This is a genomic window from Marinibacterium sp. SX1 (assembly GCF_050389775.1).
Lineage (GTDB): Bacteria > Pseudomonadota > Alphaproteobacteria > Rhodobacterales > Rhodobacteraceae > Marinibacterium.
Window position 1 is genome coordinate 57672 of record NZ_CP177147.1, and the last position, 57205, is coordinate 114876.

A 57205-nucleotide genomic window follows, 5' to 3' on the forward strand; every position below is an offset into this window, starting at 1 on the left:
CGTGACCGAGGCCAGCACCGTCGCGGCATCGACAACCTCGCCCGAGGCCAATTCGACGCCCGTCGTCCGGCCGTTGTCCACCCGGATCGCGGCCACCTCGGCGCCGGTGCGCAATTGGCCGCCGTTTTCCTCGATGATGGCCACCAGCCCACGCACCATGTTGGCCGCGCCCCCCTTGACCACCGGCGCGCTCGCGGCCTCCAGTGCAAAGCCGATGACCTGGCCCATCTGGCCGGAAAAGGCCGCTTCGGGGCCCAGGCCGGCATGCAGGCACCACGGCGCCCAGAGCGCCCGGGATATTTCGCTTTCAAAGGAGGTTTCCAGCCAGCCCCGCATGGATTGCAGCGCTCCGCCCAGCGTCGTGGCCAACCCGTGCGGCCCCCGCGCCCAGGCCTCCTTGCCCAGCAGCCGCGCCGTGCCTTTCGACCAGGGATCGCCGCCCATCAGGCCAAAGAGCAGCCCGGCATTGCCGGCAAAGGCATCCAGATCCGCTGCCAGCTGCGCCCCGTCACCGGGATGGGCCGCGTCAAAGGCCGCCACGTTCCGCGCCCGGTCGGTGCTGTAGGTCAGCGCCCGCCCATCGGGCAGCAGAACACCGGTCGGCGTGTCGGTGGCAAGGAATTCAACACCATGGCGGGCCAGGTCTTCCCCCAGGGCGCCATGCGCGGCGCCGGTCACCCAGAGGACAAAGGTCGTGGCCAGCGGGTCGTGAACCGCCCCCGGCGCCAGCTCTTCGGTGCGCATGCAGCCGCCGGCCACCTCTTCGCGCTCAAAGAGCACCACCCGCTTGCCGGACCGGGCCAGCATCGCCCCGGCCGTCAGCGCGTTGATGCCGGTGCCGATGATGGCGACGTCGATGGTTGTCTGCGAAGGCATGGTGAAGCTCCCGTCGTGCATGTCATGGGGTTGCGGCCATGACAGCGCCCGCGCGGAAATACTTCAAGTTCAAAATGGATCAGCGCGCATCTGGCGGGCCAAGGTGATCAAGGCTTGGGCCGGCGACGCGGCTCAGGTCCGGTTGCGGATGTCCAGCATGATGGAAATGCCCCGCGCGGCGTCGGTTTCGGCCACCTCTTCGAACATCTCGTCGATCCAGCCCAGGTGTTCGGCCGCCATGTCATCCATCAGCGCCCGGCCCTTGTCGGTGATCCGCACCAGGAAGGCCCGGCGGTCGTTTTCCATCGGGCAGCGCTCGGTCAGCCCTTCGGAGACCAGCCGGTCGACCACCCCCGTCACGTTGCCGTTCGACACGACAAGATGCTGCGACAGCTCGGTCATCTTCATGCCTTCGGGCCGGGCATGCAGCGCGGCCAGAACGTCGAACCGGGGCAGCGTCGTGTCATAGCCTTCGCGCAGGCGCTCACGCAGGCGGTTTTCCACGAACCGCGTTGCCTTGAGCATCTGCAGCCACAGACGCAGGCGCTGGCGGGCCAGGTTTTCGTCCGTGATCTCGTGCTTGGGCTCTGCGGTCATGCACCGGCCTCTCATCATGTTTCGGGTTCAATTATTTCATATATCAACGGCTTGCCGCTGGCGTAAGACAAAACTTGGCCACCCTGCCGACGGGGCCACCGGGACGGGCCGGTTGATCCGGCCCGCCCTTCGCCTCACCGCTTGATGTTGCGGATGCCGCGTTTTTCCAGGATCGGCAGCACGGTTTCGGCAAAATAGGGGAATTCCTCGGCATAATTGACGAAGGACAGCCCGGTGCCGCCGAACCCCGCATCGACAAGCTGTTCGATGCCATCGGCCACCTGTTCGGGCGTGCCGATCAGCGGATAGCCCCCGTGGCCCGCGGCCATGCGCTCCTTGATCATCATCAGCAGGTCATGGGGGAAGGATTGCGCCGTGGCAAATTGCACGTCGACCACGTAATCGGTCGCCTTCCAATCGGTCTGTCCCACGTAATAATCATAGAAATCACGGGCTTCCTGTTCGGTCGGCCGGCAGACCACATGCGAGAAGGTGATCACGTCGATGGGCCGGCCATTGTCGACCGCCCGCGCCTTGATCTCGGCCACCTCTTCCTTGGACCGCTCGATGTCGATCGCCGGGGTGAACAGGAAATCAGCGTTGTCGAGGGCGAACTTGCGGCCCTCGGCCGAGCCGGCGGCATTCAGGATGGGCACAGATCCGCGCTTGGGCTTGGGATCGGTATAGACCTGTTCGAGGTTGAAATACTTGCCGGCCCAGTCAAAGCGGTCGTCATCGGTCCAGAGCTTGCGGATGATGTCGTACCATTCCTGGGCATAGCCGTAACGGGTGTCATGATCCTTGGGCAGATCGAGGCCAAGCGCCTTGTATTCCGGTTCGAACCAGCCCGCGACAATGTTCAGCCCGGCCCGGCCGTTGCCGATGGCGTCCAGCGTGGCGATCTGCTTGGCCACGACAACCGGATTGTTGACCGCGGTATGCACCGTCGAGATCACGGCAATATCCCGCGTCGCGGCCAGCAGGCCGGCCGCCCAGGTCGTGGTTTCCAGGACCGACCGCATGAACTCGATCTCGTCGCCCGGAAAGCCCACCCAGCGGGCCACGGGCAGCATGAAATCCAGCCCGGCCGCATCGCACATCTGGGCCAGCCGGAGGTTGTCGTCCCAGCTGGCCGACCAGCGTTCGGGTGCCTTGGTGATCGACATGCCGCCGGAACAATTGGAAGAAAAGGTGCCAAGCTTGAACCGGTCGGGGACCAGCATCGGGTTGATCTGCGCCATGGCGAAATGCTCCTGCAGGTTTGGAATTCAGGGGAAAACGGCCGGAACATGGGCAAAGATGTCGTCCATCGGCCGTTCCGGCGTGTGATACTGGGCGCGCGACTGGGCCAGGCCCATCTGCACCAGGGCCTCGGCCGCCTTGTAGGACACCACCCCGGGGTTGATGACCGGCACGGGCAGCACGCGGGCGAGATGGGCATGCGACTGGTGCATCGTGGTCGAGCCCAGAACGATGACCTCGGCCCCGTCCTCGTCGATTGCGCGGCGGCATTCGGCTTCGAGCGCGTCAAAGATGAAATCTTCCTTGCCGGCCAGCAGCTCGGCCGTGTCGGGCCGGACACCGACATCCCGCAAGGACGCACAGCGCGGAGCAAGGCCCTGCTCGGCAAGGATCTTCTTGTAGAAGTGGTTCCAGCGGTCCCACATCGAGACGATGGAAAAGCGCCCGCCCAGCTGGCAGGCCATCAAAAGCGCCGTGGCGCCCGAGCCGACAACCGGGATGTTCAGACGCGCCCTCAGGGCGGCCACGCCGCTGTCACTCATCGAATTCACGCAGACCGCCGCGCAGCCGTCGCGTTCGGCGCTGACCCCGGCATCATAGACAAAGGCATCGAACAGCAATGCCTCCATCTGGTCGCCACCAAGCTGGCCGCCATTGCGGGTACCGACGAAATCCACCGCGAAACCCGGGGCAATCAGATCGGGCGGCAACTGGGCGGCAAAGGCGTCCAGCGCCTCTTGCGGCAGGGGGATGGGCACGATGACGCGAACGAGATGGGGCATGGGGAGACTCCGCATGGTCTGAAGGCAGGGTTTTCGGCCAGCTTGAATATTTCGAACCCGAAGGGGGTGCGGGCCAAGGGCAGGCGGCTGCATGAGGTTTAAATGCGTTCGGCCTTTGGCGTTTCCGCACGGCGCGACAGCGGCAAGGGCCGGGCCCGCTCGGAACGAACTCCTTCACCTCGAAAGCTCTTCGGGATGCCGCAGATGGTAATCGGTCACGGCCTGAAAGCCCCTGGCCCCGCGCAGCAGGGTCGCCTCGCCAAAGGCCCGGCCGATCAGTTGCAGGTTGATGGGCAGCCCCGCCGAACAGACCCCGGCCGGGAAACAGACTGCAGGATGGCCCGAGATGGTGAACGGGCAGGTGAACCGATGCAGCCCGCCAATCAGCTCGTCGCTCCAGGTCGCCATCTGCCGCGAGGTCGGCACCGGGAAGGACAGGACCGGGGACAACACGCCATCCACCTGGTCCAGCACCGCATCCAGCGCCCCGCGAAAGGCGCGCCGGCGGCGCTGCAAGTCTTCGTAGGCGACGGCATCCAAGGCCCGGCCACGCCGGATCACATCGGCCAGGACCGGGCCGTAACTGTCTGCATGGGCATCGAAATGATCCCTGTGGGCGATGGCCGCCTCGACCGCGCAGATATCGAAGAAATCCCAGATCAGGCGGGACGTGTCGGGCATGGCAACCGGCACGATCCGGCCCCCCTGCGCCACCAGCACCGCAATCGCCGCCTCCTGCGCCGCGCTGACCTGGGCATCGACATCCACCCCGGCAAACCGCGGATCGACCCCGATGCGAAAGCCGCGCAGATCGCCTGTGTCGCTCTCCACCCCGCGGGTCGTCGATGTCGCATCCAGCGGGTCATGCCCGGCAATGACCTGATAGATCCGCGCCACGTCCTCGGCCGATCGGGCCAGCGGGCCGACCGTATCCAGGCTGGCGGCCAGTTCGTGCACGCCATGGCGGCTGACCCGCCCCCATGTGGGCTTCAGCCCCGTTGTCCCATTCATCGCCGAGGGCAGACGGATCGACCCGCCGGTTTCCGTTCCGATTGCAGCGGTCGCCAGCCCCGCGGCCACCGCCACGCCACTGCCCGAGGAGGACGCACCGCACCAGTGATCCGCGCTCCAGGGATTGACCGGCGCGCCGAAGGGCGGGCGATGTTCGGCATAGGCGCCTTCGGTCATGTTGGCCTTGCCCAGGATCACCGCCCCGGCCGCCCGCAGCCGGGCCACCACCGTCGCATCCGCACTGGCCCGATGATCCTGGCGCGACGGCATGGCCACGGTTGTCGCAACGCCCTTCACATCGACAATGTCCTTGATGACCATCGGCACGCCGGCCAGCGGGCCGGTCAGCTGGCCCCGGTCGACCTGCCGCGCGGCATCCAGGGCCAGATCGGGGGTCAGCGTGACGATGGCATTGTCCCGCCGCGCCGCAATCCGGGTCAGCTGGTGTTCGGCCAGCGCCTCGGCGCCAAGCGTACCGCCCTCAAGACCGGCCCGGATCCCGGCGATGTCCAGCCAATGGGCCTGCACCATGTTCAATTCCCGTCATTCCACCGGGGCGGGGCCACGCGTGGCGGCCCCGCCCGACGTCGATCAGCTACGCGTGATCTTGTTGGCCAGGATCCAGCCGTTCTTGTATTCCGGCACCTCCAGGCTGTCGCGATAGGCCACCGTCAGCACCGATTGCAGCAAGGGCATGGTCACGCCCTGGTCGGTCGCATCCATCACGAGCTGCTTGTAGGCCTCGATCCGCGCATCGTAATCCGTCATGCCGAACAGCTCGGTCACGCGCTGCGGGATCTCGCCGGTCTTCCAGGGCGAAAACGGCATGTTGGGGTTCAGCAGATAGCCGGCATAGATCTCGGGATCGCCGGTTGCGTTGTCCCAGGAATAGAGCGTCAGGTCGGGCAGCTGACCGGCCCGGGTCAGCTCGAAATACTTGGCATATTCAATGACTTCCAGTTCGGCCTCGATCCCCACCTGGCCCCACATCTGCACCAAGGCCCGGGCGATGTCGTAATCCGATGGGAACTGGCCGTTGGTCGTGGCAAAGCTGATCTTGGCCGGGTTGTCGGGGCCATAGCCCGACTTGGCCAGCAGTTCCTTGGCCAGCTCGGGGTCGAAGGCAAAGTCGTAATCCTCGACATAGCCCGGCGTACCCGGCGAGGCCGCCACGTCGATCGGCACCGCCGCCCCACCGTAAAAGGCGCGCGACAGGGCGTCCTTGTTGACCGCATGCGACAGGGCCAGCCGCAGGTTGTCATCGGTCAGCGCCTTGTCGGAGTTGACCATCAGCAGGATGATCCGGGTGATCGGCAACAGCTTGGCCGTCACGCCCGGCGTCTTTTCCAGCCGCTGCGTGTCGCGCACCGGCAGGGCGATGGTCAGGTCGACCTGGCCCGACTGGATCGCGGCCAGCCGCGCCGAGGGATCCTTGACGATCTGGATGGTCACCGTCTTGATCGGCGCCACGCCACCCCAATAGCCGTCATAGGCTTCCAGCACGATCCGGCTGTCGCGGTCGTATTGCACCAGCTTGTAAGGCCCCGTGCCCATGGGTTTTTCGCGCAGGCCGTCTTCGCCGACTTCTTCGACATAGGCCTTGGAGACCACGTAAGAGCCCAGGAAAGCCAACCATTGCGGCGCCGTGGTCATCGGGCGCGAGAAGTTCATCGTCAGTTCGGTCGGCGAGGCAATGTCGACGGTTTCCACCGAGCCCCAGGTCGAATTGACGTCGATATTGTGGCCGGCCAGGCGACGCCCCATGAAGGTATAGGCCACGTCCTTGGCCGTCATCGGGGTGCCGTCGTGAAAGGTCACGTCGTCGCGCAGGACCAGCTTCAGCGACAGCCCGTCGTCGGCCATCTCCCATTCCGAGATCACGCCGGGCACCAGGTTCAGGTCGACATCCTGGTCGAGCGGCTGATCGTAGACCAGCTTGTAGATCGGCTGGGCATCGGGCGCGAAACGCAGGTTCGGGTCCCAGTTCGGCACGTCGCTGGGCCAGGCGATGGTCAGGCTGTCGGCGCCCTGGGCCAGCACGGTGGCCCCCTTGGCCATCAGCAGGCCGGCCAGGCCAAGGGCCCCAAATTGTCTGCGATTCAGTTCCATGTCGGTTGTCCTTTGTTGGAAGGTTCGGCCGCCACTCGGACGACCCCCGCCGGCCGTGCCGGATGGCAACGGCGGCCGCGCGGCGCCGGTCTTTCTGCCGGATCTCCGGCCGCAACGATGGGTCGGGCGCACAGGCCCGCTGACTGGGCGCCCGCCAGGTGGCCGCGCCGGGAAACGTGGAGAAGTTCTGCCCTGAACCTAACGGCCGCAGCCGTAAAGCTGTCAATAATTTATTTTAGGTCTGGCATATTTTCGATGGGGCGCTGCCTTGAATCCGGGCATTTCGGGAAATCATCTCGATCAGGCGGCGCAATGGGGCGGAGGTTTCCCCCTCTTGCACGGCAAATTGCAGACGCATTTGCAAGGCCGGCCCGGCAATCCCGCGCAATACGATACCGTTTGGGCATCGCTGGTCATTCCAGGCGCTGACGAGGCCCATTCCGCGCCCCATTCGAACCATTGCCAAAATTTCCGCCTCATTCTGCGCGGGATGCACGCGCTTTGGGCGCAGACGGGATTCCGAGATGCCGGCCGTCAGGGCACCATGCAGGGCCGGGGCCGCTGCCTGATGCAGGGCAATCAGCGTCTCGCCCGCCAGATCCGCCAACCCGATGCCCTCACGGTCGGCCAGCGGCGATCCCTCGGGAAGCGCCAGGCACAGGCCACATTCCGCAACGGGAAATGACGCTAAATCATAGGCTTGCCCCACGTCGGACCACAAGAACGCACCATCCAGCGCCCCGCTGGCAACGGACTGCGCCAGCTCGACCACCGCCCCTTCGCGCAGGTCCACATCCAGGTCAGGCATCTCGCGCGCCAGGGCGCCAAGCAGCCCGGGCACCACGTCGCCCCAGGTTGCATCCGGCGTGACCCCGATACGCAAAACCCCCGAATCGCCGCGATCCAGCGCTCGCGCCTCGCGACAGATCGCATCATATTCCCCGACCAGGTGACGCGCCCGATCCAGGAACCGCCGCCCGGCATCGGTCAGGCGCACACCGCTTGATCCGCGATCAAACAGCCGGGCGCCGATTTCCTCTTCCAACCCCCTGATCTGGCGACTTAAAGCCGGCTGGGCCAATCCCAATTCAGCCGCAGCCCGCCGAAAACCCCCGGCATCACCCACGGCAATACAAGCCCGAATCCGTTTCAATTCCATATGCGATACCCCTTTGGCATCACAGTTTTGGAAAAAGTGTATTGCCTGTCAATGTACGGCTGTGAAACATTCAAGCTTAAACAATATGCCCGGACCGTCTCTCTCCCTGACCCGGCCGGCGCAGATTGGCCTCGGGCGGCCCTGCCCTCACGGAACCCCGGCCCGAGCGAAGCGGAAGGAGACCCCAGGTGACCCAGGATTTTGAGACGGATTACATCGTCGTCGGCGCCGGCTCGGCCGGATGTGTCATGGCCGCGCGGCTGACCGAAGATCCCGCGACCCAGGTGACCGTGCTGGAGGCCGGCGGCGCGGATCGCAGCCCCTGGATCCACATCCCGATCGGCTACGGCAAGACCATCGTCGACCCGCGCCTGAACTGGCGGTTCGAAACCGAACCCGACGCCGAGATCGGCGGCCGGCGGATGTACTGGGCGCGCGGCAAGGTGCTGGGCGGGTCGTCGTCGATCAACGGCCTGCTCTACATTCGCGGCCAGGCCGAGGATTACGACCTGTGGCGCCAGATGGGCAACACCGGCTGGGGCTATGAAAGCGTGCTGCCCTATTTCCGCAAGGCCGAGGACCAGGAGAACGGGTCCGACACCTACCATGGCGCGGACGGCCCGCTGCGGGTGTCGAACCTGGTGGAACGCAATCCGCTGTGCGACGCCTTCATCAAGGCGGGCGTGCGCACGGGCATTCCCGAGACCCAGGATTTCAACGGGGCCAGCCAGGAAGGCATCGGCTATTACCAGCTGACCACCCGCCACGCGCGGCGCTGCTCGGCCGCCGTGGCCTACCTGCACCCTGCGCGCAAGCGGCCCAACCTGCGGGTCGAGACCGGGGCCTTGACGCGCCGGGTGATCTTTGAGGGCCGCCGCGCCATCGGGGTCGAGGCCGAGATCAACGGCCATACCGTGACCATCCGGGCCCGCCGCGAAGTGATCCTGGCCGCCGGCTCGATCAACTCGCCCAAGCTGCTGCTGCTGTCCGGGGTCGGCCCGGCCGGCCACCTGGCGGACATGGGCCTGCCGGTGGTGCATGACCTGCCCGGCGTGGGCGAGAACCTGCAGGACCATTACGGGGCGATCATGTCCTACAAGGCCCGGCGCCCGCTGACGGTCAACGACATCATGGCCAGCCCGCTGCGCCAGTTGCAGGTCGGGCTGCAATACATCCTGACGCGCAAGGGCCCGCTGACGATCTCGGCGGCGCAGGTCGGGGCTTTCATCAAGTCGTCGCCCGACGTGGCCACGCCCGACCTGCAATTCCTGTTCCAGACCTTCAGCCACGATGAATACGACGAAGGGCTGCACAAGTTCTCGGGCTTTGCCAACGTGGCCTGCCCGACCCGGCCCGAAAGCCGGGGCACGCTGCGCCTGAAATCCGCCGATCCGGCCGAGGCGCCGGTGATGCAGGCCAATTACCTGTCGGCGGCCAACGACCGGCGCATCCTGGTCGAGGGCATGAAGATCTCGCGCGCGGTGATGGAGCAGCCCGAGATGCAGGCCGAGATCCTGGCCGAACATTCCCCGGGGCCCGATTGCCGCAGCGATGACGAATTGCTGGCCTTCGCCCGCGAGACCGGCCTGTCGATCGCCCACCAGGTCGGCACCTGCAAGATGGGCAACGATCCGATGGCCGTGGTCGACCCGACCCTGAAGGTCCGGGGCATCGAAGGCCTGCGGGTGGTCGATGCGTCGGTCATGCCGACCCTGGTGTCGGGCAACACCAATGCGCCGACCATCATGATCGCCGAGAAGGCCGCCGACATCCTGCGCGGCCGCAGCCTGGCGCCGGCCGAGCTGCGCCACGAGCGGCCCCAGGCCGAGCCCGCCTGATCCGCCCCGCCCTGCCGCCAGCCGAGGACCTGCCATGACCCTGCCCGCCCGACCCCGCGTCCCATCCTGCGCCCGCCCCTGCGGCGCCGGTGCCCAGCCGGAGACCCCGCGATGCTTCTGACCATGGCCAGGGTGATCAGCCGGCGGATGCTGGTGGTCATCCCGATCCTGCTGGCGGTGTCGATGCTGCTGTTCCTCGTGCTGCGCCTGCTGCCCGTCGATCCGGCGGCCATGTCGCTGCCACCCACGGCGACCAACGACGAAATCGAAGCCATGCGCGAGGCCATGGGGCTGAACCTGCCGATCCCCCATCAATATGCCATCTGGCTGCGCGATACGCTGTCCGGCGAATTCGGCACGTCGATCCAGTATCGCCAGCCGGTGGGCGAGCTGATCGCCAAGACCCTGCCGGCGACGATCGAACTGGCCGTTGTCGCGGCGATCATTGCCACGGTGGTGGGCATCGGCGGCGGGCTGGTGATCTTTCGCATGCGCGGAACGGTGGGCGAGGCCGCCGGCGATGTCGGATCGCTGCTGATGCTGTCGCTGCCGGATTTCCTGTGGGGCCTGATCCTGATCTTCGTCTTCGGCGTGTTCTGGCCCGTCCTGCCCTTCATCGGCCGGCTCGATCCGGGCATGGTCCAGCCCGGGGGCACCGGCTTTCTGCTGATCGATGCCCTGGCCGCCGGACAAGTCCGGGTCTTCTGGTCCGCGCTGGTGCACATGCTGATCCCGGCCACGGCCCTGGGCATCAGCTTTGCGCCGATCGTCATGCGCGTGCTGCGCTCGTCGCTGCTGGATGTCTACCAGGAAGGCTATATCGCCCAGGCCCGCATGCGCGGGGTCAGCGAGGAACGCATCCTGGTGTCACATGCCCTCAAGAACGCCATCCTGCCGACCCTGACCCTGATGGGCGTGCAATTCGGCTTTCTCTTCGGAGGCACCCTGCTGATCGAGGTCATCTGTTCCTATCCCGGGGTCGGCAACCTGATGGTCGGCTCGGTGCGCAATGCCGACCTGCCGGTCATCCAGATGGTCGGGCTGACCTATTGCGCCGTCACCCTGCTGATCAACACGCTGGTCGATGCCCTGTGTGTCGCGCTCAACCCCAAGGCCACGGCGTAACATGACATTGCCCCCCTATCTTCGCGATCCCCGCACCATCGTCGGCCTGGTCATCGTCCTGGCCGTCTTTCTCACCGCGGTCTTCGCCCCGCTGCTGGCCCCGCATGATCCCGACACCCAGGACCTGCTCTGGGTGCTGCTGCCGCCCAGCTGGCAGCCCGGGGGCGATCCCAATTTCCCCCTGGGCACGGATTCGCTGGGCCGCGACGTGCTGTCCCGCCTGATCTACAGCGCCCGGGTGGCCATGACCGTGGCCATCGTTTCGGCCGTCGGAGCCATGATCCTGGGCACCATTGCCGCCCTGCTGGCCGGCTATTTCGGCGGCTGGGTCGACACGCTGATCAGCCGCACCGTCGATGTCTGGATCTCGTTCCCCCCGGTCGTGCTGTCGCTGATCCTGATCGTCGGGCTGGGCGTCGGGCTGGACAAGGTCATCCTGGCCATCATCCTGGTCGACTGGACCCGTTTCTGCCGGGTGCTGCGGGCCGAGGTCATCCTGGTCCGCCAGCAGGCCTATGTTTCGGCCGCGCGCATGCTGGGCCAGAGCCATTTCATCACCCTCAGCCGCGAAGTGCTGCCCGCCGTGGTGCCCCTGATCATCACCCTGTTCAGCCTGGAAATGGGCATTGCCGTGACGGTCGAGGCCATCCTCAGCTTTGTCGGCATGGGTGTCAGCGCGAATATCCCGGCCTGGGGCCAGATGATCGCCGACGCGCGGATGAACATCTACGACTCCCCCTGGGGTCTCTTCCTGCCGATCGCGGCCGTCTTCGTCACGGTCGCCGGCTTCAACCTGCTGGGAGAAGGGCTCCGCAAGGGGCTGGACGCGCGGCAGAACACCTCGCGGGGCGTGTGACATGGCGGCACTTCTGAAGGCAAACGGGCTGACGGTCGGCGTGGTCAAGGCCGGGCTGCCGATCAACCACAAGGTCAGCTTCACGCTGGAACCCGGCCGCGTCCTGGGGCTGATCGGGGAATCCGGGGCGGGCAAGTCGATGATCGCCAAGACCATCGCCCGCCTGCTGCCCGATGGCGTGGGCATCATGGACGGCACGCTGGAATACGACGGCCGCGACCTGGCCACCCTGTCGGGCGCCGAACACCGCCGCCTGCTGGGCCGCGAGATCGCCTTTATCCCGCAGGAACCGCTGACCGCGCTGAACCCGGTCCAGACCGTCGGCCGCCAGTTCGACGAACACCTGCGCCTGATCGGCCATGGCACCGCCGCGCAGCGCCGCGAGCGGGCGCTGGAAATGTTCGATGCCGTCGGGCTGGACGCCAGCGCCGAAGTGCTGGCGAAATACCCCCACCAGTTCTCGGGCGGGCAATTGCAGCGCATCCTGATCGCCATGGCCTTTGCTTCCCGGCCCCGGCTGGTCATTGCCGACGAACCGACAACCGCGCTCGACGTGTCGATCCAGGGCCGGGTCGTCGAGCTGATCGGCGAGATGCAGAGCCGCTACGACACGGCGGTGATCTTCATCACCCATGACCTGCGGTTGGCCGCGCATATCTGCGACGACATGATGGTGCTTTACGGCGGGCGGATCGTCGAGCGCGGGCTGGCCGACGATGTCTTCCGCACGCCGCGCCATGCCTATACCCGCTGCCTGCAACTGGCCAATCCCGAGTTGTTCGGCCCGCGCCGGGCGCTGTTCTCGATGCCCGGGCGGATGCCCGGCCTGATCGAGATGAAGGGCCTGCCCGGGTGCCGGTTCGCCCCGCGCTGCCCGCTGCGCTCGGCGGCCTGCGACGAGCTGGAACCGGCGCTGGTGCCGGCCGGCCCGGCGGACCCCGGCGGGCATGCCAGCCGCTGCATCCATGCCGACAAGGTCGACACGATCTCGACCGAGGGCCTGCCCCTGCCCGCCCTGCGCCGGATCGAGACGGGCGACCCCCTGCTGGTGGCCCAGGACGTGGGCAAGCGATACGTGTCCAAGCCCGGCCTGCTGGCCAGGCGCAAGACCTTTGACGCGGCCCGCAGCATCGACCTGACGATCCGCCAGGGCGAATTCGTGGGCATCGTCGGCGAATCCGGGTCCGGCAAATCGACCCTCGCGCGGATGGCCGTGGGGATGGACCTGCCGACCTCGGGCCGGATGATCCTGTGCGGCGACAGTGTCAGCGACCAGGAACCGGCGGTCCGGGCGCGCCGGGTGGAAAACGGCCAGATGGTCTTTCAGGACCCCCATTCCGCCCTGAACCCGCGCCGGCGGGTGGGCAGCATCGTGGCCCAGGCGATGGAAGCCCGGGGCGCGGGCCATGACGAACGGGTCGTGCGGGCCACCGAGTTGCTGCGCGAGGTCGGGCTGTCGTCGGAAATGGCCCTGCGCTATCCGTCACAGCTGTCGGGCGGCCAGAAACAGCGGGTCAACATCGCCCGGGCGCTCTGTGTCATGCCCCGGCTGCTGGTGGCCGATGAGATCGTGTCGGGGCTGGACGTGTCTGTGCAGGCCCAGCTGCTCAACCTGCTGTCGCGGCTGCGCGACGAGATGGGGTTCGGCCTGTTGCTGATCTCGCATGACCTGGCCGTGGTGCGTTACATCTGCGAGCGGGTCGTGGTGATGTATCGCGGCGAGATCGTCGAATCCGGCTGGACCGAAGAGGTCTTTGCCGAGCCCCGCCACGAATACACCCGACGCCTGCTTTCCTCGGTCCCGGGCGAGGCGCCGCCCTCGTTCGGCCAGCGCGCGGCGCAATAGGCTCCGGTCCCGCCGCCGCTCAAATCCGGCGGCGGCGGATCTCGGACGGCAGGGTGCCGAAGGCATCGCGGAAATCCTTGCTGAACCGGCCCAGGTGGTAGAACCCGTAGTCCATCGCCACTTCGGTCACCGTCAGCCCCGGCGCCACGTCGGTTTCCAGCGCGGCCTTGACGGCCTTCAGGCGCATGGCCTTGAGCCGGGCCATGGGCGTCGTGCCCCGGTGCTTGCGGAACCCGGCAAAGAGCGTGCGGCGCGGCACCCCGCTCTGGCGCACGATGTCATCCATGCCGATCTGCTCCTGCAGGCTGTCCTGCATGAACCGCTCGGCGCTGAGGACATAGGCCGGTACGGCGTCGGGCTGGCTCTGGGCCCGGCCGACCTGGCGGTATTCCGGCGACAGGCCCAGCACGGCCGAGGTGATCAGCTGCTTGAGATGGGTTTCCAGGCCGAATGTGTTCAGGCTCTGGTTGCCTTCGCACAGACCGCGCACCAGCATCAGCAACACGTTGGACAGCACGTATCCCTCGGCGTCGACCCGGTAGGCCACGGGCGCAAAGCTGAGGTTCTGGCTGCGCAGGGGCAGGTCCTGCGAGGTCAGGTAGGTGGTCAGCCAGGCATTGTCGATCGCTACCGCGAGGTGCTGACTGTTGCCGGCCATCGAGGTGCCATACCGCGCACCCGGGCCGATGATCGTGAACTCGTTGGGCCGCACAAGGTAGTCGGCCCCGTCGACAAAGACCCGGGTCTGCCGCGACACCGGGAACTTGAGCATGATGCCATCCTGGGGCGCATCCACCCGCACGTTCACCGCCTCGGCATCACATTGGTAATCGACGTAATGCACGGCCACCCCGCCCAGGTCGATCGACCCGTGCCAGAAATCGACCCGCTCGCCCCCGCCGGTCCGCGCGGGCATGCCGGTCATGGCAATGCTGTGCGGGGCCATGGCCGTGCACATGTGGTCACGGATGCGCTCGGTGCCCGACAGGCGCAGCCCGGCATCGCGCAGCCGCGCCCGCAGACCGCTGTCCGGGGGGCTGACGATATCGTCGAATTGCTGCAACATGATCGGGGTCATCCTTCACACCCGCCCCGTCGCGATGGACGGGCCCGGGGCCGTTCCGATGATCCTAGCGAGGCAGGGCAAGATCGTTCAACCCCTCCTTGAGTGGCATTGCACCGGCCGGCCCGGGCCGCTTGCCCGGCCGGCGGGCCCTGCCCGGATTTCGGGCAGGACCGATGGCAGCCGTCAGGCGTGATACTGCACCGAGGCCTTGAGCCGGGTGTGGCCCAGGACGGCCGCTTCGCCCAGGTCGTTGCCCACGCCCGAGTCCTTCCAGCCGCCGAAGGGCAGGGCCACGTCCAGGGCGTTGTGCACGTTGATCCAGACCGACCCGGCTTCCAGCCCGTCGGTCATCCGCCGGATGCGGTCGGTGTCGCGGGTGAAGACACTGGCGCCCAGGCCAAAGCGCGACTGGTTGGCCAGGGCCAGCACCTCTTGTTCGGTGTCGAAGGCCGCGGCCATCAGCACCGGGCCGAAGATCTCGTCGCGCACCGCGGCCATGCCCGGCCGCGCCCCGTCCAGCACCGTGGGCTGCACATAGGCCCCCGGGTGATCGGGCGCCGCCCCGCCGGTCACCAGCCGCGCGCCATCGGCCAGACCGCCTTCGACATAGGACAGGATGCGCCGCTGCTGGGCATGGCTGACCACCGGGCCCATCACCGCGCCGTCCTGCAACGGCGCCGACAGCTCGATGCTCCGGGCCACGGCCGCGACGCCTTCGATCACCGCGTCATGGATCGAACGATGCACGTAAAGCCGCGATCCGGCGCAGCAATTCTGGCCGTGGTTGCCAAAGATCGCCCAGGCCGCGGCCTGGGCCACCTGGTCGACATCGGCGTCTTCCATGACGATGACCGGCGACTTGCCCCCCAGCTCAAGGCTGTACTTCTTGAACTGCGCCGCGGCCTGCCCGGCGATCTTGCGCCCCACCTCGGTCGAGCCGGTAAAGCTGACCATGGCCACCCCGGGATGGGCCACCAGCAATTCGCCGACCTCGGCGCCGCTGCCCGTCACGATGTTGATCACCCCTTCGGGAATGCCCGCCTCCAGCGCCAGCTCCGCAAACCGCAGGGCCGACAGCGGCGTCTGCGGGGCCGGCTTGAGCACGATGGTACAGCCCGCGGCCAGGGCCGGGGCGATCTTCCAGACCGCGATCCCCAGGGCCACGTTCCAGGGCACGATGGCCCCGACCACGCCCACCGGCTCGCGGAAGGTGTAGCCGCGCAGGTCACCGTCGGGGATATAGGGCACCGACAGGCGCATGGTCTGGCCTTCCAGCTTGGTCGCCCAGCCGGCCATGTAGCGCAGGACATGGGCCGAATATTGCACGTCGACCCCGGCGGTATTGCCCAGCAACCGGCCCGAACACAGCGTCTCGATCTCGGACATCTCGCGTTCATGGGCTTCGAGCAGATCGGCCAGCCGCAGCATCCGCCGCTCCCGCTCATGCGGGCGCAGCCGCCCCCAGGCCCCGGCAAGCGCCCGCCGCGCGGCATCGACTGCCGCGTCGACCTCGGCCGGGCCGGCTTCGGCCGCGCGGGCAAACTCGGCCCCGCTGGTCGGATCGGTCAGGGCATAGCTGCGCCCCGTCTCGACCGCGCGGCCGTCCACATGCAACCCGTGGCTCCGGCCCATGGCCGCCCGGGCCGCATCGCCCAGCAATCCGAAATCATTGTCCAGTCGCGACATGTCGCCTGTCCTTCTTGCAGTAATGTCCCAGGGAAAGGTGCCGGGCGGGCGTCAGCCCACCCTGGCCTGGCGCCGGGCGCGCAGCATGCCGCGCACCCCGCCCAGCCAGACCGAGAAGATCAGGATGCCGCCGCTCAGCGCGCCTTGCCAGAAGGACGACACCCCGGTCAGGGTCAGCCCGTTCTGCACAACGCCCAGGAACAGCACGCCGATCAGCGTGCCCAGCACCCCGCCTTCGCCGCCGGTCATTGCCGTGCCACCGATCAGCACGGCGGCCAGCACGGTCAGCAGCAGGTTCATGTCGACCTCGGGCGAGGCCACGGTCAGCCGGCCGACCTGCACGACACTGGCCAGCCCGGCCGTCAGGCCCGAGATCACGAAGACCATGAACAGCACGCGGCGCACGTTGATGCCGTTCAGCCGGGCGGCCTCAGGGTTGGAACCGATCGAATAGAGCGCCCGGCCGAAGGCGGTGAAGCGCAGCACGAAGCCCAGGGCCAGGAACAGCACGAGGTCGAAGATCAGGATGATCGGCACCGGACCGACATTGCCGTTGACGAAACCGTTCAGGGCCTTGAACCCGGGATGCGAGAAGACCGAGATCGAACCGCCGTCATTGACGATCAGGGCAAAGCTCTGGAACACCGACAGGGTGCCCAGGGTGACGACGAAGAACGAGATCCCGGCATAGCTGACGAGGTAGCCGTTGATCGCGCCCAGCAGGCCGCCGGCAAGCAGCGCGCCGATCATGGCCAGCGGCAGGGGCACGCCGGCCATCAGCAGCAGGCCAAAGACCATGGCCGCGGCGGTGGTGGCCGAACCGAAGGACAGGTCCATCGAGCCCGAGATCACGACCAGCGTGGCGCCCATGGCCAGGATGAAGGCCACCGAGTTGGATTTGACGATGTTCATCAGGTTGGGCCAGGTCAGAAAGACCGGCTGGTAGAGATAGAGAAAGACCGAGATCAGCAGCAGGCTGATCAGCGCCCCGGCGTAGCGGCCTTGCAGCAGCCGGGCGGCCAGGCTGGCCGTGGCGCCGTTGGAAACGGGGGCGGAAGGGGCGGTGCTGCTGCTCATGTCGGGGCGGCCTCTGACTTGGGTGTGGGGGTGCCGTTGCCGGCGGAGCCATCGGGGTGCGACACGGCGGGCGCGGCATTCGGGCCTGTGGCATCCCGGATGGCGGTATTTGGGTCATCTTCGGCGGCGCCGCTTGCGCCGTCCCGACCGGCACTGCCCGCGCCATCATGTGCGCCGGTGCCTGCGCCTTCATTGGTGCCGTCCGGGGCGCCATCACTCGCGCCGCCTCCGGCCTCAATATCTGCGCCGTCTCCGGCCTCAATATCTGCGCCGTCTCCGGACCCAGCATCTGCGCCGTCCCCGGCTCGATCATATGCGCCATCCCCGGCGACGGCCGCATGGGCGATGCGCTCTTCATCCGCCTCGGACCGGTCGAACCGGGCCACCACCCGGCCTTCGAAGAAGACGGCGATGGTATCGGCCAGTCCCAGGATCTCGGGCAGCTCGGACGACACGACAACCACGGCCGCACCGGCCTCGGCCGCATCCTGCAACAACCGGTAGATCTCGCTCTTCGCGCCCACATCGACGCCCCGGGTCGGCTCGTTCAGCACCAGCACGTCCGGTTGGCGCCGGAACGTCCGGCCCAGAACGACCTTTTGCTGATTGCCGCCCGACAGGGTCGAAATCAGCACACCGGGATTGGCCGCCACGACGTGGTAATCGGCCATCGCGCCGCCCACCTCGCCGGCCAGCCGCCGCTGGGACACCATGCCGAACCGGGTCAGCCGATCCATCCAGGCCAGGGCGAAATTCTCGGTGATGTCGCGCACCGGAAGGATGGCCGCGCCCTTGCGGTCATCGGGCACGTATCCCACCCCCGCCGCGATGGCCGCCCCCGGATCGCCCGGGCGCATCGGCCGCCCGGCCACGGCGATCCGCCCGCTGGCCGCGATGGCGCCGCCAAGCGCCTGGGCAAACTCCGACTTGCCCGATCCGGCCAGCCCGGCAATGCCCAGGATCTCGCCGCGCCGGACCTGCAACGTGGTCGGTGCCACGCTGCCATCCGCCGTGGCCAGCCCGTCGACGTCAAGCGCAACCTCGCCCCGGGGGATCGCCCGCTTGGCATAATAATCGCCGATCTCGCGGCCGACCATCAACTGCACCAGCCCCTTTTCGGTGGTCTCGGGGATCGGCACCGTGTCGATCATGCGCCCGTCGCGCAGCACGGTTGCCACCGAGGACACCGCATAGATCTCGGGCATGCGGTGGGTGATCATCAGGATGGCCATGCCCCGGTCACGCTCCTGCGCGACGAGGTCCAGCAACCGCCGGGTGGCCGCTTCCGACAGCGAACTGGTCGCCTCGTCGAGGATCAGCAGCCGGGCATCCGACGACAGGGCCCGGGCGATCTCGATCTCCTGGCGCAGCTCGACGCCCAGGTCCGACACCCGCGCCCGGGGCGAGACATGCACCCCCAGCCGGTCCAGCGCCGCCGTGGTATCGCGTTCCAGCCGGCCCCAGGCAATCGTGCCGAGCGGCGTGCGCGGCAAGCGGCCCATGAAGATGTTCTCGGCCACGGTCAGGGTCGGGGCCAGGGTGAGCTCCTGGCTGATCATCACGATGCCCCGGGCGATGGCATCGGCCGGGCTGGTGAAGGCCACCGGCCGGCCGTCGATGAACAGCCCGCCCCCGTCGGGCGGTTGCATCCCGGCGATGACCTTCGACAGGGTCGACTTGCCCGAACCGTTCTCGCCGGTCAGGGCATGGACCTCGCCCGCGCGGATCCGGAGATCTACCCCGTCCAGCGCCCGCACGCCGGGAAAGGACTTGGTGATGCCCCGCGCCTCGACGATCACGTCGCCCCGTGCCACCATGGCCGGTGCCACGTCTGCCGCGCCGGTCATGCCGCGTCGCTCCGGACCATGTCGGCGCCCTTTTCGCCGATCATGATCGTGGCCGCGTTGGTATTGCCCGAAATCAGCCGGGGCATGATCGAGGCATCGATCACCCGCAGGCCCGTCACCCCGCGCACGCGCAACCGGTCGTCGACGACGGCATTGGCATCCTGGCCCATCTTGCAGGTGCCGACCTGGTGGGACACGCAGCCACCGGTCTCGCAGAGATATTGCTCGATCTCGGCATCGCTGGCTGTGTCCGACCCGGGCAGGTGTTCGTCGATGACAAAATCCGCCAGCGGCCCCGTCCCGGCCATGCGCCGGGCCAGCTTGAGCCCTTCGACGGCGATCCGCCGGTCGGTCGGATCGGAGAAGTAGTTCGGGAACAGCCGGGGCATGTCATGTGGATCGGCCGAGCGCAGGGTCATGTGGCCCCGGCTGCGCGGGCGGACCGGGCAGATGAAATTGGCAAAGCCCGAGAACTTGAACAGACCGTCCTCGTAATAGCCGCCCGAGAAGGTCTGGAACAGGAATTGCAGGTCGGGCGTCGCGCTTTCGGGCAGCACCCGGGTGAACAGCCCGGCCTGGCCGGCCGGCACCGACAGCGGCCCGCCCCGTGTCAGCAGCCAGCGCAGGCCCGCGGCCAGCTGGCGCCGGCGGGACAGCATGATGTCGTTCATCGTGATCGGCCGGGTGCAGCGCCAGGTGATCTGGCCGCCGTAATGGTCCTGCAGGTTCCGGCCGACCCCGGGCAGGTCGTGGACGACGTCGATGCCATGGCCCTGCAGATCCTCGGCCGGCCCGATGCCTGACAGCATCAGCAATTGCGGCGACTTGACCGATCCGGCCGACACGATCACCTCGCGGGCGGCGCGGATCTCGACCGGACGGCCGTCACGGGTGGCGCGCAGGCCGGTCGCCCGGCGGCCGTCAAAGAGGATGCGTTCGGCCGTCACCCCGGTCAGGACCGTCAGGTTGGGACGTTTCATCGCCGGGCGCAGGTAGCACACCGCCGTCGAGGCCCGCCGACCGCGCCGGACGGTGGCCTGGAAATAGCCCGCGCCTTCCTGGTCGCGGCCGTTGAAATCGGGATTGGCCGGGATGCCCACCGCCCCGGCCGAGCCGACAAAGGCATCGCACAGCGGGTTGCGCTCGGTCAGGTTGGTCACCGACAGGGGCCCGCCGGCCCCATGCCAGTCGTCGGCCCCGTTCTCCTGGTCCTCGGACTTGCGGAAATAGGGCAGCACGTCGTCATAGCCCCAGCCGGTGTTGCCCTCCTGGCGCCACAGGTCGTAATCCTCGGCCTGGCCACGGATGTAGATCAGCCCGTTGATCGAGGACGACCCGCCCAGCACCTTGCCCCGGGGCCAAAAGATCCGCCGACCGCCTAGCGCCGGGTTGGGCTCGGTTTCGAACATCCAGTTGACGTCCGGCCGGGCGATGGTGCGGCCATAGCCCACGGGGATGTGGATCCAGAAATCGTTGTCCTTGCGCCCGGCCTCGACCAGGCAGACCCTGACACCCGGATCCTCGGACAGGCGGGCGGCCAGCACGCAGCCGGCAGAGCCTGCGCCGATGACAAGGTAATCGGCGTCCACGATCTCGGGGGGCGTTGGGGAATTGGACATGGAACGGGTGCTCGCGTTGAGAGGGGCCTTGGGGCCCTGCGCGACCCGGGTTGACCGGTCCGGCCGCGCAGGGCGATCACCTGGGTCGTGTCACTTCAGCAGCGGCACGGTGTCGATCGTGTAGCCGCGATCCATCGTCGGCACGTAATCGGCGATGTTGTCGGCGGTCAGCAGCCTGGCCTTGACGATCAGGTCGTCCTGGGCGTCGCCCGGCGCGTCGAGCAGGGATTTCATGCCCAGCACGATGGCCGCGGCCATGCCATAGACATCCGGGTCCCAGCTGCCGGTGATCCGGCCTTCGCGGATCGCCGCGATGGCCTCTTCGTCACCGTTCATGCCGAAGATCATCACGCCATCGGTGCTGTCGCCGCCATAGACCCCCTTGCCCGAGGCCATGACCGCCGCCGAGATGCCAAGCGCGCTGGAATCGTTGTAGGCCCAGAACACGTCGGCATCGGGGTGACGCACCAGCAGGTCGGCCGCGATGGTCGCCGCATTGGCCGTGCTGTCCTTGGTGTTGTCGACCTGGGCCAGCACCTCGAACCCGGCGGCCTTGGCCGCGGCTTCGAAACAGCGGGTGTTCTGCTGGATCGAGGGCACCGGCGGGCCGCCCATCACGATGACCTTGGCCTCGGGCCGGCGCTCCTTGATCCAGGCCGCCTGCACGTCATAGGCCCCGCCATCGACACAGAGGTTGGTTTCCCACCAGACCGTCATCGTCACGCCCGGCCCCTCGGAATTGACCCCGATCACCGGCACGCCGGCCTCGTTGGCCCGGGTATAGGCCGCGGCAACGGCATTGGGATCAAGCGACCAGGACGAGATCACGTCGCCGCCCAGGGTGACCAGCGTGTCCACATGCGACACCTGCCGGTCGGGCGACAGGTTGGCATCCAGCATGCGATAATCCCAGCCCAGCTCGCCGGCCATGGTTTCCATGATCTCGTTGGCCATGGCCTGGCCCGGCTGGCTGGCGATGGGCGAGACATAGCCCACCATCGTGTCCTGGGCGGTGGCCGCGCCGGCCAGCCCGGCCAGGGCCAGCGGCGCCAGCGCCCGGCACAGGGCGCGTTTTCCGAAAGTCTTCATGTCAGCTTACCTCTGCGGCTACATTCGCTTCTGCATGGGCCGGGGCCTGCCCCGGGCCGGGCCGCCCTATTCCAGGCCGGTCGGATCGAGCCGCATGCAGACGGCCCTCGTTTCGGTGAAGGCATTGATCGCCTCGGTGCCGAATTCACGGCCCAGCCCCGACATCTTGACCCCGCCGAAGGGCATGGCCGTGTCGAGCACGTTGTGGGTGTTGATCCAGACGGTGCCGGCGTCGATCTGGCCGGCCAGCACATGGGCCTTGTTCAGATCGCGGGTCCAGATGCTGGCGCCCAGGCCGTATTCGGTGTCATTGGCCGCGGCCTTCAGCGCGGAAATGTCGTCCAGCCGGTTGGCAATGACCACCGGGCCAAAGATCTCCTCGCGGCTCAGCCGGGCGCCGGGCGCCACGTTGCGCAGCACGGTCGGGCGGTAATAGAACCCCTGCGCCCCGGCCCTTTCGCCGCCGGTCACCACCTCGGCCCCGTCGCCCCGCCCGCCGTCGACCAGCGTGCTGACCCGCTCCAGCTGGCGGGCCGAGACCAGCGGGCCCAGCACCGTCGCCGGGTCGAAGGCATGGCCGATGGACAGCCCGGCGGCAAATTCGGCGATGCCGGCCACGACCTCGTCATAGACCTCGGCCTGCACGAAGAGCCGCGAACCGGCGGTGCAGACCTGTCCCGAATTGCCGAATATCGCCATGGCCGCCCCGGGGATCGCCTGGTCCATGTCGGCATCGGCCAGAACGATCGTCGGCGATTTGCCCCCCAGTTCCAGGGTCACCCGTTTCATCTGGCGGGCCGAGGCTTCCAGGATGTGCTGGCCCGTCCGGGTCGACCCGGTAAAGGCGATCTTGCGGACCTTGGGATGGGCGACGAGGCTGGTGCCCACCGGATCGCCATGGCCCGTCACGATGTTCACCGCACCGTCGGGAAAGCCCGCCTGGCAGATCAGCTCTCCCAGGCGCAGGGTGGTCAGCGACGTCTCTTCAGAGGGTTTCAGGACAATGGTGCAGCCAAAGGCAATGGCCGGGGCGATCTTCTGGATGGCCTGGCCCAGCGGGAAGTTCCAGGGCGTGATGCCCCCGACCACGCCGACCGGCCGACGTTCGGTATAGGCCCGGTAGAGCCCGCCATCATCGACGAAGGGCGACAGGGTGATGTATTCACCGGCCATCTTCGACGCCCACCCGGCATAGTACCGCAGGGCATCCATGGTAAAGGCCAGGTCCACGTGGCGCGACACGGCCAGCGGCTTGCCATTGTCCCAGCTTTCCAGCCGGGCCAGGTCATCGGCCTCGGCCTCGATCAGCAGGGCCAGCCGTTCCAGAAGCCGCCCGCGATCCAGCGGCCGCATCTTCTGCCAGGCGGCGCTTTCGAAACAGGCATGGGCCGCCTCGACCGCCCGCGCCACGTCTTCGGCACCGCCGGCGGCGATCCGGGCAAAGACCTGTTCAGTCGAGGGATTGACCACGGGAATGGTCTCGCCCGAGGCGGCTTCGACCCAGGCCCCGCCGATCAGCAACCGCGCCGGCGGGATCGCAACTTGGGGAAAGTCTGTCGTGGCTACATTCATCTCTTTCGAACCCGCCCTGTCTGTTCTATTGCGGCGGTGCAGCCCCCCGATCCGGTCGAATCGACGCCACCCGCCCTGCATTGAGCAAGGTTAGGGACGCGCGAGTGCAGCAACTATCCGCTGGCGGCAATGCACCCCCTGCTTTTCACATTTTCTTCATGCTTCATGCTTTTTCCCGCCCTGCGCCCGGATGCACCGCCCAAGGCACGGGCACGCACTGGTCAGCAGGACAAGCGCCCAAGGCTTGCACATGGTCGGCCCCGGCGGCGCAGGGAATATGCGTTCTCATAGATAAAGCTTGACACTTAAAACATCTCCACCCCATGCTTGGCGAGGTCGCGCGGCCCGCCCAGGCGGGGCGCCACGACCCAGCCGCCCGCCACCCGGAAAGGATCCACCATTGCCGATGCCGCAGCGCGCAGACGGGGTCACCCCGGCCCGCCGGCGCCGGGTGGTCCGCCCGGATCAAGCGGCCCGCCCTTCGTTCCGACCGAGAGTTCCATGACACGATCCACCGTCTTCAGCGCCTTTTCCGACGCCGCCGCCCGCTGGCCCGACCGGCCGGTCCTGGATGTCCTGCCCGAGACCGCCGGGATCTATGACATCCCCGCCGGGCCGATCCCCTATGCCACGGCCCTGGCCACGGTGCGCGAACGGGCCGATGCGCTGCAGGCCGCCGGCTACCGGGCCGGCCAGAGGATCATGCTGCTGCTGGAGAACCGGCCGGATTTCTTCCTGTACTGGCTGGCCGCCAATGCCGCCGGCCTGTCGGTCGTTCCGGTCAATCCCGACCTGCGCGTGGCCGAGCTGGAATACATGATCGCCCATGCCGAACCGGCGCTGGCCATCGCCATCCCCGCCCGCTGCGCCGAGCTGGACGCCGCCGCCCGGGCCACCGGGATCGCCATGCCCGTGGTGCCCGTGGGCGCGCCCTTCCCCGCGGCGCCGGCCACGCTGGCCTTTGACCCGGCCACCGAAGGCACCGCCCGCGAGGCCGCGATGCTCTACACCTCGGGCACGACGGGCCAGCCCAAGGGCTGCGTGCTGGCCAATGAATATTTCCTCGAAGCCGGGCGCTGGTATGCCAATGCCGGCGGCATCTGCGCCCTCGGCCAGGACGGCGAGCGCATGCTGACCCCGCTGCCGATCTTTCACATGAACGCCATGGCCTATTCCTTCATGGCCATGGTCACGGTCGGCGGCTGCCTGATCGCGCTGGACCGGTTCCACCCGCGGTCCTGGTGGGCCTCGGTGCGGGACAGCGGAGCCACCTGCCTGCATTACCTGGGCGTCATGCCCTCGATGCTGATGGGCGCGCCCGCCAGCCCGGCGGATCGCGATCACAAGGTGCGTTTCGGCTTTGGCGCCGGGGTCGACCCGGCCCTGCACGCGGCCTTTGAAACCCGCTTCGGCTTTCCCATCATGGAGGCCTGGGCCATGACCGAGACCGGCGCCGGGGCGGTGATCGCGGCCAACCTGCCGCCGCGCTCGGTGGGCGAGGCCTGTTTCGGCCGCCCGACCGACGAGATCGAGATCCGCATCACCGACGACACCGGCGCCGACGTGGCCCCGGGCCAGCCCGGAGAGTTGCTGGTGCGCCATGCCGGGCCGGACCCAAGGCGCGGGTTCTTCGTCGAATACTGGAAGAACCCGGAAGAAACGGCCAAGGTCTGGGCGGACGGCTGGTTCCATACCGGCGATGTCGTCCTGCAGAAGGAAAACGGCGACATGGTCTTTGTCGACCGCAAGAAGAACGTCATCCGCCGCTCGGGCGAGAATATCGCCGCCGTCGAGGTGGAATCCGTGCTGATGCGCCATCCGGCCATCGACGCCGCCGGCGTGGCCGCCGTGCCCGACGCCATCCGTGGCGACGAGGTCTTTGCCTGCCTGCGCGTCTCGGCCCCGGCCGGGCCCGACCTGGCCCGCGAGATCGCCGAATGGGCGCTTGGCCAAATGGCCTATTACAAGGTGCCGGGCTTCATCGCCTTCGTCGACGCCCTGCCCCTGACACCGACCAACAAGATCCAGCGCGCCGCGCTCAAGACCCTGGCGGCCGGGCTGGTCGACGCCCCGGGCACGGCCGACACCCGTTCCCTGAAGAAGAGGCAGATGGCATGAGCCCGCGCAGCCCCTACGACGGCGTGGTCCTGGCCGCGCCCCATTCGACCGCCTACCAGCGGTATTCAACCGATACCGCCCATGTCTGGCTGGCCCGCGCCCTGAAAGGCACGCTGGATGCCGCCGGGCTGCGCAAGGACCAGATCGACGGGCTGTCGGTGGCCTCGTTCACGCTGTTCCCGGATTCGGCCGTGGGCCTGACCCAGCACCTGGGCCTGGGCCTGCGCTACCTTGATTCGATCCCCATGGGCGGGGCCAGCGGCATCGTCGGGCTGCGCCGGGCCGCCCGGGCCGTGCAGGCCGGGGACGCCAGCATCGTGGCCTGCATCGCCGGCGACACCAACCAGATCGACAGTTTCCGCAAGCTGCTGTCGAGCTTCTCGCGCTTTGCCATGGATGCGTCCTATCCCTATGGCTACGGCGGGCCGAACTCGATGTTTGCCCTGCTGACCGATGCCTACATGGACACTTACGGCGCCACCCGCGAGGATTTCGGGCGGCTCTGCGTCGCCCAGCGGGACAATGCCCTGCGCAACCCCAACGCGCTGATGAAAAAGCCCCTGACCATGGACGATTACCTGGCCGCCCGGCCGATCTCGGACCCGATCGCCCTGTTCGATTGTGTCATGCCCTGCGCCGGGGCCGAGGCCTTTCTGGTGATGACCGAGGACACCGCCGTGCAGCAGGGCCTGCCCTTCGTGCGCATCGCCGGCACGATCGAACGCCACAATGCCTTCCCCGACGATCCGATCCAGCTGCGCGGCGGCTGGGCCCGCGATGTCGACGACCTGTGGTCGATGGCCGGGCTGGCGCCCATCGACATGGACCTGGTCCAGACCTATGACGATTATCCCGTGATCTCGATGCTGCAATTCGAAGACCTCGGCTTCTGCGGCAAGGGCGAAGGCCCCGATTTCCTGCGCGACAAGGACCTGACCGTGACCGGCGACCTGCCCCACAACACGTCCGGCGGCCAGCTGTCGGCCGGACAGGCCGGCGCCGGGGGCGGATACCTGGGCCTGGTCGAGGCCCTGCGCCAGGTCACCGGACAGGCCGGGCCGACCCAGGTGGCCGGGGCGAAACATGCCCTGGTCTCGGGCTTCGGCATGATCAACTACGACCGCGGCCTGTGCTCCGGCGCGGCCGTCCTGACAGGAGAGGCCGCATGACCAAGCCGATTGCCCCGCCGCCCCGCAAGAACCCCCAGAAGGTCCAGCCCGTCCCGGTCCTGCCCCCTGCGACCCGCAGCCGGGCGGCGATGGGCCTGACCGCCGCCGCGGCCGAAGGCCGGTTCATGCTGCAACATTGCGCGGCCTGCGGCGCGGTCCAGTACCCGCCCCGCGATGCCTGCAACGATTGCCTGTGCACCGAGCTGACCTGGCAGGACACCGACCCGCGCGGCGACCTGATCGCCGAAACCACGGTGCGCACCTCGCCCAATCTCTATTTCCGCCGCCAGGCGCCCTGGCGCACCGGCACGATCCGCCTGAAGGCCGGGCCATCGGTCTTTGCCCATGTCCACGGCGATTGCGTCAAGGGCCAGCCCGTCCGGCTGATCGCCCGGCTGGACCGCGCCGGCCAGGGCGTGCTGATGGCCGTTCCCGAGAAAGCGACCCCCGACATGGCCGACGACCCCGAGCTGCGCGAACTGGGCGCCGATCCGAAACACCGGCGCTGCCTGATCACCGACGGCCGGCAGGACAATGCCCCGGCCCTGGCCCGGGCCCTGATCGACGCCGGCGCCACCATGGTCATGGTCGGCGAGGCCGAGACCTGGCGACCCTATCCGCAGCGCGCCGCGCTGGAGGCCATCCCCGGCGTGCAGATCGTGCCGCTCGACGTGACCGACACCTCGTCTGTGGCCGAGCTGGCCGGCGAGATCGGTGGCAAGGTCGACATCCTGGTCAACAACGCCCGGTTCATCCGGCCCGGCGGCATCCTGGCCCGGGGCGACACCGCCTTTGCCCGCGACGAGATGGAGGTCAATTGCCTGGGCCTGATGCGCCTGGCCCAGGCCTTTGGTCCGGGCATGCGCGCCCGGGGCGCCGATGGCACCAACAACGCCGTGGCCTGGGTCAACATCCTGGCCGCCCATGCGCTGGTCAACGATCCCGCCTATGGCTCGTTCAACGCCTCGCAGGCCGCCGCCCTGTCGGTGTGCCAGTCGCTGCGCGCCGAGCTGCGCCCCGGCGGGGTGCGGGTGATGACCCTGTTCTGCGGCCCGACCGAAGACGACTGGCACCAGGACGTGCCCCCGCCCAAGGTCACGCCCTCGGCGCTGGCCCGGTCGCTGGTCGCCGGGCTGCGCGACGGGCTCGAAGACGTCTGGTGCGGCGATGTCGCACGCGAACTGGCGGAACGCTGGCGGCAGAATCCGCGCGTTCTGGAACGTGAACTGGCAGGAGATGGACAGTGACCGCAATCCTTCAGGACATGGCCCTGGCCCTGGCATCGGGGGCCGTCGAGGTCGTCGATCTGACCCACACGCTCGATCCCGATTTCCCGGTGATCATCCTGCCCCCCGAATTCGGCCAATGCGCGCGCTTCCGCATGGAGGAAGTCTCGGCCTATGACCATCGCGGCCCGGGCTGGAAATGGCACAACATCTCGATGTCGGAACATACCGGCACCCATTTCGACGCGCCGGTCCACTGGATTTCCGGGCGTGACGTGGCCAATGGCGCGGTCGACGAGATCCCGGTCGACCGCTTCGTCGGCCCGGTCTGCGTGATCGACTGCTCGGCCGGGGCGGCCGAAGACGAGGATTACGAGCTGACCGTGCCGGTGATCGAGGCCTGGGAGGCCGAACACGGGCGCATCCCGGCCGACGCCTGGGTCTTCATGCGCACCGACTGGTCCCGGCGCAGCGGCGCGGCCTATCTCAACATGCGCGAGGACGGCGCCCATTCGCCCGGCCCCACGCCCGAAGCCGTGCGCTTTCTGGTCGAGCAGCGCGACATCCGGGGGTTCGGCACCGAGACGGTGGGCACCGATGCCGGCCAGGGCATGCATTACAATCCGCCCTACCCGGCCCATTACATCCTGCATGGCAACGGCCGCTATGGCCTGCAATGCCTGGCCCATCTCGACCGGCTGCCGGCCACCGGCGCGCTGCTGATGGCTGCCCCGCTCAAGATCCGCAACGGCACCGGCAGCCCCCTGCGGGTGCTGGCGCTGGTGCCCGGCGAGGCCGGATAGGGCGGCACATCTCTTCACACCTGAAACAAAAACGCCCGGCCGTGAAGGACCGGGCGTTTTGGGTTAAGGCGGTTGACCCCGCTACCTGGCCTTGCGCAGGGCGTTCTTGCGCTCGCGCAGATCGACGCAACCGGGCGCATCGAGCGGCGCATTGGCAATGTCGCGCAGCCCGGCTTTCTGGACCTTTTGCGTCGAGGTCGTCGGCAGGCTGGCCACCGGCACCACAAGGCCCGGCACCTTGAAATAGGTCAGCTTTTCCTCGCAGCGGGCAAAGATCGCATCGGCCAGCGCCGCGCCGTCGCCACCGGGATCGGCGGGCACGATCACGGCCAGCACCTCTTCCTCGCGCAGCGGATCGGGCGAGGCCACGACGGCCACGGCCGACACGCCGGGCACCTGGGAAATCACCGCCTCGACCTCGGCCGCAGCGATGTTCTCGCCCGAGCGGCGGATGATGTTCTTCTTGCGCTCGACGAAGAACAGCGCGCCGTCCTCGTCCATCCGCATCACGTCGCCGGTATGCAGCCAGCCATCGACCCAGGCCTCGGCCGTGGCCTCCGGGTTCTTGAGATACTCGGTAAAGAACCCCTTGCGCGGATCGTCGCCCCGCGCCCGCACGATCAGCTCGCCCGGGGTGCCGCGCGGCAGCTCGTTGCCGGCATCATCGACAACCTTCATCTCGATCTCCGGGCCGGGCCGGTCGGGCCGCCCGATGCAGCGCTGCCCGACATGGCGCGGCTCGCTCGCGGCGCACATCGTGCCCGCGCCGCCGGTTTCGGTCATCGCCCAGCCTTCCAGCAGGCAGACGCCATAGCGCTCTTCGAACCGGGCATGATGATCGGGATGCACCCCGCCGCCCAGCCCGAAGCGCATGCCATGGCTGCGTTCCTCGGGTGTCTCGGGCAATTCCAAAAGGATCGCCGGCATCACGCCAAGGTAATGGAAACACGTCGCTTTTGTCTCGATCGCCTCGGCCCACCACTGGCGCGGGTGGAACCGGTCGACGATGATCTGCGCCCCGCCGCAGGACAGCATGCCCATGAAGGAATGGCCCATGGCGTTGACATGGAAGGTCGGCAGCGGGGTCATCAGCCGCTCGACCCCGTCGCGCAGCGCGATATGGCCGCCTTGGGACCGGTACCAATGGGACCAGTTCAGGAAATAGCGGTTGGACAGCACGCAGCCCTTGGGCCGGCCCGTCGTGCCGGAAGTATAGATCAGCGCGCAGGGGCGTTCGGGATCGGCCGGCGCCAGCGGCTGTTCGGCACCGATGGCCTGCGGCGCGTCGTCGGGCCCGGCAACAGCCACGTTCAGCGCCGCGGCCACCGGATCGGCCAGCGCCGCATGGCCGGGCAGGCGGACCAGCAGAACGGATTCACTGTGCGACAACAGGTAGGTCAGCTCGTCCGCGCTGGCCTGCGGATTGACCGGCACCACCGTGACACCAATCGTGTTCAGCGCCAGCCAATGTTCGAAATGCGCCGGCCGGTTTTCCAGCAGCAGGGCCACGCGATGATCCGGCCCGTATCCGGCGCCGCGATAGGCCGCGGCCAGGGCGGACACCCGGGCGTGCACCTCACCGTAGCTCCAGGCCGATTGCGGCGCGTCCCACATGGCCCGCACCGAGGCCGGCAGGACAAAGAGATCCTGGTCGGCAAACGTTTCAGCCTGCTGCGCCAGCAAGCCGGCCACGCTGCCGCATGCGATGAATTCGTGATCTGCCGTCATGTGATGTCCCGTTGCTTCGTCGGGCGCCCCGCCCGGCCGGGGACCGACCCGGGGACGCCTACCGATTTACTTTAAGTATAAAGCTTATCGCCGCACCAGCCGATTCGACATCCCGGCCGGCCAACCGGTGCCCGGAACCGCCCTGCCGCCTGCCGATTGCCCATCGGCGCGGCAGATGGCCCCTCAGGCCTCGGCGGGTTCGAGGTATTTCTCCAGCCCGGCCCGGCAATCATCCGGCCAAGGATGCGACTTGTGCGTTTCGGTCGAGGTCATCACGATCTTCTGCTCGATGGTCCAGATCACGTCATCGCCCACCTTGACCACGGTATAGAGATCCAGCGACGACCGGCCGATGCGCCGCACGTGCACGTTGAAATCGAGAATGTCGCCATAGACCGCCGGCTTGCTGAACTCGATGTTCATCCGCACGCTGGGCAGACCCAGGTGACGCTCGAACATCAGCTCTTTCCATTCGACCCCGAAGGACGAGAACATCGCCTCGTTCACGTCGACCAGCATGGACAGGTAGGCCGGATGATAGGCGATGCCGGTCAGGTCGCAGTCTCCAAATCGCATCCGCTTCGAGATCGTGAAAGGCATCCGGGGTCCATCCTGTTGCTTATGCTTCATGTGTAAAGTAAGTGATTTTCATCGACCTGTCGAGCATCATTCCCTAAACTGAACAGTGATTAGCCTATTTTCAAGACATTTGCGCCAGGCTCGGCCCAAGCAAAAGCTTTATACTTGAAGTAAAATGGGAATCGACTATCCTTCCTGCAGATTGATGAGGATATGAGCCATGAAGATTGCCGTTCTGGGCGGCGGGCCCGCCGGACTCTACTTTGCGATTTCCATGAAATTGCGCGATGCCACGCATGAGATCACGGTCTACGAACGCAACCGCCCCGACGACACCTTCGGCTGGGGCGTGGTGCTGTCGGACGAGACCATGAACAATTTCGAGGGCAACGACCCGGTCAGCGAAAAGATGATCCGCGACCACTTTGCCTATTGGGATGACGTCAAGGTCGTGCGCGGCGGCGAAAGCATGACATCGGGCGGCCATGGGTTCTGCGGCATCGGCCGGCGGGAATTGCTGCTGCTGTTGCAGGAACGGGCCCGCCAACTGGGCATCGACCTGGCCTTCGAAACCGAGATCTCGGCCGAACGGCTGGCCGAACTGAAAGCCGGGCATGACCTGGTGGTGGCCTCGGACGGGCTGAACTCGCGCACGCGCAGCCTCTACGAAGACCGGTTCCAGCCCGAGATCGACATGCGCCGCAACCATTTCATCTGGCTGGGCACGCATCAGAAATTCGACGACGCCTTCACCTTCATCTTTGAAAAGACCGAACACGGCTGGATCTGGGCCCATGCCTACCAGTTCGACGACGACACCGCGACCTTCATCGTCGAATGCGGGCCCGAGGTCTACGAGGCCTACGGCTTTGCCGATCTCAGCCAGCAGGACTCGATCGCCCTGTGCGAAAAGATCTTTGCCGCGCACCTGGGCGGCCATGCCCTGATGACCAATGCCAACCACATCCGCGGTTCGGCCTGGATCCGCTTTCCCCGGGTGACCTGCGAGAACTGGTATTTCGAGAATGTCGTGTTGCTGGGCGATGCCTCGGCCACGGCGCATTTCTCGATCGGCTCGGGGTCGAAACTGGGCATGGAAAGCGCCATCGCCCTGGCCGACGAGCTGAATTCGGGCAAGCCGCTGAATGCCGCGCTGCAGGATTACCAGGACGAGCGCAAGCTGCAGGTGCTGCGGGTGACCTCGGCGGCGCGCAATTCCACCGAATGGTTCGAAGAGGTCGAGCGCTATCTCGAACTGGACATGATGCAGTTCAACTATGCGCTGCTGACCCGGTCGCAGCGGATCAGCCACGAGAACCTGCGCCTGCGCGACCCGGAATGGCTGGGCTCGGCCGAGGCCTGGTTCCAGGCCCAGGCCGGATCGAACAGCACCCGCCGGCCGATGTTCGCGCCCTTCCGGCTGCGCGACATGGAGCTGAGCAACCGGGTCGTCGTGTCGCCCATGGCCCAGTACAAGGCCCGCGACGGCATGCCCAACGACTGGCATTTCGTGCATTACGCCGAACGCGCCAAGGGCGGGGCCGGGCTGGTCTTTACCGAGATGCTCTGCGTCAGCATGGATGGCCGGATCACCCCGGGCTGCCCCTGTATCGGGCCCGAGCAGGTGCCGGCCTGGACGCGGCTGACCGATTTCATCCATGCCGAGACCGACGCCAAGGTCTGCGCCCAGATCGGCCATGCCGGGCGCAAGGGCTCGACGCGGCTGGCCTGGGACGGCATCGACCGGGCGCTGCCCGAGGGTGAGAACTGGCCCCTGCTGTCGGCCTCGGCCCTGCCGCTGATGGACGGCAACGTGGTGCCCAAGGCGATGGACCGGGCCGACATGGACATGGTGCGCGACCAGTTCGTCGCCGCCGTGCAGGCGGCCGATGCGGCCGGGTTCGACATGATCGAGATGCACGCGGCCCACGGCTATCTGCTGGCCTCGTTCATCTCGCCGGTGACCAACCGGCGCGAGGACGAATACGGCGGCAGCCTGGAAAACCGGATGAGCTTCCCGCTTGAGGTCTTTCACGCCATGCGCGCGGCCTGGCCCGACGCCAAGCCGATGACGGTGCGGATCTCGGCCCATGACTGGATGGGCGACGAGGGCGTGACCCCGCAGGAGGCCGTCGAGATCTCGCGCATGCTGCGCGATGCCGGGGCCGATGCGATCAACGTGTCCTCGGGCCAGACCGACAAGGCCGAACAGCCGGTCTATGGCCGGATGTTCCAGGTGCCCTTTGCCGACCGCGTGCGCAACGACCTGGGCATTCCGACGCTGGTGGCCGGCAACATCTACGAGGCCGACCACGTCAATTCGACGCTGATGGCCGGCCGCGCCGACCTGGTCCTGCTGGCCCGGCCGCACCTGGCCGATCCCTACTGGACGCTGCATGCGGCCGTCGACCTGGGCGATACCGAACAGGCCTGGCCCGCGCCCTACGAAGGCGGGCGGCGGCAGGCCAACACCCTGGCGGAACGCGCAAAGGCCATGTCATGATCCCCGGCGGCGCCACGGCGCTGGTGACCGGCGGCGGAACCGGGGTCGGGGCGGAAATTGCCCTGGCCCTGGCGGATGCCGGCGTGGCCGTGACGATCTGCGGCCGGCGGCCGGACCCGCTGCAGGCCGTGGCCGCCCGCCATGCGGCGATCACGGCCGTGCCCTGCGACATCACCGACGAGGCCGCGCTGGCCGCGCTGATGCAGGACCTGCGACCCGACATCGTCATCGCCAACGCCGGAGCGTCGGAAAGCGCGCCTTTTGCCCGGACCACGCGCGAGGCCTTTGAACGGATAATGACCGTCAACCTGACCGGCACCTTCCTGACCCTGCGCGAGGGCCTGCGGGCGATGGACGGCAAGCCATGGGGCCGGCTCATCGCCATCGCCTCGACCGCCGGGCTCAAGGGCTATCCCTATGTCGCGCCCTATGCCGCGGCCAAGCACGGGGTCATCGGCATGATCCGGTCCGTCGCGCTGGAAGTCGCGCGCAAGGGGATCACGGTCAATGCCATCTGCCCGGGCTTCCTGGACACCGAGATGACCGAGCGCTCGATCGCCAATATCGTCGAGACGACCGGGCGCAGCGCCGAAGAGGCCCGCGCCTCGCTCGAAGCGACCAACCCGATGCGCCGGCTGGTGCCCCCGGCCGACGTGGCCCGGGCGGTGCTCTATCTCTGCGCCGAAGGCTCGGACATGGTGACCGGCCAGGCGCTGTCGATCTCGGGGGGCGAGACATGACCGCCCGGTTCCACATCACGCGCCTGGTGGAATTCAACCATTGCGATCCGGCCGGGATCGTCTTCTACCCCCGGTATTTCGAAATGATCTCGGCGCTGGTGGAACGGTTCATGGCCGATGGGCTGGGCCACCCCTGGGCCGGGATGCTGGCACAGGGCAACGGCACGCCGATGGGTGATATCCAGATCCGTTTCGATGCGCCCTCCCGGCTGGGGGATGTGCTCGATATCGACCTGGGCGTCACGCGGATCGGCCGGGCCTCGGCCACGCTCGACCTGCGCTGCCTGTCTTCCGGCATGCGCCGCTTTGGTGGCACCGCCACCCTGGTGCATGCCAACCTCGAAACCGGCCGGTCCCTGCCCTGGCCCGACGACCTGCGCGACCGGATGGGCGCGTATCTCCACACGCCCAAGAAGGTGAAAGAACCCACATGAGCCTGCTCTCTCCCCACATGTTCATCCAGCCCGACGGCTGGGCTCCCGCCAAAGGTTATGCCAATGGTGTCATCGCCGACGGACGGATGATCTTCACCGGCGGCCTGGTGGGCTGGAACGCCGACCAGGTCTTTGAACACGAGGACATGGTCGGCCAGTTCCGCCAGACCCTGATCAACATCGTCGAGGTGCTGCAAGCCGGCGGGGCCGCGCCCGAACACCTGGTGCGCCTGACCTGGTACATCACCGACAAGGCCGAATATCTCGACAACCTGCGCGGTTTCGGCGCGGCCTACCGCGAGATCATCGGCCGCCATTTCCCGGCCATGGCCGTGGTGCAGGTCACCGGCCTGATGGAAGACGCCGCCCGGATCGAGATCGAGGCCACGGCCGTCGTCCCGCGCGACTGATCGCAACTGATCGCCCATCGGGGCAGGACAACGGCAAAGGGCCGGGCCACATGACATGGCCCGGCCCTTTTCGTTTGCAGCAGCGCCGCCGCTCAGAGCAGCCCGGTTTCCTGGGCCACCCGGCGATATGCCGCGCCGCCGGTAAAGCCGCCATCGATGACAAAATCCTCGCCGGTGATGAACCCCGACCCGTCGGAAGCCAGGAACAGTACCAGCTGGGCGACCTCGTCGGCCTCGCCGCTGCGGTTCATCGGCGTCATGCCGATCATCGGCGCCAGGTGCGGCGAATTGCGGTTCAGGTCGGTCACGATCAGCCCGGGGCAGACAGCATTGACCCGCACACCCTGGCGCGCGAATTCCATCGCGGCCGAGCGGGTCAGACCGCGCAGCGCCCATTTGCTGGACGTATAGGCCGGGTCGTAATGGCCGGAAAATCCGCTGTTGGACGAGATGTTGACGATCGACCCGCCGCCCGTCGCGGCCATGACCGGCGCGCAGAGCTTGATGCCGATGAAGGCGCCCGTCGCGTTGACATTCATCACCGCCGACCATTCCGCCACGCTCATGTCGGCGATCAGCTTGCGATTGATGATGCCCGCGTTATTGACCAGAACGTCCAGCCGCCCGGTCCAGTCGGCGATCTCATCCAGCGCCGCGGCCCAGGAGGCTTCGGCGGTCACGTCCAGCTTGCGGAACCGCACGTCCAGCCCCTTGCCCCGCAGGGTCTCGGCCAGCGCTGCGCCATCGTCTTCGAGCACGTCGCACATCAGCACCTGCGCGCCGCAGGCGGCCAGCAGCTCGGCCTCGACGGCGCCCTGCCCCCGGGCCGCGCCGGTCACGATGGCTGTCTTGCCCGTCAGGTCGTTCATCGCCGCCCGGGCCCGTTCGATCACGTCGCTCATGCCTGCACCATCGTCTGACGCTGTTCGCCCAGCCCGGTGATGCCCAGCGTCACGACCTGGCCGGCCGACAGGAAGGTCGGCGGGGTCATGCCCAGCCCGACACCCGGCGGCGTGCCCGTGGCAATGATGTCGCCCGGCTCAAGCGTCATGAACTGCGAGATATAGCTGACCAGGTGAGCCACGCCGAAGATCATCGTCGCGGTGTTGCCCGTCTGGCGGCGCTGGCCATCGACGTCCAGCCACAGGTCCAGCGCCTGGACATCGGCGATCTCGTCGCGGGTCACCAGCCAGGGGCCGACCGGGCCGAAGGTGTCATGGCTCTTGCCCTTGACCCATTGCCCGCCGCGCTCGGACTGGAACCGGCGCTCCGACACGTCGTTGACCAGCGCATAGCCCGCGACATGGTCCAGCGCCTGCGCTTCGTCGATGTATTTCGCCCGGGTGCCGATGATCACACCCAGCTCGACTTCCCAGTCGGTGCGATCCGACCCGCGCGGGATCTCGACATCGTCATTGGGCCCGCACAGCGCGGTGACCGCCTTTGAGAACAGCACAGGCTCGGCCGGGGGCTCCTTGCCGGTTTCGCGGGCGTGATCGGCGTAGTTGAGGCCGACACAGAGGAACTTGCCCGGGCGGGCCACGGCCGGCCCGATCCGGGGATTGCCCTCGACAACCGGCAGACCGGCGGGATCCAGCGCGGCCAGCCGCGCCAGGCCCGCGGGCGACAGGGCGTCGCCGGCAATGTCATCCACCTGGCCCGACAGGTCGCGCAGCACGCCACCTTCGTCCAGAAGCCCCGGCCGCTCCTCGCCCGGGGCACCATAACGCAACAGTTTCATGGGTGATCCTTCCGCCCGGCCATCAGGCCCGGCGATAGCCTTCCAGCGCCTCGTCGGGCACGTCGGGCAGGTTTTCGACAAGGTTGTCCGGGGTGCGGCAGGTCAGCCAGACGAGCTCTTCAGTGGTGCTCATGTTGACCTCGACATGCGGCATGAAGGGCGGAACAAAGACGAAATCGCCTTCGTACATGTCGATGAATTCCTTGTAATCGTCGCCGAAATAGATCCGGCCATGGCCCGACAGCACGTAACCGCCCGTCTCGGCCTCGCAATGGTGATGCGGCGGCGAGCGGTGGCCCGGCTCGTTCGAGACGCGGCCGAACCAGATCCTGGTGGCCGGGGTGTGCTGCGGGCTGACGCCCGACATGCGGACGCAATCGCCGGATTGCCCCGTGCCGCCGTCCAGGCCGGTTGCGCGGGTGACGACGGGAACGACCTTGTCTGTCATGAGATTTCCTCCCGAGGTGGAACAGGCGCCGGACCGGCGCCGCAGGATGGCGCCATGCTGGCACAATATATTTTATACCTCAAGTAATTCTTTCCACCCTTCGCACGTGCAGCATTGCGATCCCGCCCGAAAACACGGGCGGGTCATTTCACAACCAAAGCGAATCGGGGGTCAGAAGGACAGGATGGCGCTGACCAGCATCTTGCCGGCGGTCAGCACGAGGAACCCGCCGAAGATGCGCTTGAGAAGCGCCGCGTTGATCAGGTGGGCCAGCCGCGCACCCAACGGCGCGGTCAGCATGGTGGCACAGACGACAATGACCGCCGCCACGATGCTGACCTGGCCCACGGTGAAGGGCGGGGCATCATTGGGCGTCGGCACGACGAGAAAGCCCAGCACCGCCGGCGCGGCGATCAGCACGCCGATCCCGGCCGAGGTGGCCACGGCCTGGTGCGAACTGCGGCCATTCCAGGTGAGAAAGGGCACAAAGAACGACCCGCCGCCGATGCCGATCAGCGCCGACAACCCGCCGAATAGCGCGGCATAGGCGCTCAGCACCGGCGGGCGGGGCAGGCGGGCATCCTGGCGGGCCACGCCGGGACCCAGCAGCATCCAGGCGCCGACCGCGCTGCCCAGCACCCCGAAGACGGCCATCAGGTGGGACGACCGGGCGACCTGGGCAAGCACCATGCCCCCGACGGCAGCCAGGCAGACCGGCAGGGCCAGCCGCTTGAGCAGGTCCATGTCCACCGCCCCGCGCTTCCAATGGGCATGCAGCGACCGCAACGAGGTAACGATGATCGTGGCCAGCGACGTGGCAATGGCCATCTGCATCGCATCCGCGCCCTGGTAGCCCGTTGCATCCAGGATCAGCAGGAAGGCCGGCACCAGAACGATGCCCCCACCCACGCCCAGCATCCCCGCCAGCAACCCGGCCACCAACCCGGCCGTCAGCAGGATTCCCAGGATTTCCATCATGTCGGCAAGTGTCATCGGTGCTCCGGCAATAGCGCAGCCAGTCCCGGCACGCGGCCGGGATGGCAAAAGGTCAGAAGGGGGTCGGTTCAGGCGCTGTCTTCGTTCAGGAAATCCATCAGAAGATCGCGGGTGGCGACGATGTCGGCGGTCATGGCAGCGCGAAAGCCCGCCCGGTCCCCGGCATCGAAAGCGGCCAGCATGTCATCGTGGTAACGGGTGAACCCGGCCTTGTACGAGGTCTTGAGCAGGTCGCCCATCCGGTCGGACAGGAACCGCACATAGGCCCCGCTGCGCAGCCAGAGGTTCTCGATCTGGCTGATCAGCACCAGGTTGCCCGCGGCGTGGTAGATGCAGAAATGGAAATGCCGGTTGGCCTCCAGCATCGCCGTGATGTCCCCCGTCTCGCCGGTGTGGCGGTGGGTGTCCAGGATCTCGGCCAGGGCGCGACGCTCGTCGGCGCCGATCCGGTCAAACGCGATCTCGGCCGTGGCCGGCTCGATGATCAGCCGGGCCTGGCAGATCTGGCCCAGCTCTTCGGCCGACAGGTCAGGCACGACGGCCGTGCCCGTCGACGAGATCCGCAGGGCGTTTTCGGCGGCCAGGCGGCGCAGCGCCTCGCGCACCGGCATGTGCGAGGTTTCGAACTGGGTCGACAGCGCCGAGATGGTAAAGCTCTGCCCCGCCTCGAAGGCCCCCGACACCAGCGCCTCGCGCAGCTGGTCATAGACCTGGTCCTGCACGGTGCGCCGCGACCGGACGGGATTGAAGGACGCCGGGCTTTTCATCATCTGTCTCCGCTGGCCGGGGCAATTCGGCCCTGGCGGCCACCCCGAAGGGAAAAATTCAATCTGCGCCGTCGATTACCATGACAGGCTGCGAAGGGAACAGTCTTCGCACATGCAAAAGCGCGCCAAGGCCCCGATCCCGCCGCTTTGCCGAAATCACAGCCAGAACGGGGGCGTCACCGGCTCGCTGCCGCACATACGATCATTTGATCAAAGCTATTTACATCCACGGCCGGCAAGGGCAAGGTGCAATCAACCGAAGGCGGCCGGCGAACCCCGCGCGCCCTTCTTGCGACAACGGAATAGCCATGAAACACCTCGCCCGCCGCATCACCCAGACCTCTCCGAAATCCTTCGGCATGTATGCCCGCGCCGCCCAGAGCGGCCGCGACGACCTGATCCACATGGAGCTGGGCCGCCCCTCGGCCGACACGCCCGCGCATATCAAGGAGGCGACGATTCGCGCCCTGCGCGACGGGGAGGTGCATTATTCCGACCTGGCCGGACAGCCGCACCTGCGCGCGGCGCTGGCCGACAAGCTGAAGACGCGCAACAACATGGACGTCGGCCCCGAGCGGATCATCGTGACCAACGGGCTGACCCATGGCTCTTACGCCGCGATCATGGCCTTTCTCGACGAGGGCGACGAGGCGATCCTGCTCGAACCCTTTTACCCCCAGCATATCGGCAAGATCGAACTGGCCGGCGCGCGGCCGGTGCTGGCCCGGCTGGACGCGGCCAACGACTACCGGATCGACCCCGCCGCGATCGAGGCCGCGATCACCGAGCGCACCAAGATGATCGTGCTGATCAACCCCTGCAACCCGACCGGCCGTGTCTATGACCGCGACGAGCTGGAGGCCCTGGCCGAGATCGCCATCCGCCACGACCTGATCGTGATGTCGGACGAGGTCTACGAAGACATCCTCTATGACGGGGCGCAGCACCTGTCGATCGGCGCCCTGCCCGGGATGGGCGAGCGCACGATCAGCCTGTTTGCCTTTACCAAGAGTTACGCGATGGACGGCTGGCGGCTGGGCTACATGGTAGCCCCGGCGGCCGCTATGGATGCGCTGCTGAAGATCACGGCCAATGACGTGACCCATGTGAACACCTTCATCCAGGAAGGCGCACTGGCCGCGGTGACGGGCGACCCCGCCGTGCTGGCCGGGCTGATCGCCGAGGATGCCGAGAAGCGCCAGCGGCTGGTCGGCGCGCTGAACCAGATCCCGGGCATCACCTGCCCCTGGCCGCAGGGCACGATCTATGCCTTCCCCGACATCTCGGGCACCGGGCTGACCGCCCAGGCCTTTGCCGACCGGCTGATGGATGAAACCGGCGTGGTCGTCGAGGCCGGCAGCTTCTATGGCGCGGCCGGCGAAGGCCATGTGCGGATCTGCTTCGGCTCGGTCACGCTGGACGAGATCGACACCGCCTGCGCGCGCATCCGCGCCATGGTCGGCGCGCTACAGCCAACCCCGGCCTGACCGCCCGCCTGACCCCAGGTCAGCGCAAAAACCCAAGCCCGCCCGCGCCTTAGATGCCGGGCGGGCTTATTTTATACTTAAAGCACATTTCCGGGCGCCGTCCCGATTCAGGGCCCCAAAGACCCACGCCCCGTCGGCCACAGACCCAACCGCCAACGCCCGATTCCCGGACGATTGGCGCAATGAACCAACAAACAAGGGCAACAGCATTGCCCAATAAACCGGCGCAGCCCCCGACAGGGCGCGCATTCGGGCGGCGGATGAAAAAATCATGACAGTCGGATAGCTTTGAACTTGAAATGTTAGATTGCATGCATTTGCATATAACTCAGGAACTGCCGAACGACTCGCAACAAGGGAAAGGCACCTCATGACCCCTCAGGACACGCTCGCCACGCTTGCCACCAGCCTGCTGGACGGCTCGGTCAAGGTGATCGACTGCGCCGCACCTCTCGGCCCCGACACCCCGCTGCTGAAACTGCCGCCGGAACTGGCTGACGACACGCCCAAGATCGAGATCCACCAGATTTCGCGCTATGGTGACCGGGGGCCCTGGTGGGCGTGGAACTGGCTGAAACTGGGCGAGCATTCGGGCACCCATTACGACGCGCCGCACCACTGGATCACCGGCAAGGATTACGCCGACGGTTCGGTCGACACGATCGACCCCCAGCTCTTTGTGGCTCCGGCCAATGTCATCGACTGCTCGGCCGAAGCCGCCGAGAACGCCGATTTCCTGCTGACGGCCGAAGGCGTGAAGGCCTGGGAAGCCGAACACGGCGAGATCAAGGAAGGCGAATGGGTGCTGATGCGCACCGATTGGGACAAGTTCAACGGCAGCGAGGACAGCTTCCTCAACGCCGACGAAACCGGCCCCCACACGCCCGGACCCAGCCCCGATTGCATCGAGTACCTGATGGAAAAGAAGGCGCTCGGCTGGGGCACGCAATGCATCGGCACCGATGCGGGCATGGCGGCCGGGTTCGAACCGCCCTTCCCGGCGCACAACCTGCTGCACAAGCACAACCGCTACGGGCTGGCCTCGCTGACCAACCTCGACAAGCTGCCGGCCAAGGGCGCGATCTTTGTCGCCGCCCCGCTGAAGATCGTCGCCGGCACCGGCTCGCCCATCCGCGCGCTGGCGCTGGTGCCGGCGGGCTGAGCCCACAACAGGCCGCCGGCCGGGGATCACCCCGGCCCGGCCGCATGAAAGGCGCCGCATGATCGACCGTACCGACGCGCTCGAGGATTTCACGCCCTACCTGATGAACCGCATCATCGCCCGCTACAACAAGGGGGTCGAAGACGCCCTGGCCGAGGCAGGGGTGAGCGTGGCGCAGATGCGCGCGCTGGCGGTTCTGGCCCAGGGCGGGCCCTGCACGGTGAACGAGCTGTCGGTGCTGACGGTGATCAAGCAATCGACCCTGTCGCGGACATTGGACAGCATGGAAGCGGCGGGCCTGATCCGCCGGGTGGCCGAGACCGGTGACAGCCGGTTCCGGCGCATCCACCTGACCGATGCGGGCCGGGCCGCCCATGACCGGGCCTGGCCGGCGATGACAACCATGCGCGACACGATGCTGTCGGCGCTGGACCCGCAGGACCGCGAGACGCTGAACACGATGCTGATGCGCATCTTCTACGACATACGCCACCACGATTTCTGACCGCCGGGCCCGCGCCCCGCGCGTCACCGCCAACCCCGCCCACCAAGGAGACCACCCATGGCCGAGCGTTCATTCGCCAAGGAAGTCCAGAAGCTCCGGCAAGGTGCCGGAGAAACCTTTACCGGGGAAGGCATCCTCGGCATCACCAAGGCCCTGCTGGAAAACGGCGTGGGCTATGTCGGCGGCTACCAGGGCTCGCCGATTTCCCACCTGATGGACGTGCTGGCCGATGCCCAGGACATCCTGGGCGAGCTGGGCGTGCATTTCGAAGCCTCGGCCAGCGAAGCCACGGCCACGGCGATGCTGGCGGCCTCGGTGCATTACCCGATCCGCGGGGCCGTGACCTACAAGTCGGTCGTGGGCACCAATGTCGCGTCGGACGCGCTGTCCAACCTGGCCTCGGGCGGGGTGACCGGCGGCGCGCTGATCATCGTCGGCGAGGATTACGGCGAAGGCTCGTCGATCATGCAGGAACGCACCTATGCCTTCGCGATGAAGAGCCAGGTCTGGATGATGGACCCGCGGCCCAACCTGCCCTCGATCACCAAGGCCGTGGGCGACGGGTTCGACCTGTCCGAGGCAACCAACACGCCGGTCATGCTGCAGGTCGGCATCCGGTCCTGCCATGTCCACGGCCATTTCACGGCCCGCGACAACAAGCGCCCCGAGATGACCGTGTCGGATGCGCTGGAGAACCCGCGGCGAGACCTCAACCGCATCGTGCTGCCGCCGGCGACCTACCTCCACGAGGCCGAGAAGCTGACCAAGCGCAAGCCGGCCGCCGAGGCTTTCATCGTCGAGCGCGAGATCAACGAGCGCTTCGGCACGCCGGGGTCGAAGGTCGGCATCATCCTGCAGGGCGGCACCTACAACACCGTCGTGCGTGCGCTGAACCGGCTGGGGCTGGCCGATATCTACGGCGAGACCGAGATCGACATGCTCTGCCTCAACTGCGTCTATCCGCTGGTCGAGGACCAGATCCTGGATTTCTGCGCCGGCAAGGACGCCGTGCTGATCGTCGAGGAAGGCCATCCCAACTACATCGAACAGCAGATCGGGCACATGCTCTATCAAAAGGGCCGGACGGTGAAGCTGGAAGGCAAGGGCAAGCTGCCGATGGGCGGTGAATATACCGGGCAGGTCATGGTCGACGGCATCGCCGCCTTCCTCGAATCCCATGCCCCGGCGCTGCTGCCCGTGGCCAAGGTGGCCACCAACGAGGAACCGGTGGCCATTCCCGACCTGTCGAAAACCCTGCCGCCGCGTCCGCCCGGGTTCTGCACCGGCTGCCCGGAACGGCCGATCTTTGCGGCGACCAAGCTGGTCGAGGAAGAGATGGGCGAACACCACATTTCGTCCGATATCGGCTGTCACCTGTTCTCGATCATGCCGCCGTTCGACCTGGGCGCGACGACCATGGGCTATGGCCTGGGCCCGGCCTCGGCCGCGGCCTTCCACAACGAGAACAAGAAGGGCCGGCGGTCGATCTCTTTCGTGGGGGACGGCGGGTTCTGGCACAACGGCCTGACCTCGTCGGTCGGCAATGCCGTGTTCAACAAGTCCGACAACGTGATCGTCATCGTCGACAATTATTATTCCGCGGCCACCGGCGGCCAGGACATCCTGTCGTCGCGAGCCGACAACCGGTCGAAGCAGACCCAGAATTCCATCGTCGACGCGGTCAAGGGCATGGGCGTGAAATGGGTGCGCCAGATCGACCGCACCTATGACGTGACCCGCATGCGCGACACGCTGAAAGAGGCGCTGACCACCGAAGAAGAAGGGCCCAAGGTCATCGTGGCCTCGTCGGAATGCATGCTGAACAAGCAGCGCCGGGTGAAGCCCGAGCTGGCCAAGGCCCAGAAGGAAGGCAAGCGCGTGGAACGGCCGCGCTTCGGTGTCGACGAAGACGTTTGCACCGGCGATCACGCCTGCATGCGCCTGTCGGGCTGCCCGTCGCTGTCGGTCAAGGACACCGGCGATCCGCTGCGCGACGATCCGGTCGCGGCCATCGACCAGACCTGTGTCGGCTGCGGCAATTGCGGCGAGGTAGCCGATGCCGCCGTGCTCTGCCCCAGCTTCTACGAGGCCCGCGTCGTGTCCAACCCGACCGAGGCCGAAAAGCGCCGTTCGGCCCGCCGCAACCGCATCATTTCCTGGCTGCAATCCCGCCGTGACGCCAAGCGCGTCGCCTTCGCCTGAGGAGCGCCCCGATGAACATGCAGACCACCCCCGTCATTGCCCGCCGCTCGCCCGGCCCGGATGGCGAACGCATCATCACCCTGGCCGCGCTGGCCGTCGGCGGACAGGGCGGCGGCGTGCTGACCAACTGGATCACCGCCGTGGCCGAGGCCAACGGCTATCGCGCCCAGTCGACATCGGTGGCCGGCGTGGCCCAGCGGACCGGCGCCACGATCTATTACATCGAGATGTGCCGCGACACCGGCCGGCCCCCGGTCTTTGCCCTGTCGCCGGCGCAGGGAGATGTCGACATCCTGATGGCCGCCGAGCTGATGGAAGGCGGCCGGGCGATCATGCGCGGCTTCGTGACGCCGGGCCGCACGACGATCATCGCTTCGACCCACCGCATCCCCGCCGTGGCCGAAAAGATCGTGCCGGGCGACGGGCGGGCCAACGGCGCCGATGTGATCGAAGCCATCGGTATCGCCGCCGACCATGTCGTGGCCTTCGACATGGAAACCCTGGCCAAGAACGCCGGCTCGGTGATCTCGTCCTCGCTGCTGGGCGGGCTGGCCGGGTCGGGCGCCCTGCCCTTCCCCAAGGAAAGCTACGAAGAGGTCATCCGCGCCTCGGGCCGCGGGGTCGAAGCCTCGCTGCGGGCGTTCAACGCGGCCTATGATTGCGCGACCGGCGCGGCAGAGCCGCCGCAACCCAAGGCCGAGGTCAAGCCGGTGCCCGTGCTGAACGTGCCCGACCGGCTGAAATCCCGGTGGCAGGCCCTGCAGAGCCGGCTGGACGCCCTGCCCGACGCGGCCCGCGAGATGGCCGGGCTGGGCCTGACCAAGGTTGTCGATTACCAGGACGTCGAGTACGGCGCGCAATATCTCGACATGGTCGAACGCGCCGCCGGGCTGGACCAGGCGCCCTGGGACATGACCATCGCCGCGGCCAAATATGCCGCCCGGGCGCTGTGTTACGACGATCTGCTGCGGGTGGCCGACATCAAGACCCGGGCCACCCGGTTCCAGCGCGTGCGCGACGAGGTGGCCGTGCGCGACGACCAGGTGCTGACCCTGACCGAGTATTTCCACCCCCGGTTCGAGGAATTCTCGACCACCCTGCCCCGCGCCCTGGGCCGGCAGGTGCGCAAGAGCGCCTGGATGGAACGGGTCTATGGGCGCCATTTCGACAAGGGCAGGCGCATCCGCACCGACAGCCTGGGCGGCTTCCTGGCCCTGTGGCTGGTGTCGTCACTGCGCCCGATCCGGCGCAGCCTGCTGCGCCACGACAGCGAGATGACCCATGTGCGCGACTGGTTCGACACGGCCATGACCACGGCGGCCACCGACCGGGCGCTGGCAGCCGAGCTGCTGGCCAACTACCGGCTGATCAAGGGCTACTCCGACACCCATGCCCGCGGCCTGTCCAAGTTTGCCCGGGTGATGGCCGCCCGCGAGATGCTGGACGGCCGGGCCGATGCGGCCGACTGGATGCGCCGCATCCGGGCCGCCGCGCTGGACGACGAAAAGGGCGAGGCACTCGACGGCGCCCTGGCCACGGTTCGCAGCTTTGCCATGCCGCAGGCCCCGGCGGCCTGATCCGGCCCAACTGATCCCCGCACCCCGCCTTCGCCGCCCATCGCGGCGGAGGTTTGAAATATTCTGACCTGAAGTATTTTTTCGCACTTCAGGCCACCAAGGCTCATCATTTCAGCCAGTTATTCTTTGCCTACGACATTATTCTTGCCACATTCACAGATTTTTCTTGCGATATTTATTTTAAGCTTCAAGGTATACCTCAACGTACACCACCGAGTCCGCATCATGCTCGCTCCGTCCCGCAAATCCGCGCCGCTGGCCACCAGGGTCTATGCCCACCTGGTCGACGACATCATGCTGCGCCGCCGGCTGGCCGGTGAACGGCTGGTCGAGGCCGAGATCGCCCGCGAGATGGAAGTGTCGCGCACGCCGGTCCGCGAGGCCCTGGGGCGGTTGCAGAGCGACGGGCTGATCCGCGAGACACGCTCGGGCGGCTATACCGTCCTGGCCCCGTCGATCGGCGACATCCGCGAGATCTTCGAGATCCGCCGCGCGCTTGAACCGGTGGCCTTTCGGCAGGTGGTCGAACAGGCCGACGACGCCGGCGACAGCAGCTTCCGCGCGGCCTTCGACCGGTTCGACGGGGCCGACAGCACCGCCCGGGCGGTGGTGGCCAACACCGGCTTCCGCAATTTCTGGATGGGCCGCGTGCCCAATGGCCGGATGCGCGAGACCCTGTCGCGCTTTGCGATGCAGGTGCAGCTGGTGCGGGCCGCCACGCTGAACACCGCCGATGCCCGCGACCGGGCGCGCGAAGGCGCGCAGGACCTGCTTGATACCTACCTGGCCCGCGATCCCGGCCGGGCCGAGGCCACCATGCGCCGTTTTGTCGATACCGCCTACCAGTTCTTCGAACGCGCCGACGAGGCCGGGTTTCTCTATCCCGCCCGGCCCGCCGAGTTTCCCGAACCAACCACACGATAAGGCCGGACAACGGCCATCCCTGCTTCATCAGAGAGGACGACATGCTTCACCAGACCTTCATCCGCTCCGCCCTGGCCGCCCTGGCCATCGGCGCCGGCACCGTTTCGGCCCAGGCCACCGAGATCGTTCGCGCGATCACCTTCACCCCGGCCCAGGTGTCCTTTGCCCAGAATTTCCAGAAATACGTCGATCTGGTGAATGAACGCGGCGCCGGTGTCGTGCAGATCCAGACCATCGGCGGGCCGGAAACCATTCCCCAGGCACGCATGGGCGAAGCCCAGCAGAACGGCATCGCCGACATGTTCCTGCTGCCTGCCGGGCTCTACCTGAACATCGTGCCCGAGGGCGAGGCCTTTGCCGGGTCGAACCGCAACCCGATGGACGTGCGCGCCGACGGCGGCATCGAGATGATCAACGAGATCTTCCACGAGAAGGGCAATGCCCATGTGCTGGCCCATGTCGACGGCGGCGCGGGCTTTCACCTCTGGCTGACCGAAAAGCCCGAGATCACCGACAGCGGCGAGGTCGACCTGACCGGCATCCGCCTGCGCTCGTCGCCGCTCTACCGGGCCTTCCTCGAAGAGCTGAACGCCACCATCGTCGTGCAGCCCGCGGCCGAGGTCTATACCTCGCTGGAACGCGGCGTGGTCGACGGGGCGGGCTATCCGGTCACCGGCCTGCGCGACTATGGCTGGAACAAGTTCCTGAAATACCGGCTGGACCCGTCCTTCTTCCAGACCGACGTGCTGATCAGCATGAACCTGGATGCCTGGAACGACCTGTCCGACGAGGCCCGCGAGATCCTGCAGCAGGCGGCCATCGAGCACGAGCAATCGTCCTACGAGGCCAACCTGGCGCTGAACGAATCCGAAAAGGCCGCCATGGCCGCCGAGGGCATCGAGACGATCGAGCTGACCGGCGCCCAGGCCGAGACCTTCCTGACCACGGCCTATGACATCGCCTGGGCCCGGCTCAAGGAACGCGACGCCACCCATCACGACGCCCTCAAGGACGTCTTCTTCGAGCCGATCGAGTAAGACCGATCGCGTGAGGCCGGTCGCGCAAGACGACCGGCCGATCCGGAGCCGCGCGGGGCCTGACCGCGCGCGGCCCCCTCCCCTTCTGCCCTGCCCCTCTCACCGTTTCCCACGAGGATCGCCATGACCTCTGCCGTCCGGCTGCTGGATGCCCTGTCCCGCCTGCTGTTCCTGCTGGCCTGCCTGCTGGTGGCCGCCATCGTCTGCGTCGTCACCTATGATGTCGTTTCGCGCAACCTCGGCCTGACGACCATCGTCTGGGCGGTGAACAGCGTCGAATATGCCATGCTGCACATCACCTTCCTGTGCTTCCCCTGGCTGGTGCGCACGCGCGGCCATGTCTGTGTCGAAATCGCCCTGACCATGATGCCCGCCGGCCTGCGCCGGGCCTGGGAAGCCATGCTGATGGTCCTGGCCGCGGCGATCTGTTTCTACATGGCCTGGCGGTCGGGGCTCAGCCTGGCCGACACCCTGGCCAGCGGCGCCTACGAGGTGCGCTCCTTCGACATGCCGATGTGGCTGCTCTACTCGACCATGCCCGTGGGCTTCCTGGTCGGCGGGCTGCAGTTCCTGGCCTTCTTCGCCCGTGGCGAAAGTTTCTACGGCGCCGCGCCCGACGCGCATGCCGGTCTCTGACAGCGAGGTTTCACCATGATGGACTGGACCCTATCCATTGCCATTCTCGTCGGCGGCCTGCTGCTGTCGATGGGCATCGGCCTGCCGGTTGCCCTGGGCTTCTTCGTGATCAACGTCATCGGCGTCTACCTGTTCATGGGTGGCAGCCGGGGCGTCGACCAGATGATCGCCAATGCCACCGTGGCCGTGTCGACCTATTCGCTGGCCCCGGTGCCCCTGTTCCTGGTCATGGGCTCGCTGTTCTTCCATTCCGGCCTGGCCCGGAGGGTGCTGGACGCCATCGACGTGCTGATCGGCCGCCTGCCGGCCCGGCTGTCCTATCTGACGGTCACCTCGGGCACGGTCTTTGCCGCCCTGTCGGGCTCGTCGCTGGCCAATACCGGCATGCTGGGCTCGCTGATGGTGCCCGAGATGATGAAACGCGGCTACAAGCGGCACATGGCCATCGGTCCGATCCTGGGCTCGGGCGGGCTGGCCGTGATCATCCCGCCCTCGACCCTGGCCGTGCTGTTCGGCTCGCTGGCCCGCATCGACATCGGCGCCCTTCTGGTCGCCGGGCTGGTGCCCGGCGTGCTGCTGGCCGTGCTCTACGGACTGCTGATCTATGGCCAGGCCAAGCTCGATCCCGAGGCCGCGCCCGATTACGATTACGTCCCCGTCCCCCTGGGCGAGCGGATGTGGATCTTTGCCCGCGACGTCATGCCCATGGTCGTCATCATCCTGGCCGTTGTCGGGTCGATCCTGACCGGCGTGGCCACGCCGACCGAAAGCGGCGCCCTGGGCATCGTGGCCGTGGCCCTGCTGGCCCTGGGGTTCCGCGCGCTGGACATGAAGGCCGTGACCGAAGCCGTGGCCGATGCCGCCCGGGTGACCGGCATGACCTTCCTTCTGATCACCGCCTCGTCGACCTTTGCCCAGCTGCTGGCCTTTTCCGGCGCGTCTTCGGGGCTGGTCGGCTGGGCCACCTCGCTGCAGATGGGCCCGACCGAAACACTGTTCGTCATGGCCCTGATCCTGCTCGTGCTGGGCATGTTCATGGACCAGGTGTCGATGATGCTGATCACCCTGCCGATCTTCGTGCCCCTGGCCATGAGCCTGCAGTTCGACATGGTCTGGTGGGGGCTGATCATGCTGCTCATGCTCGAGGTCAGCTTTACCACCCCGCCCTTCGGCCTGCTGCTGTTCATCATGCAGGGCGTCTGCCCGCCGGGCACCACCCTGCCCCAGGTCGCCCGCGCGGCGCTGCCCTATATCGCCTGTGTCTTCGTGCTGATCCTGCTTGTCGTGCTGATGCCCGGCCTGGCGACCTGGCTGCCCTCGCTGCTGTGACCCCTTCCCGCCCCTTCCAGACCCCCAGGAGAGCCACATGAGCTTCCGCGACAGGCTGACCTATTCGCCCGACACCGGCGCCTTCCACGATGGCGAGGCCCGCTACATGATGATCAAGCCCGAGGCCTTCATGGGCATCCTGCCCCGCCTGCCCGCCGAGATCCGTCCGCAGGTCCTGCAGGCCATGGCCGACACGGTCTTCGACAACGGCGGCAAGTCGGCCCGCACCTACCGCGCCGCCGGGGCCGAGGCCGGCGACGCCCTGCTGGGCGTCATCGCCGAAACCGCGCCGCAGCTGGGCTGGGGGAGCTGGACCTTTGCCCGCCACGACGACCATATCGAGTTGACCGTGGCCAATTCGCCCTTTGCCGCCGGCCACGGCCCGTCGGACACGCCGGTCTGCTTCCCGATCCTGGGCATGCTGCGCGCGGTGTCGGGCATGGTCTTCGGCTGCGAAACCGACGTGGCCGAGACCGAATGCGCGGCCTGCGGCGCGGCGCTTTGCCGGTTCACCGCCCGGCCGCGCGGCTGAGGGCCCGGCCATGACCGCACCCGCCGACCTGATCACCCGCCTGGCCGACCGGTTCGGAGACCGGATCATCACCACCGGCGCGGCCATCCCCGAGCGGTATCACCACGATTGGGCCGGCCTGCCCCCGGCCCAGCCGCTGGCCCTGGCCCGGCCCGAAACCACGGCCGAGGTCTCTGCCCTGCTGGCCTTCTGCCACGATGCGCGCCTGCCCGTCGTGCCCCAGGGCGGGCTGACAGGCATTTCCGGCGCCGCCCATCCCGACGCCGGCTGCCTGGTGCTCAGCCTGGAGCGCATGGCCGCCATCGAAGCGCTGGACACCGAGGCCGGCACCCTGACCGCCGGCGCCGGGCTGGTGCTGGAAACCGCCCAGCGGGCGGCGGCCGATGCCGGGCTGATGCTGGGCATCGACATCGGGGCGCGCGGCTCGTGTCAGCTGGGCGGGGTGCTGGCCACCAATGCCGGGGGCAACAATGTCATCCGTTACGGCATGGCCCGCGATCACGTTCTGGGGCTTGAGGTCGTGCTGGCCGATGGCACGGTGATCGACGGCATGAACGCCATGCTCAAGAACAATGCCGGGCTCGACCTGAAACAGCTGTTCATCGGCTCCGAGGGCCTGCTGGGCGTGATCACCCGCTGTGTCCTGCGCCTGCATCCGGCGCCGTCCGAACGGGCCACGGCCTTCCTGGGCTGTGCCGGCGGCGACGCGGCGGTGGCCCTGCTGGGCGCCGCACGCCAGGCGCTTGGCCCGATGCTGTCGAGCTTCGAGGTCATGTGGCCCAGCTTCTTTCACACCATGGCCGAGGGCACCGGGCTGGGCGTGCCGCTGGATGGCCGCCACGGGGCCTATGTCATCGTCGAGGCCACGGGCTTTGGTCCCGGCGCGGCGCAAGGCGCGCTGGAAACGCTGTTCGAACGGGCCTTCGAGGACGGGTTGGTCGAAGACGGCATCCTGGCCGGATCGCTGCGCGAGGAACGCGCGCTGTGGGCCGTGCGCGAAAGCCCGGCGGAATATGCCACCGTCCTGGGCCCGATCATCCCCTTCGACATCGGCCTGCCGATCGCCCGCATGGCCGAGGCCGTGACCGTCCTGGAGGCCGGCATCGCCGCGCGCTGGCCAACCGCCCGGGCGCTCAGCTATGGCCATATCGGCGATTCCAACCTGCACCTGGTGGTCAACGTGCCCGAGGCCGGGGCCAACCAACCCGAGGATGCCGTCAAGGCCTTTGTCTACGGCGTCACCCGGGACTTCGGCGGCACCGTGTCGGCCGAACACGGCATCGGCCTGATCAAGCGCGATTACCTGGGCTACAGCCGCAGCCCGGCCGAAATCGCCCTGATGCGCCGGATCAAGGCCGCGCTGGACCCCCATGCCATCCTGAACCCGGGCAAGAGCTTTGCCCCCGACCCCGAGGAGCGCCAGCCATGACCGCCACCCCGTCCCTGCGCGCGCGCATCCTCGACCGCAGGCCCCTGCGCGGGCCGTTCATCGCCATCCCCTCGCCCGTGGCCGTCGAGCTGACCTGCGGCGGGGAAGGCGCGGACTTCCTGTGCATCGACACCGAGCACAGCCCGATTTCCGACGCCCTGCTGACCGACATGCTGCGCGCGGCCGAACTGTGCCGAACCCCGGCCATGGTGCGCACGCGCAGCGGCCAGCCCCGCGACATCGCCGCGGCGCTGGATGCCGGGGCCGCGGGCATCCTGGTGCCCCATGTCTCGACACCCGAGGCCGCGGCCCGGGCGGTGGCCGCAGCCCGGTTCCCGCCCGAGGGCAGCCGGGGCTGCGGGCCGGGCCGGGCAGCGGGCTACCTGCGTGACATTGCCGGCCATCTCGACCGGGCCCGGCGCGACACCGTCGTGGCGATCCAGCTGGAAACCGCCGAGGCCGTGGACAACGCCGCCGCCATCCTGGCCGTGCCGGGCATCGACCTGGCCTTCATCGGGCCGGGCGACCTGGGCGTCGACCTGGCCGCGCGCCGGGGCGACGGGGCCGACCTTGACGCGGCCATTGCCGGCCTGCTCGATGCGGCCGCGGCCGCCGGCGTGCCGGCCGGGATCTTTACCGCCGACCGTGCGGCCAGCGCCCGCTGGATGGAGAAACTGGCCTTTGTCATCGAAGGGTCGGATGCGCTCTGGCTGACCCGGGCCGCCGATGCGGCGCTTGCCCCGCTCTGACCGCAACAGGCCGGGGCGCGCTCAGCCCGCCCCGCCGATCGCCGCCCGGACCAGACCGCGCAGCCAGGTGATGCCGGGATCGCCAGCGAACTGGCGGTGGGTCCAGATCTTGATGTCGTAGCCCGGAATGTCGAAGGGCAGATCGCGCATGGCCAGCCCGGACCGGCCCTGCAACAGGACCAGCACCGAATGCGGAAAGATCGCCGCGTAATCGGTGCGCCGGACGATCTCGGGCAGGACGGTGAAATGCTCCAGCCGGGCCTTGACCCGATAGGGCACGCCCTGCTTGGCCAGCAACTCGCGGGCCATGTGATGGCCCGTGGCACTGCGGCTGACATCCAGGAAGGACAGCGCGGCAAAGGCCTCGGCCGTCAACGGCCCGGCCAGCGCCGGATGCCCGGCCCGCAACAGGCAGACCAGCCGGTCGGTCAGCAGGCGCTCTCCGTCGCAGGGCGCGCTTTCCAGCTGGGGCTGGTAGCCGATGGCCATGTCGGCCTGGCCGGTGCGCAGGGCGCTTTCGACCTCGTCGGGATCGACATTGACCGTCTGCAGCCCGACCCCCGGGGCCTGCCGTTCCAGCGCGGCCAGCAGGCGGGGCAACAGGACAAATTCGCCGGTGTCGGTCATCGCCACGCGGAAGATGCGCGTGCTGTCATCGGGCGAAAAGCTCTGCACCTGTTCGACCGTCCGGCCCAGCAGTTGCAACGCCGCATCGAAGGATCCGCGCAGGGCGCCGGCGGCCTCGGTCGGCTCCATCACGTGGCCGACCCGCACGAAGAGCGGATCGCCATAGATATCGCGCAGCCGGCGCAGCGCATGGCTGACCGCCGGCTGGGTCAGGCCCAGGCTGGCCCCCGCCCCGGTCAGCGACCGGGCATCCCAGATGGCCAGGAAGACCTTGACCAGGTTCAGATCGAACCGCTGCAACGCCTTGTGGCCGGCCGGGGCGCTGGCGCCCCGGTCCGGCCCGTCACCCTGTCCGCCGCCGCCCGGGCTCACGGATAGCCGCGCGGCGCATCCAGGCCGCAGAGCACCGCCCCGGCCTGTTCCCAGATCAGCTCGGTCACCGCCGCATGCTGGGTCACGACCATGGCATCGCGCATGTAGCGCTGCATCGGGTTGGTCTTCTGGATCACGCCCATCCCGGCGATGCGATAGCAATCCTTGACCACCTCGGCCCCCGATTGCGCCGCTTCGGTCGCGCTGAGCCGCAGCATGTTGTTCTGGTCGAGCGACACCGGGTCACCGGCCTGCAGGCTGGCCCAGGCCTCTTCGGCCGCCTCGTAGAAAAACGCCCGCGCGCTGCGCAGCCGGGCTTCGGCCCGGGCCAGCCCGTTGAGGTAATAGCCCCGTTCGCACAGCCGCGAATGGCCGACCGCGATGCGCGCCGCGCCGGACACCGACTTGGCCGCCTCGATCGCCGCCCGGGCCAGGCCCAGGTTGCAGGCCGCGTGGACCTGGGCCTGGTAGGCCATGGCCGGGTAGCGGTAGAGCGGATCGTCAAAGATCCCCGGGGCGCCGCGCTCGCAGATCCAGGCATCGGCATAGAACTTGTCGGTCACCGTGGTGTCGTGGCTGCCCGTGCCCTGCATGCCGCTGACGTTCCAGGTCTGCAGGATCTCGACCTCGGACGCCGGGGCCACGGCCATCATCACCCGCGGCACGGCGTCCGGCCCGTCTTCGGGCCCGCGCCCGGCGATGCCCACGCCGATCCAGTCGGCGCCCATGCAGCCCGAGGCGAATTTCCATCGGCCCGATACCCGATAGCCGCCATCGACGCGCACGGCCTCCTGCACCGGGTGCAGCCCGCCGGCAAAGACCTGGTCGGGCCCCTCGGCATACATGACCTCCTGCGCCTCGACCGACAGCGCGGCGGTATAGGTGTTGGCCGAGCCGAATGCGGCCACCCAGGCCGCCGATCCATCGACCGTGCCGATTGCATCGACCATGCGCAGGAAATGGTGGGGCGCGGTGGCATCCCCGCCGAACCGCGTGGGCGTGGCCGACCGAAAGATCCGCGCCCGTTTCATCAGCGCGATGATGTCGCGCGGCACGTGGCCCAGGGTTTCGAACTCGTCGCGCCGGGCGGCGATGACCTCGAGCAGATGCTTGAAGTCCGCAGTATCCGTCAGCCGCGCGAAATCGACTTCGGCCGCCGGGGGCAGATCGCCCAGAGCCATGTTTTCCGAGGGTTTCGTGACCTTGTTCATGATGATGTCATCCCTGTCCTGTTGGCCCCAGTGTCCCCCGGATTACTTCATGAATCAAATTCACTTTTGTTATTCTGCCCATTCGCTCGATCTATTCGGCAGCTCCGGTCACGCCTCCGCCTCGAAGAAGGGCAGCAACAGGTCGGTCGTCGAGCGGATGTCGGCGATCATCTCGCCCCGGGCCTTGTCGGCATCACCCGCGTCCAGCGCGTCGATCAGCCGGTCGTGGTGGTTGGAATAGAGCCCGCTCACCCCGCTCTGGATCCGGTCTTCGAGCAGCCGCGCCAGCAGGCGCGTATAGGGCCCGGCCCGCAGCCAGAGCGTTTCGGCCATGCCGATCAGCATGGCATTGCGCCCGGCCCGGTAGACCGCAAAGTGAAAGGCCGCGTTGGCATCCAGCATGTCCTGGATCTGGCCGGCGTCAAAGGCCTGGCGGTGCACCCGCGCCAGGTCGCGCAGGCGGGCCAGGTCGGAAGGGCCGACGGCCTGGGCGGCCAGCGCCGTGGCCCCGCCCTCGACCACCGCCCGGGCGTCGCACAGGGTGCGGTATTCGGCCAGGTCGATCGGCGGCACGCGCACCTCGCCCCGGGTGCCGTCGCGCAGCGCGCCCTCGGACACCAGCCGCGACAGGGCCTCGCGCACGGGCGTGCGCGACACGCCGAACTGGGCCGTCAGATCCGAGATCGAAAAGACATGGCCGGCCTCGAACCGGCAGCGCATCAGCTCGGTCCGCAGCCGGTCAAAGACCTGGTCGGCGATGGTCACCCGCCGGTCGATGGAACGAAAGGCAACGTCGGGCCGGCTCATGGGACCTCCGCTTCGCCCATGTCCCAGAACAGGCCGGCCATCAGGGCCAACCCCTCGCGGACGATCGACACGGGCAGGTGTTCGTCGGCCCCGTGCTGGCGGCAGCCGGGGTAGGAATGGGGCACCCAGATCGTCGGCAGGTCGAGCACGTCGGTGAAGATCGCATTGGGCAGCGACCCGCCCAGGTTGGGCAGGATGACCGGCGCGCGGCCGGCGGTGCGGGTCATCGACTGGCAGACAAAGCGCACCCAGGGCCCGTCCAGGTCCGACCGGCTGGCCGGAAAGGCCGCGTCCTGCGCCGGCACGATCTGCACCCGCTCGAACCCGGCGGCATCCAGCGCCCGGCGGATCGCCGGCTCGACCTGGGCCTGGTCGACGCCGACAGGGTGGCGCAGCTGCAGCCGGGCGCGGGCCCAGGGCGGAATGGCGTACAGCGGCTTGGCCAGGTTGCCGACCTCGATTTCCATGACTTCCAGCGTCGACCAGGCATAGACCCGCTCGGCCTGGGTCAGCCCCGGCGCGCCCCACCATGCGTCCAGGTCGGGATCGCCCTCGGCGGTGGTGATGCGGCAATCCTTCAGCGCCGCGCGGACATTGTCGGGGATCGTGCCGGGGGTCAGCTCGGGCACCAGGCATTCGCCGGTCGGCCCGATCAGCGCGGCAATGGCATGCGACAGCTCTACCCCCGGATTGGCCAGCAGCCCGCCCCAATTGCCCGAATGGTGATAGCCCTCGCGGGCCACGACCTCGAGATGGATGTTCACGCCCCCGCGCGAGCCCAGGAAGATCGTCGGATCGTCCAGCGACATGCGCGGCCCGTCCGAGGCGATCAGCAGGTCGGCCCGCAGGCGGTCGCGATGGGCCCGGCAGAGGTCTTCGAGCGCGGGCGAGCCGTATTCCTCGCCCATCTCGACGAGGTATTTCAGGTTGAACCCCAGCTTGCCCCGGCGGGCCAGGACGGCTTCGATCGCGGCCAGGTTGACCGAATGCTGGCCCTTGTTGTCGGCCGTGCCCCGGCCATACCAGCGGCCGTCGCGCTCGGTCATCTCAAAGGGCGCGAGGCCCGCGGCCCATTGCTCGGGAATGCCCGTCACCACGTCGCCATGGCCATACATCAGGACCGTTGGCCGGGCCGGGTCTTCGATGCGCTCGGCCAGCAGGAAGGGGCCGGGCGCCGGATCGTGGCGCAGGATCTCGCAGGTAAAACCCAGCCGTTCATAGAGCGGCACCATCTCCTCGCGCAGGTAGCGATCCAGCTCGGGCCAGTGTTCCTCTTCGCGGGAGACGGTCGGCATGGCCACCCGGCGCGCCAGGTCCGCCTTGAACCGGCCGCTGTCCAGCATGTCGAGCGCGGCGGCGATCGCGCCGTCGCGGGTGGCCCCGGCTGGGGTGGCGGGGGCGGCGGTCTCAGGCAAGGGCGGCTTCCTTCTGCGAAACGGGCGCATGATCTTGATCATGCAGGTGACAGGCCGCACCGCCACCACGCGCGGCCACCGGGCGCGGCACATCGGTGCGACAGCGATCATAGGCCAGCGGGCAGCGCGGATGGAACGGGCAACC

General features: G+C 67.7%; 50 protein-coding genes (2 of these 50 only partly in view). 24 read left to right on the forward strand and 26 right to left on the reverse strand.

The window, feature by feature from the left end; genetic code table 11:
• The 7 genes from ACK3BB_RS24035 to ACK3BB_RS24065 form a co-directional block, all read right to left on the reverse strand.
• On the reverse strand, positions 1-876 hold the 5' portion of the coding sequence (locus tag ACK3BB_RS24035; protein WP_428929375.1) for a phytoene desaturase family protein. Its footprint begins 696 nt before the window's first position; the window shows 876 of its 1572 coding nt (coding positions 1-876); the start codon lies at positions 874-876; its stop codon lies beyond the left edge, outside the window.
• Between the two features lie 132 nt (positions 877-1008).
• On the reverse strand, positions 1009-1473 hold the full coding sequence (locus ACK3BB_RS24040; RefSeq protein WP_428929376.1) for a MarR family winged helix-turn-helix transcriptional regulator: 465 nt from the start codon (positions 1471-1473) through the stop codon (positions 1009-1011).
• 134 nt (positions 1474-1607) lie between these two features.
• Complete coding sequence (locus ACK3BB_RS24045; protein WP_428929377.1) at positions 1608-2714, reverse strand: LLM class flavin-dependent oxidoreductase; 1107 nt, start codon at positions 2712-2714, stop codon at positions 1608-1610.
• A 27-nt stretch (positions 2715-2741) separates the two neighbouring features.
• A complete protein-coding gene (locus tag ACK3BB_RS24050) occupies positions 2742-3497 on the reverse strand; it encodes an aspartate/glutamate racemase family protein (RefSeq protein ID WP_428929378.1) in 756 nt (251 codons plus the stop codon).
• Positions 3498-3671: 174 nt separating this feature from the next.
• Positions 3672-5039: an amidase gene (locus ACK3BB_RS24055; protein WP_428929379.1), complete on the reverse strand. Its 1368-nt coding sequence runs from the start codon at positions 5037-5039 to the stop codon at positions 3672-3674.
• A gap of 60 nt (positions 5040-5099) precedes the next feature.
• On the reverse strand, positions 5100-6617 hold the full coding sequence (locus tag ACK3BB_RS24060) for an ABC transporter substrate-binding protein (protein WP_428929380.1): 1518 nt from the start codon (positions 6615-6617) through the stop codon (positions 5100-5102).
• 235 nt (positions 6618-6852) lie between these two features.
• The gene (locus ACK3BB_RS24065) at positions 6853-7776 is read right to left on the reverse strand and encodes a LysR family transcriptional regulator (RefSeq protein ID WP_428929381.1); all 924 of its coding nucleotides are present in this window, start codon (positions 7774-7776) and stop codon (positions 6853-6855) included.
• A 188-nt stretch (positions 7777-7964) separates the two neighbouring features.
• On the opposite strand from ACK3BB_RS24065, the gene ACK3BB_RS24070 reads away from it, so the two are divergent.
• From ACK3BB_RS24070 to ACK3BB_RS24085, 4 genes are all read left to right on the forward strand, one after another.
• A complete protein-coding gene (locus ACK3BB_RS24070) occupies positions 7965-9614 on the forward strand; it encodes a GMC family oxidoreductase (RefSeq protein WP_428929382.1) in 1650 nt (549 codons plus the stop codon).
• Positions 9615-9725: 111 nt separating this feature from the next.
• Entirely contained in the window at positions 9726-10739 is a 1014-nt protein-coding gene (locus ACK3BB_RS24075) for an ABC transporter permease (protein ID WP_428929383.1), read from the forward strand.
• A 1-nt stretch (position 10740) separates the two neighbouring features.
• Positions 10741-11595, forward strand: a complete 855-nt coding sequence (locus tag ACK3BB_RS24080; RefSeq protein ID WP_428929384.1) for an ABC transporter permease — start codon at positions 10741-10743, stop codon at positions 11593-11595.
• A gap of 1 nt (position 11596) precedes the next feature.
• Positions 11597-13441, forward strand: coding sequence for a dipeptide ABC transporter ATP-binding protein (locus tag ACK3BB_RS24085; RefSeq protein ID WP_428929385.1), 1845 nt, complete (start codon positions 11597-11599; stop codon positions 13439-13441).
• A 19-nt stretch (positions 13442-13460) separates the two neighbouring features.
• On the opposite strand, the gene ACK3BB_RS24090 is transcribed toward ACK3BB_RS24085, so the two are convergent.
• The 7 genes from ACK3BB_RS24090 to ACK3BB_RS24120 form a co-directional block, all read right to left on the reverse strand.
• Positions 13461-14519, reverse strand: coding sequence for an AraC family transcriptional regulator (locus ACK3BB_RS24090; protein ID WP_428929386.1), 1059 nt, complete (start codon positions 14517-14519; stop codon positions 13461-13463).
• 171 nt (positions 14520-14690) lie between these two features.
• Entirely contained in the window at positions 14691-16193 is a 1503-nt protein-coding gene (locus ACK3BB_RS24095) for an aldehyde dehydrogenase family protein (RefSeq protein WP_428929387.1), read from the reverse strand.
• 51 nt (positions 16194-16244) lie between these two features.
• Complete coding sequence (locus tag ACK3BB_RS24100) at positions 16245-17270, reverse strand: ABC transporter permease (RefSeq protein WP_428929388.1); 1026 nt, start codon at positions 17268-17270, stop codon at positions 16245-16247.
• On the reverse strand, positions 17267-19117 hold the full coding sequence (locus tag ACK3BB_RS24105; protein WP_428929260.1) for an ATP-binding cassette domain-containing protein: 1851 nt from the start codon (positions 19115-19117) through the stop codon (positions 17267-17269). The genes ACK3BB_RS24100 and ACK3BB_RS24105 overlap by 4 nt, the downstream gene beginning before the upstream one ends.
• A complete protein-coding gene (locus ACK3BB_RS24110; protein ID WP_428929261.1) occupies positions 19114-20736 on the reverse strand; it encodes a GMC family oxidoreductase in 1623 nt (540 codons plus the stop codon). The genes ACK3BB_RS24105 and ACK3BB_RS24110 overlap by 4 nt, the downstream gene beginning before the upstream one ends.
• 90 nt (positions 20737-20826) lie before the next feature.
• Complete coding sequence (locus tag ACK3BB_RS24115; protein ID WP_428929262.1) at positions 20827-21825, reverse strand: sugar ABC transporter substrate-binding protein; 999 nt, start codon at positions 21823-21825, stop codon at positions 20827-20829.
• Positions 21826-21891: 66 nt separating this feature from the next.
• Positions 21892-23397, reverse strand: a complete 1506-nt coding sequence (locus ACK3BB_RS24120; protein ID WP_428929263.1) for an aldehyde dehydrogenase family protein — start codon at positions 23395-23397, stop codon at positions 21892-21894.
• 501 nt (positions 23398-23898) lie between these two features.
• Between ACK3BB_RS24120 and ACK3BB_RS24125 the strand changes: the two genes are divergently transcribed.
• The 4 genes from ACK3BB_RS24125 to ACK3BB_RS24140 are packed head-to-tail and all read left to right on the forward strand — an operon-like array spanning position 23899 to position 28713.
• Positions 23899-25515 (forward strand): AMP-binding protein, encoded by a 1617-nt coding sequence (locus ACK3BB_RS24125; RefSeq protein ID WP_428929264.1) that lies wholly within the window; start codon positions 23899-23901, stop codon positions 25513-25515.
• Positions 25512-26684, forward strand: a complete 1173-nt coding sequence (locus tag ACK3BB_RS24130) for a thiolase family protein (protein WP_428929265.1) — start codon at positions 25512-25514, stop codon at positions 26682-26684. The genes ACK3BB_RS24125 and ACK3BB_RS24130 overlap by 4 nt, the downstream gene beginning before the upstream one ends.
• The gene (locus ACK3BB_RS24135; RefSeq protein ID WP_428929266.1) at positions 26681-27931 is read left to right on the forward strand and encodes an SDR family oxidoreductase; all 1251 of its coding nucleotides are present in this window, start codon (positions 26681-26683) and stop codon (positions 27929-27931) included. Before ACK3BB_RS24130 ends, ACK3BB_RS24135 begins: the two co-directional genes overlap by 4 nt.
• A 17-nt stretch (positions 27932-27948) precedes the next feature.
• On the forward strand, positions 27949-28713 hold the full coding sequence (locus ACK3BB_RS24140; protein ID WP_428929392.1) for a cyclase family protein: 765 nt from the start codon (positions 27949-27951) through the stop codon (positions 28711-28713).
• Positions 28714-28794: 81 nt separating this feature from the next.
• Here the strand turns inward: ACK3BB_RS24140 and ACK3BB_RS24145 are convergent, their stop codons facing one another.
• Positions 28795-30441, reverse strand: a complete 1647-nt coding sequence (locus ACK3BB_RS24145) for an AMP-binding protein (protein WP_428929267.1) — start codon at positions 30439-30441, stop codon at positions 28795-28797.
• 183 nt (positions 30442-30624) lie between these two features.
• Positions 30625-31017, reverse strand: coding sequence for an acyl-CoA thioesterase (locus tag ACK3BB_RS24150; protein ID WP_428929268.1), 393 nt, complete (start codon positions 31015-31017; stop codon positions 30625-30627).
• Between the two features lie 223 nt (positions 31018-31240).
• Between ACK3BB_RS24150 and ACK3BB_RS24155 the strand changes: the two genes are divergently transcribed.
• From ACK3BB_RS24155 to ACK3BB_RS24170, 4 genes are read left to right on the forward strand one after another with little or no spacing between them, the layout of a single operon-like run.
• A complete protein-coding gene (locus ACK3BB_RS24155) occupies positions 31241-33523 on the forward strand; it encodes a bifunctional salicylyl-CoA 5-hydroxylase/oxidoreductase (protein WP_428929269.1) in 2283 nt (760 codons plus the stop codon).
• The gene (locus ACK3BB_RS24160; protein ID WP_428929270.1) at positions 33520-34263 is read left to right on the forward strand and encodes an SDR family NAD(P)-dependent oxidoreductase; all 744 of its coding nucleotides are present in this window, start codon (positions 33520-33522) and stop codon (positions 34261-34263) included. The genes ACK3BB_RS24155 and ACK3BB_RS24160 overlap by 4 nt, the downstream gene beginning before the upstream one ends.
• The gene (locus tag ACK3BB_RS24165) at positions 34260-34697 is read left to right on the forward strand and encodes an acyl-CoA thioesterase (RefSeq protein ID WP_428929271.1); all 438 of its coding nucleotides are present in this window, start codon (positions 34260-34262) and stop codon (positions 34695-34697) included. The genes ACK3BB_RS24160 and ACK3BB_RS24165 overlap by 4 nt, the downstream gene beginning before the upstream one ends.
• Positions 34694-35107, forward strand: a complete 414-nt coding sequence (locus ACK3BB_RS24170; protein WP_428929272.1) for a RidA family protein — start codon at positions 34694-34696, stop codon at positions 35105-35107. The genes ACK3BB_RS24165 and ACK3BB_RS24170 overlap by 4 nt, the downstream gene beginning before the upstream one ends.
• Positions 35108-35199: 92 nt before the next feature.
• On the opposite strand, the gene ACK3BB_RS24175 is transcribed toward ACK3BB_RS24170, so the two are convergent.
• The 5 genes from ACK3BB_RS24175 to ACK3BB_RS24195 all read right to left on the reverse strand — a co-directional run bounded on the left by ACK3BB_RS24175 (position 35200) and on the right by ACK3BB_RS24195 (position 39059).
• Complete coding sequence (locus tag ACK3BB_RS24175) at positions 35200-36009, reverse strand: SDR family NAD(P)-dependent oxidoreductase (RefSeq protein ID WP_428929273.1); 810 nt, start codon at positions 36007-36009, stop codon at positions 35200-35202.
• Positions 36006-36848: a fumarylacetoacetate hydrolase family protein gene (locus ACK3BB_RS24180; RefSeq protein ID WP_428929274.1), complete on the reverse strand. Its 843-nt coding sequence runs from the start codon at positions 36846-36848 to the stop codon at positions 36006-36008. The genes ACK3BB_RS24175 and ACK3BB_RS24180 overlap by 4 nt, the downstream gene beginning before the upstream one ends.
• Before the next feature lie 22 nt (positions 36849-36870).
• Positions 36871-37296 carry a cupin domain-containing protein gene (locus ACK3BB_RS24185; protein WP_428929275.1) on the reverse strand — a complete coding sequence of 142 codons (426 nt, stop codon included), beginning with the start codon at positions 37294-37296 and terminating at the stop codon, positions 36871-36873.
• A gap of 171 nt (positions 37297-37467) precedes the next feature.
• On the reverse strand, positions 37468-38289 hold the full coding sequence (locus ACK3BB_RS24190) for a sulfite exporter TauE/SafE family protein (protein ID WP_428929276.1): 822 nt from the start codon (positions 38287-38289) through the stop codon (positions 37468-37470).
• A 71-nt stretch (positions 38290-38360) separates the two neighbouring features.
• A complete protein-coding gene (locus tag ACK3BB_RS24195; protein WP_428929277.1) occupies positions 38361-39059 on the reverse strand; it encodes a GntR family transcriptional regulator in 699 nt (232 codons plus the stop codon).
• Positions 39060-39367: 308 nt separating this feature from the next.
• Here ACK3BB_RS24195 and ACK3BB_RS24200 point away from each other — a divergent pair, with 308 nt between their 5' ends.
• The 12 genes from ACK3BB_RS24200 (at position 39368) to ACK3BB_RS24255 (ending at position 52628) form a co-directional block, all read left to right on the forward strand.
• On the forward strand, positions 39368-40546 hold the full coding sequence (locus ACK3BB_RS24200; protein WP_428929278.1) for a pyridoxal phosphate-dependent aminotransferase: 1179 nt from the start codon (positions 39368-39370) through the stop codon (positions 40544-40546).
• A 370-nt stretch (positions 40547-40916) separates the two neighbouring features.
• Positions 40917-41708 carry a cyclase family protein gene (locus ACK3BB_RS24205; protein ID WP_428929279.1) on the forward strand — a complete coding sequence of 264 codons (792 nt, stop codon included), beginning with the start codon at positions 40917-40919 and terminating at the stop codon, positions 41706-41708.
• A gap of 58 nt (positions 41709-41766) precedes the next feature.
• Entirely contained in the window at positions 41767-42213 is a 447-nt protein-coding gene (locus ACK3BB_RS24210) for a MarR family winged helix-turn-helix transcriptional regulator (protein WP_428929280.1), read from the forward strand.
• A gap of 57 nt (positions 42214-42270) precedes the next feature.
• Positions 42271-44415, forward strand: coding sequence for a thiamine pyrophosphate-dependent enzyme (locus ACK3BB_RS24215; RefSeq protein ID WP_428929281.1), 2145 nt, complete (start codon positions 42271-42273; stop codon positions 44413-44415).
• Between the two features lie 11 nt (positions 44416-44426).
• Entirely contained in the window at positions 44427-45992 is a 1566-nt protein-coding gene (locus ACK3BB_RS24220) for an indolepyruvate oxidoreductase subunit beta family protein (protein ID WP_428929282.1), read from the forward strand.
• Between the two features lie 225 nt (positions 45993-46217).
• Positions 46218-46916, forward strand: coding sequence for a GntR family transcriptional regulator (locus ACK3BB_RS24225; protein ID WP_428929283.1), 699 nt, complete (start codon positions 46218-46220; stop codon positions 46914-46916).
• A gap of 41 nt (positions 46917-46957) precedes the next feature.
• Positions 46958-47953 carry a TRAP transporter substrate-binding protein DctP gene (gene dctP, locus ACK3BB_RS24230; RefSeq protein WP_428929284.1) on the forward strand — a complete coding sequence of 332 codons (996 nt, stop codon included), beginning with the start codon at positions 46958-46960 and terminating at the stop codon, positions 47951-47953.
• Between the two features lie 123 nt (positions 47954-48076).
• Complete coding sequence (locus tag ACK3BB_RS24235; protein ID WP_428929285.1) at positions 48077-48589, forward strand: TRAP transporter small permease; 513 nt, start codon at positions 48077-48079, stop codon at positions 48587-48589.
• A 15-nt stretch (positions 48590-48604) separates the two neighbouring features.
• Complete coding sequence (locus ACK3BB_RS24240; protein ID WP_428929286.1) at positions 48605-49918, forward strand: TRAP transporter large permease; 1314 nt, start codon at positions 48605-48607, stop codon at positions 49916-49918.
• 37 nt (positions 49919-49955) lie between these two features.
• Positions 49956-50450 (forward strand): V4R domain-containing protein, encoded by a 495-nt coding sequence (locus tag ACK3BB_RS24245; protein WP_428929287.1) that lies wholly within the window; start codon positions 49956-49958, stop codon positions 50448-50450.
• Between the two features lie 10 nt (positions 50451-50460).
• Positions 50461-51879 carry an FAD-binding oxidoreductase gene (locus ACK3BB_RS24250; RefSeq protein WP_428929288.1) on the forward strand — a complete coding sequence of 473 codons (1419 nt, stop codon included), beginning with the start codon at positions 50461-50463 and terminating at the stop codon, positions 51877-51879.
• Positions 51876-52628, forward strand: a complete 753-nt coding sequence (locus ACK3BB_RS24255) for an HpcH/HpaI aldolase family protein (protein ID WP_428929289.1) — start codon at positions 51876-51878, stop codon at positions 52626-52628. The genes ACK3BB_RS24250 and ACK3BB_RS24255 overlap by 4 nt, the downstream gene beginning before the upstream one ends.
• A gap of 21 nt (positions 52629-52649) precedes the next feature.
• Here the strand turns inward: ACK3BB_RS24255 and ACK3BB_RS24260 are convergent, their stop codons facing one another.
• The 5 genes from ACK3BB_RS24260 to ACK3BB_RS24280 all read right to left on the reverse strand — a co-directional run.
• Positions 52650-53627 (reverse strand): LysR family transcriptional regulator, encoded by a 978-nt coding sequence (locus tag ACK3BB_RS24260; RefSeq protein ID WP_428929290.1) that lies wholly within the window; start codon positions 53625-53627, stop codon positions 52650-52652.
• On the reverse strand, positions 53624-54838 hold the full coding sequence (locus ACK3BB_RS24265) for an acyl-CoA dehydrogenase family protein (RefSeq protein ID WP_428929291.1): 1215 nt from the start codon (positions 54836-54838) through the stop codon (positions 53624-53626). Before ACK3BB_RS24265 ends, ACK3BB_RS24260 begins: the two co-directional genes overlap by 4 nt.
• A 108-nt stretch (positions 54839-54946) precedes the next feature.
• Positions 54947-55645 carry a GntR family transcriptional regulator gene (locus ACK3BB_RS24270; RefSeq protein ID WP_428929292.1) on the reverse strand — a complete coding sequence of 233 codons (699 nt, stop codon included), beginning with the start codon at positions 55643-55645 and terminating at the stop codon, positions 54947-54949.
• Positions 55642-57060, reverse strand: coding sequence for a M20 family metallopeptidase (locus ACK3BB_RS24275; protein ID WP_428929293.1), 1419 nt, complete (start codon positions 57058-57060; stop codon positions 55642-55644). The genes ACK3BB_RS24270 and ACK3BB_RS24275 overlap by 4 nt, the downstream gene beginning before the upstream one ends.
• Positions 57053-57205, reverse strand: the final stretch of a protein-coding gene (locus ACK3BB_RS24280) for an ABC transporter ATP-binding protein (protein WP_428929294.1). 846 nt of this gene lie beyond the right edge of the window; 153 of the gene's 999 nt are visible here — the last part of the coding sequence; its start codon lies beyond the right edge, outside the window; its stop codon occupies positions 57053-57055. The genes ACK3BB_RS24275 and ACK3BB_RS24280 overlap by 8 nt, the downstream gene beginning before the upstream one ends.

What these genes read in the sequence shown, in the direction of transcription:
- ACK3BB_RS24040 (WP_428929376.1), bottom strand. Translation starts at nt 1,473, where the DNA reads ATGACCGCAGAGCCCAAGCACGAGATCACGGACGAAAACCTGGCCCGC.
- ACK3BB_RS24045 (WP_428929377.1), bottom strand. Translation starts at nt 2,714, where the DNA reads ATGGCGCAGATCAACCCGATGCTGGTCCCCGACCGGTTCAAGCTTGGC.
- ACK3BB_RS24050 (WP_428929378.1), bottom strand. Translation starts at nt 3,497, where the DNA reads ATGCCCCATCTCGTTCGCGTCATCGTGCCCATCCCCCTGCCGCAAGAG.
- ACK3BB_RS24055 (WP_428929379.1), bottom strand. Translation starts at nt 5,039, where the DNA reads ATGGTGCAGGCCCATTGGCTGGACATCGCCGGGATCCGGGCCGGTCTT.
- ACK3BB_RS24060 (WP_428929380.1), bottom strand. Translation starts at nt 6,617, where the DNA reads ATGGAACTGAATCGCAGACAATTTGGGGCCCTTGGCCTGGCCGGCCTG.
- ACK3BB_RS24065 (WP_428929381.1), bottom strand. Translation starts at nt 7,776, where the DNA reads ATGGAATTGAAACGGATTCGGGCTTGTATTGCCGTGGGTGATGCCGGG.
- ACK3BB_RS24075 (WP_428929383.1), top strand. Translation starts at nt 9,726, where the DNA reads ATGCTTCTGACCATGGCCAGGGTGATCAGCCGGCGGATGCTGGTGGTC.
- ACK3BB_RS24080 (WP_428929384.1), top strand. Translation starts at nt 10,741, where the DNA reads ATGACATTGCCCCCCTATCTTCGCGATCCCCGCACCATCGTCGGCCTG.
- ACK3BB_RS24085 (WP_428929385.1), top strand. Translation starts at nt 11,597, where the DNA reads ATGGCGGCACTTCTGAAGGCAAACGGGCTGACGGTCGGCGTGGTCAAG.
- ACK3BB_RS24090 (WP_428929386.1), bottom strand. Translation starts at nt 14,519, where the DNA reads ATGACCCCGATCATGTTGCAGCAATTCGACGATATCGTCAGCCCCCCG.
- ACK3BB_RS24095 (WP_428929387.1), bottom strand. Translation starts at nt 16,193, where the DNA reads ATGTCGCGACTGGACAATGATTTCGGATTGCTGGGCGATGCGGCCCGG.
- ACK3BB_RS24100 (WP_428929388.1), bottom strand. Translation starts at nt 17,270, where the DNA reads ATGAGCAGCAGCACCGCCCCTTCCGCCCCCGTTTCCAACGGCGCCACG.
- ACK3BB_RS24105 (WP_428929260.1), bottom strand. Translation starts at nt 19,117, where the DNA reads ATGACCGGCGCGGCAGACGTGGCACCGGCCATGGTGGCACGGGGCGAC.
- ACK3BB_RS24110 (WP_428929261.1), bottom strand. Translation starts at nt 20,736, where the DNA reads ATGTCCAATTCCCCAACGCCCCCCGAGATCGTGGACGCCGATTACCTT.
- ACK3BB_RS24115 (WP_428929262.1), bottom strand. Translation starts at nt 21,825, where the DNA reads ATGAAGACTTTCGGAAAACGCGCCCTGTGCCGGGCGCTGGCGCCGCTG.
- ACK3BB_RS24120 (WP_428929263.1), bottom strand. Translation starts at nt 23,397, where the DNA reads ATGAATGTAGCCACGACAGACTTTCCCCAAGTTGCGATCCCGCCGGCG.
- ACK3BB_RS24125 (WP_428929264.1), top strand. Translation starts at nt 23,899, where the DNA reads ATGACACGATCCACCGTCTTCAGCGCCTTTTCCGACGCCGCCGCCCGC.
- ACK3BB_RS24130 (WP_428929265.1), top strand. Translation starts at nt 25,512, where the DNA reads ATGAGCCCGCGCAGCCCCTACGACGGCGTGGTCCTGGCCGCGCCCCAT.
- ACK3BB_RS24135 (WP_428929266.1), top strand. Translation starts at nt 26,681, where the DNA reads ATGACCAAGCCGATTGCCCCGCCGCCCCGCAAGAACCCCCAGAAGGTC.
- ACK3BB_RS24140 (WP_428929392.1), top strand. Translation starts at nt 27,949, where the DNA reads ATGGCCCTGGCCCTGGCATCGGGGGCCGTCGAGGTCGTCGATCTGACC.
- ACK3BB_RS24145 (WP_428929267.1), bottom strand. Translation starts at nt 30,441, where the DNA reads ATGACGGCAGATCACGAATTCATCGCATGCGGCAGCGTGGCCGGCTTG.
- ACK3BB_RS24150 (WP_428929268.1), bottom strand. Translation starts at nt 31,017, where the DNA reads ATGCGATTTGGAGACTGCGACCTGACCGGCATCGCCTATCATCCGGCC.
- ACK3BB_RS24155 (WP_428929269.1), top strand. Translation starts at nt 31,241, where the DNA reads ATGAAGATTGCCGTTCTGGGCGGCGGGCCCGCCGGACTCTACTTTGCG.
- ACK3BB_RS24160 (WP_428929270.1), top strand. Translation starts at nt 33,520, where the DNA reads ATGATCCCCGGCGGCGCCACGGCGCTGGTGACCGGCGGCGGAACCGGG.
- ACK3BB_RS24165 (WP_428929271.1), top strand. Translation starts at nt 34,260, where the DNA reads ATGACCGCCCGGTTCCACATCACGCGCCTGGTGGAATTCAACCATTGC.
- ACK3BB_RS24170 (WP_428929272.1), top strand. Translation starts at nt 34,694, where the DNA reads ATGAGCCTGCTCTCTCCCCACATGTTCATCCAGCCCGACGGCTGGGCT.
- ACK3BB_RS24175 (WP_428929273.1), bottom strand. Translation starts at nt 36,009, where the DNA reads ATGAGCGACGTGATCGAACGGGCCCGGGCGGCGATGAACGACCTGACG.
- ACK3BB_RS24180 (WP_428929274.1), bottom strand. Translation starts at nt 36,848, where the DNA reads ATGAAACTGTTGCGTTATGGTGCCCCGGGCGAGGAGCGGCCGGGGCTT.
- ACK3BB_RS24185 (WP_428929275.1), bottom strand. Translation starts at nt 37,296, where the DNA reads ATGACAGACAAGGTCGTTCCCGTCGTCACCCGCGCAACCGGCCTGGAC.
- ACK3BB_RS24190 (WP_428929276.1), bottom strand. Translation starts at nt 38,289, where the DNA reads ATGACACTTGCCGACATGATGGAAATCCTGGGAATCCTGCTGACGGCC.
- ACK3BB_RS24195 (WP_428929277.1), bottom strand. Translation starts at nt 39,059, where the DNA reads ATGAAAAGCCCGGCGTCCTTCAATCCCGTCCGGTCGCGGCGCACCGTG.
- ACK3BB_RS24200 (WP_428929278.1), top strand. Translation starts at nt 39,368, where the DNA reads ATGAAACACCTCGCCCGCCGCATCACCCAGACCTCTCCGAAATCCTTC.
- ACK3BB_RS24205 (WP_428929279.1), top strand. Translation starts at nt 40,917, where the DNA reads ATGACCCCTCAGGACACGCTCGCCACGCTTGCCACCAGCCTGCTGGAC.
- ACK3BB_RS24210 (WP_428929280.1), top strand. Translation starts at nt 41,767, where the DNA reads ATGATCGACCGTACCGACGCGCTCGAGGATTTCACGCCCTACCTGATG.
- ACK3BB_RS24215 (WP_428929281.1), top strand. Translation starts at nt 42,271, where the DNA reads ATGGCCGAGCGTTCATTCGCCAAGGAAGTCCAGAAGCTCCGGCAAGGT.
- ACK3BB_RS24220 (WP_428929282.1), top strand. Translation starts at nt 44,427, where the DNA reads ATGAACATGCAGACCACCCCCGTCATTGCCCGCCGCTCGCCCGGCCCG.
- ACK3BB_RS24225 (WP_428929283.1), top strand. Translation starts at nt 46,218, where the DNA reads ATGCTCGCTCCGTCCCGCAAATCCGCGCCGCTGGCCACCAGGGTCTAT.
- dctP (WP_428929284.1), top strand. Translation starts at nt 46,958, where the DNA reads ATGCTTCACCAGACCTTCATCCGCTCCGCCCTGGCCGCCCTGGCCATC.
- ACK3BB_RS24235 (WP_428929285.1), top strand. Translation starts at nt 48,077, where the DNA reads ATGACCTCTGCCGTCCGGCTGCTGGATGCCCTGTCCCGCCTGCTGTTC.
- ACK3BB_RS24240 (WP_428929286.1), top strand. Translation starts at nt 48,605, where the DNA reads ATGATGGACTGGACCCTATCCATTGCCATTCTCGTCGGCGGCCTGCTG.
- ACK3BB_RS24245 (WP_428929287.1), top strand. Translation starts at nt 49,956, where the DNA reads ATGAGCTTCCGCGACAGGCTGACCTATTCGCCCGACACCGGCGCCTTC.
- ACK3BB_RS24250 (WP_428929288.1), top strand. Translation starts at nt 50,461, where the DNA reads ATGACCGCACCCGCCGACCTGATCACCCGCCTGGCCGACCGGTTCGGA.
- ACK3BB_RS24255 (WP_428929289.1), top strand. Translation starts at nt 51,876, where the DNA reads ATGACCGCCACCCCGTCCCTGCGCGCGCGCATCCTCGACCGCAGGCCC.
- ACK3BB_RS24265 (WP_428929291.1), bottom strand. Translation starts at nt 54,838, where the DNA reads ATGAACAAGGTCACGAAACCCTCGGAAAACATGGCTCTGGGCGATCTG.
- ACK3BB_RS24270 (WP_428929292.1), bottom strand. Translation starts at nt 55,645, where the DNA reads ATGAGCCGGCCCGACGTTGCCTTTCGTTCCATCGACCGGCGGGTGACC.